Source organism: Parafannyhessea sp. (genome assembly GCF_051876455.1).
Classification (GTDB): domain Bacteria; phylum Actinomycetota; class Coriobacteriia; order Coriobacteriales; family Atopobiaceae; genus Parafannyhessea.
In genome coordinates, this window is the sequence record NZ_JBJEHW010000134.1 from 1 (window position 1) to 45,429 (window position 45,429).

49 protein-coding genes are annotated in these 45,429 nt (G+C 66.0%); 21 read left to right on the forward strand and 28 right to left on the reverse strand.

Annotated elements, in window-relative coordinates:
* Window positions 1-69: 69 nt before the first annotated feature.
* Together ACI38Z_RS05820 and ACI38Z_RS05825 are read left to right on the forward strand one after the other, a co-directional pair.
* Window positions 70-621 carry a cupin domain-containing protein gene (locus ACI38Z_RS05820; RefSeq protein ID WP_439789249.1) on the forward strand — a complete coding sequence of 184 codons (552 nt, stop codon included), beginning with the start codon at window positions 70-72 and terminating at the stop codon, window positions 619-621.
* 410 nt (window positions 622-1,031) lie between these two features.
* Window positions 1,032-1,697, forward strand: a complete 666-nt coding sequence (locus tag ACI38Z_RS05825) for a DHHA1 domain-containing protein (RefSeq protein ID WP_439789298.1) — start codon at window positions 1,032-1,034, stop codon at window positions 1,695-1,697.
* On the opposite strand, the gene ACI38Z_RS05830 is transcribed toward ACI38Z_RS05825, so the two are convergent.
* Window positions 1,694-2,680, reverse strand: coding sequence for a Gfo/Idh/MocA family protein (locus ACI38Z_RS05830; protein ID WP_439789250.1), 987 nt, complete (start codon window positions 2,678-2,680; stop codon window positions 1,694-1,696). The two genes, ACI38Z_RS05825 and ACI38Z_RS05830, sit on opposite strands and share 4 nt — an antisense overlap.
* A gap of 151 nt (window positions 2,681-2,831) precedes the next feature.
* Between ACI38Z_RS05830 and ACI38Z_RS05835 the strand changes: the two genes are divergently transcribed.
* Entirely contained in the window at window positions 2,832-3,356 is a 525-nt protein-coding gene (locus ACI38Z_RS05835; protein WP_439789251.1) for a nitroreductase family protein, read from the forward strand.
* A gap of 174 nt (window positions 3,357-3,530) precedes the next feature.
* Complete coding sequence (locus tag ACI38Z_RS05840) at window positions 3,531-3,830, forward strand: transcriptional regulator (RefSeq protein WP_439789252.1); 300 nt, start codon at window positions 3,531-3,533, stop codon at window positions 3,828-3,830.
* A 122-nt stretch (window positions 3,831-3,952) separates the two neighbouring features.
* Here the strand turns inward: ACI38Z_RS05840 and ACI38Z_RS05845 are convergent, their stop codons facing one another.
* Together ACI38Z_RS05845 and ACI38Z_RS05850 are read right to left on the reverse strand one after the other, a co-directional pair.
* Window positions 3,953-4,837: a methionyl aminopeptidase gene (locus ACI38Z_RS05845; RefSeq protein WP_439789253.1), complete on the reverse strand. Its 885-nt coding sequence runs from the start codon at window positions 4,835-4,837 to the stop codon at window positions 3,953-3,955.
* A gap of 58 nt (window positions 4,838-4,895) precedes the next feature.
* Window positions 4,896-5,480 (reverse strand): xanthine phosphoribosyltransferase, encoded by a 585-nt coding sequence (locus ACI38Z_RS05850; protein ID WP_439789254.1) that lies wholly within the window; start codon window positions 5,478-5,480, stop codon window positions 4,896-4,898.
* A gap of 193 nt (window positions 5,481-5,673) precedes the next feature.
* Here ACI38Z_RS05850 and ACI38Z_RS05855 point away from each other — a divergent pair, with 193 nt between their 5' ends.
* From ACI38Z_RS05855 to ACI38Z_RS05875, 5 genes are all read left to right on the forward strand, one after another.
* Entirely contained in the window at window positions 5,674-6,027 is a 354-nt protein-coding gene (locus ACI38Z_RS05855; RefSeq protein WP_439789255.1) for a DUF2200 domain-containing protein, read from the forward strand.
* Window positions 6,028-6,196: 169 nt separating this feature from the next.
* Window positions 6,197-7,111: a substrate-binding periplasmic protein gene (locus tag ACI38Z_RS05860; RefSeq protein ID WP_439789256.1), complete on the forward strand. Its 915-nt coding sequence runs from the start codon at window positions 6,197-6,199 to the stop codon at window positions 7,109-7,111.
* 33 nt (window positions 7,112-7,144) lie between these two features.
* Entirely contained in the window at window positions 7,145-7,813 is a 669-nt protein-coding gene (locus ACI38Z_RS05865) for an amino acid ABC transporter permease (RefSeq protein ID WP_439789257.1), read from the forward strand.
* A 74-nt stretch (window positions 7,814-7,887) separates the two neighbouring features.
* The gene (locus ACI38Z_RS05870; protein WP_439789258.1) at window positions 7,888-8,532 is read left to right on the forward strand and encodes a TMEM175 family protein; all 645 of its coding nucleotides are present in this window, start codon (window positions 7,888-7,890) and stop codon (window positions 8,530-8,532) included.
* A gap of 120 nt (window positions 8,533-8,652) precedes the next feature.
* The gene (locus ACI38Z_RS05875) at window positions 8,653-9,534 is read left to right on the forward strand and encodes an Rpn family recombination-promoting nuclease/putative transposase (RefSeq protein ID WP_439789259.1); all 882 of its coding nucleotides are present in this window, start codon (window positions 8,653-8,655) and stop codon (window positions 9,532-9,534) included.
* 25 nt (window positions 9,535-9,559) lie between these two features.
* Here ACI38Z_RS05875 and ACI38Z_RS05880 read toward each other — a convergent pair whose 3' ends face one another.
* From ACI38Z_RS05880 to ACI38Z_RS05890, 3 genes are read right to left on the reverse strand one after another with little or no spacing between them, the layout of a single operon-like run.
* On the reverse strand, window positions 9,560-9,937 hold the full coding sequence (locus ACI38Z_RS05880) for a peptide chain release factor-like protein (protein WP_439789260.1): 378 nt from the start codon (window positions 9,935-9,937) through the stop codon (window positions 9,560-9,562).
* Window positions 9,938-9,995: 58 nt separating this feature from the next.
* On the reverse strand, window positions 9,996-10,664 hold the full coding sequence (locus tag ACI38Z_RS05885; protein ID WP_439789261.1) for a DUF6179 domain-containing protein: 669 nt from the start codon (window positions 10,662-10,664) through the stop codon (window positions 9,996-9,998).
* Entirely contained in the window at window positions 10,661-11,143 is a 483-nt protein-coding gene (locus ACI38Z_RS05890; RefSeq protein ID WP_439789262.1) for a DUF6323 family protein, read from the reverse strand. The genes ACI38Z_RS05885 and ACI38Z_RS05890 overlap by 4 nt, the downstream gene beginning before the upstream one ends.
* A gap of 191 nt (window positions 11,144-11,334) precedes the next feature.
* Between ACI38Z_RS05890 and ACI38Z_RS05895 the strand changes: the two genes are divergently transcribed.
* Together ACI38Z_RS05895 and ACI38Z_RS05900 are read left to right on the forward strand one after the other, a co-directional pair.
* Window positions 11,335-11,880 (forward strand): DUF1653 domain-containing protein, encoded by a 546-nt coding sequence (locus tag ACI38Z_RS05895; RefSeq protein ID WP_439789263.1) that lies wholly within the window; start codon window positions 11,335-11,337, stop codon window positions 11,878-11,880.
* A gap of 29 nt (window positions 11,881-11,909) precedes the next feature.
* Window positions 11,910-12,542: a flavodoxin family protein gene (locus ACI38Z_RS05900; protein ID WP_439789264.1), complete on the forward strand. Its 633-nt coding sequence runs from the start codon at window positions 11,910-11,912 to the stop codon at window positions 12,540-12,542.
* Between the two features lie 119 nt (window positions 12,543-12,661).
* On the opposite strand, the gene ACI38Z_RS05905 is transcribed toward ACI38Z_RS05900, so the two are convergent.
* From ACI38Z_RS05905 to ACI38Z_RS05960, 12 genes are all read right to left on the reverse strand, one after another.
* Window positions 12,662-14,209: a YfcC family protein gene (locus tag ACI38Z_RS05905; RefSeq protein ID WP_439789265.1), complete on the reverse strand. Its 1,548-nt coding sequence runs from the start codon at window positions 14,207-14,209 to the stop codon at window positions 12,662-12,664.
* A 142-nt stretch (window positions 14,210-14,351) separates the two neighbouring features.
* Entirely contained in the window at window positions 14,352-15,575 is a 1,224-nt protein-coding gene (gene pepT, locus ACI38Z_RS05910) for a peptidase T (RefSeq protein WP_439789266.1), read from the reverse strand.
* A gap of 317 nt (window positions 15,576-15,892) precedes the next feature.
* Window positions 15,893-16,831: a transketolase family protein gene (locus ACI38Z_RS05915; protein WP_439789267.1), complete on the reverse strand. Its 939-nt coding sequence runs from the start codon at window positions 16,829-16,831 to the stop codon at window positions 15,893-15,895.
* A gap of 3 nt (window positions 16,832-16,834) precedes the next feature.
* Window positions 16,835-17,656 carry a transketolase gene (locus tag ACI38Z_RS05920; protein ID WP_439789268.1) on the reverse strand — a complete coding sequence of 274 codons (822 nt, stop codon included), beginning with the start codon at window positions 17,654-17,656 and terminating at the stop codon, window positions 16,835-16,837.
* 73 nt (window positions 17,657-17,729) lie between these two features.
* A complete protein-coding gene (locus tag ACI38Z_RS05925) occupies window positions 17,730-18,413 on the reverse strand; it encodes a transaldolase family protein (RefSeq protein ID WP_439789269.1) in 684 nt (227 codons plus the stop codon).
* Between the two features lie 114 nt (window positions 18,414-18,527).
* On the reverse strand, window positions 18,528-19,388 hold the full coding sequence (locus tag ACI38Z_RS05930) for an L-ribulose-5-phosphate 3-epimerase (RefSeq protein WP_439789270.1): 861 nt from the start codon (window positions 19,386-19,388) through the stop codon (window positions 18,528-18,530).
* A gap of 99 nt (window positions 19,389-19,487) precedes the next feature.
* Complete coding sequence (locus ACI38Z_RS05935; protein ID WP_439789271.1) at window positions 19,488-20,198, reverse strand: L-ribulose-5-phosphate 4-epimerase; 711 nt, start codon at window positions 20,196-20,198, stop codon at window positions 19,488-19,490.
* Window positions 20,199-20,210: 12 nt separating this feature from the next.
* Window positions 20,211-21,329, reverse strand: a complete 1,119-nt coding sequence (gene ulaG / locus ACI38Z_RS05940; protein ID WP_439789272.1) for an L-ascorbate 6-phosphate lactonase — start codon at window positions 21,327-21,329, stop codon at window positions 20,211-20,213.
* A gap of 48 nt (window positions 21,330-21,377) precedes the next feature.
* The gene (locus ACI38Z_RS05945) at window positions 21,378-22,436 is read right to left on the reverse strand and encodes a hypothetical protein (RefSeq protein ID WP_439789273.1); all 1,059 of its coding nucleotides are present in this window, start codon (window positions 22,434-22,436) and stop codon (window positions 21,378-21,380) included.
* Between the two features lie 45 nt (window positions 22,437-22,481).
* Window positions 22,482-22,793 carry a PTS sugar transporter subunit IIB gene (locus tag ACI38Z_RS05950; protein WP_439789274.1) on the reverse strand — a complete coding sequence of 104 codons (312 nt, stop codon included), beginning with the start codon at window positions 22,791-22,793 and terminating at the stop codon, window positions 22,482-22,484.
* Window positions 22,794-22,929: 136 nt separating this feature from the next.
* Window positions 22,930-24,546 (reverse strand): PTS ascorbate transporter subunit IIC, encoded by a 1,617-nt coding sequence (locus ACI38Z_RS05955; RefSeq protein WP_439789275.1) that lies wholly within the window; start codon window positions 24,544-24,546, stop codon window positions 22,930-22,932.
* A gap of 33 nt (window positions 24,547-24,579) precedes the next feature.
* Window positions 24,580-25,044, reverse strand: a complete 465-nt coding sequence (locus ACI38Z_RS05960) for a PTS sugar transporter subunit IIA (RefSeq protein ID WP_439789276.1) — start codon at window positions 25,042-25,044, stop codon at window positions 24,580-24,582.
* Between the two features lie 350 nt (window positions 25,045-25,394).
* Between ACI38Z_RS05960 and ACI38Z_RS05965 the strand changes: the two genes are divergently transcribed.
* Window positions 25,395-26,162: a DeoR/GlpR family DNA-binding transcription regulator gene (locus tag ACI38Z_RS05965; protein WP_439789277.1), complete on the forward strand. Its 768-nt coding sequence runs from the start codon at window positions 25,395-25,397 to the stop codon at window positions 26,160-26,162.
* 72 nt (window positions 26,163-26,234) lie between these two features.
* Complete coding sequence (locus ACI38Z_RS05970) at window positions 26,235-27,545, forward strand: chloride channel protein (RefSeq protein WP_439789278.1); 1,311 nt, start codon at window positions 26,235-26,237, stop codon at window positions 27,543-27,545.
* A 6-nt stretch (window positions 27,546-27,551) separates the two neighbouring features.
* Here ACI38Z_RS05970 and ACI38Z_RS05975 read toward each other — a convergent pair whose 3' ends face one another.
* A complete protein-coding gene (locus tag ACI38Z_RS05975) occupies window positions 27,552-27,926 on the reverse strand; it encodes a winged helix-turn-helix transcriptional regulator (protein ID WP_439789279.1) in 375 nt (124 codons plus the stop codon).
* Between the two features lie 145 nt (window positions 27,927-28,071).
* Between ACI38Z_RS05975 and ACI38Z_RS05980 the strand changes: the two genes are divergently transcribed.
* Complete coding sequence (locus ACI38Z_RS05980) at window positions 28,072-28,866, forward strand: dioxygenase family protein (RefSeq protein ID WP_439789280.1); 795 nt, start codon at window positions 28,072-28,074, stop codon at window positions 28,864-28,866.
* Window positions 28,867-28,965: 99 nt separating this feature from the next.
* Window positions 28,966-29,523, forward strand: a complete 558-nt coding sequence (locus tag ACI38Z_RS05985) for an NADPH-dependent FMN reductase (protein WP_439789281.1) — start codon at window positions 28,966-28,968, stop codon at window positions 29,521-29,523.
* Window positions 29,524-29,638: 115 nt separating this feature from the next.
* Here ACI38Z_RS05985 and ACI38Z_RS05990 read toward each other — a convergent pair whose 3' ends face one another.
* The 5 genes from ACI38Z_RS05990 to ACI38Z_RS06010 all read right to left on the reverse strand — a co-directional run bounded on the left by ACI38Z_RS05990 (window position 29,639) and on the right by ACI38Z_RS06010 (window position 34,990).
* Window positions 29,639-30,385: an energy-coupling factor transporter transmembrane component T family protein gene (locus ACI38Z_RS05990; RefSeq protein WP_439789282.1), complete on the reverse strand. Its 747-nt coding sequence runs from the start codon at window positions 30,383-30,385 to the stop codon at window positions 29,639-29,641.
* Window positions 30,378-32,189 carry an ABC transporter ATP-binding protein gene (locus tag ACI38Z_RS05995; RefSeq protein ID WP_439789283.1) on the reverse strand — a complete coding sequence of 604 codons (1,812 nt, stop codon included), beginning with the start codon at window positions 32,187-32,189 and terminating at the stop codon, window positions 30,378-30,380. The genes ACI38Z_RS05990 and ACI38Z_RS05995 overlap by 8 nt, the downstream gene beginning before the upstream one ends.
* Before the next feature lie 17 nt (window positions 32,190-32,206).
* Entirely contained in the window at window positions 32,207-32,782 is a 576-nt protein-coding gene (locus ACI38Z_RS06000) for a hypothetical protein (RefSeq protein ID WP_439789284.1), read from the reverse strand.
* Between the two features lie 460 nt (window positions 32,783-33,242).
* Window positions 33,243-33,890, reverse strand: coding sequence for a response regulator (locus ACI38Z_RS06005; RefSeq protein ID WP_439789285.1), 648 nt, complete (start codon window positions 33,888-33,890; stop codon window positions 33,243-33,245).
* A complete protein-coding gene (locus ACI38Z_RS06010; RefSeq protein ID WP_439789286.1) occupies window positions 33,890-34,990 on the reverse strand; it encodes a sensor histidine kinase in 1,101 nt (366 codons plus the stop codon). Before ACI38Z_RS06010 ends, ACI38Z_RS06005 begins: the two co-directional genes overlap by 1 nt.
* 212 nt (window positions 34,991-35,202) lie before the next feature.
* Here ACI38Z_RS06010 and ACI38Z_RS06015 point away from each other — a divergent pair, with 212 nt between their 5' ends.
* The 5 genes from ACI38Z_RS06015 to ACI38Z_RS06035 all read left to right on the forward strand — a co-directional run bounded on the left by ACI38Z_RS06015 (window position 35,203) and on the right by ACI38Z_RS06035 (window position 39,587).
* Complete coding sequence (locus ACI38Z_RS06015) at window positions 35,203-36,192, forward strand: ABC transporter ATP-binding protein (protein ID WP_439789287.1); 990 nt, start codon at window positions 35,203-35,205, stop codon at window positions 36,190-36,192.
* A gap of 11 nt (window positions 36,193-36,203) precedes the next feature.
* On the forward strand, window positions 36,204-37,367 hold the full coding sequence (locus tag ACI38Z_RS06020; RefSeq protein WP_439789288.1) for an ABC transporter permease: 1,164 nt from the start codon (window positions 36,204-36,206) through the stop codon (window positions 37,365-37,367).
* Window positions 37,354-38,541: an ABC transporter permease gene (locus ACI38Z_RS06025; protein ID WP_439789290.1), complete on the forward strand. Its 1,188-nt coding sequence runs from the start codon at window positions 37,354-37,356 to the stop codon at window positions 38,539-38,541. The genes ACI38Z_RS06020 and ACI38Z_RS06025 overlap by 14 nt, the downstream gene beginning before the upstream one ends.
* 141 nt (window positions 38,542-38,682) lie before the next feature.
* Window positions 38,683-38,979: a YhbY family RNA-binding protein gene (locus ACI38Z_RS06030; protein ID WP_439789291.1), complete on the forward strand. Its 297-nt coding sequence runs from the start codon at window positions 38,683-38,685 to the stop codon at window positions 38,977-38,979.
* A gap of 86 nt (window positions 38,980-39,065) precedes the next feature.
* Window positions 39,066-39,587, forward strand: a complete 522-nt coding sequence (locus tag ACI38Z_RS06035; RefSeq protein WP_439789292.1) for a cysteine hydrolase family protein — start codon at window positions 39,066-39,068, stop codon at window positions 39,585-39,587.
* 99 nt (window positions 39,588-39,686) lie between these two features.
* On the opposite strand, the gene ACI38Z_RS06040 is transcribed toward ACI38Z_RS06035, so the two are convergent.
* On the reverse strand, window positions 39,687-40,202 hold the full coding sequence (locus ACI38Z_RS06040; RefSeq protein WP_439789293.1) for an HD domain-containing protein: 516 nt from the start codon (window positions 40,200-40,202) through the stop codon (window positions 39,687-39,689).
* A 119-nt stretch (window positions 40,203-40,321) separates the two neighbouring features.
* Here ACI38Z_RS06040 and ACI38Z_RS06045 point away from each other — a divergent pair, with 119 nt between their 5' ends.
* Window positions 40,322-40,831 carry a pyridoxamine 5'-phosphate oxidase family protein gene (locus tag ACI38Z_RS06045; RefSeq protein WP_439789294.1) on the forward strand — a complete coding sequence of 170 codons (510 nt, stop codon included), beginning with the start codon at window positions 40,322-40,324 and terminating at the stop codon, window positions 40,829-40,831.
* Between the two features lie 140 nt (window positions 40,832-40,971).
* Here the strand turns inward: ACI38Z_RS06045 and ACI38Z_RS06050 are convergent, their stop codons facing one another.
* From ACI38Z_RS06050 to ACI38Z_RS06060, 3 genes are read right to left on the reverse strand one after another with little or no spacing between them, the layout of a single operon-like run.
* Window positions 40,972-42,846, reverse strand: coding sequence for an ABC transporter ATP-binding protein (locus tag ACI38Z_RS06050; protein ID WP_439789295.1), 1,875 nt, complete (start codon window positions 42,844-42,846; stop codon window positions 40,972-40,974).
* 1 nt (window position 42,847) lies between these two features.
* Window positions 42,848-44,656: an ABC transporter ATP-binding protein gene (locus tag ACI38Z_RS06055; protein ID WP_439789296.1), complete on the reverse strand. Its 1,809-nt coding sequence runs from the start codon at window positions 44,654-44,656 to the stop codon at window positions 42,848-42,850.
* Window positions 44,653-45,153: a MarR family winged helix-turn-helix transcriptional regulator gene (locus ACI38Z_RS06060; RefSeq protein ID WP_439789297.1), complete on the reverse strand. Its 501-nt coding sequence runs from the start codon at window positions 45,151-45,153 to the stop codon at window positions 44,653-44,655. Before ACI38Z_RS06060 ends, ACI38Z_RS06055 begins: the two co-directional genes overlap by 4 nt.
* Window positions 45,154-45,429 lie beyond the last annotated feature (276 nt).

Sequence of the window (45,429 nt, forward strand, 5' to 3'; positions counted from 1 at the left end):
TTGTCCGCAATACAGGACAAATGTCGCCGGGAGGCGACGCTAAAAGGATAAGAGGGCACCATCGTCAACATGGACGTGGCGCACAACTCCGGCATGAAGCTCGCGCTCATGAGCTTCGACGCGGGCACGGGCCTCGACGAGCACTCCGCGCCGGGCGAGGCGCTCGTCTTCGCACTGGACGGCGAGGGCGTCATCGGCTACGAGGGCGAGGAGCACGTGATCCACACGGGAGAGAACTTCAAGTTCGACAAGAACGGCCGCCACTTCGTGCGCGCGGACAAGCGCTTCAAGATGGCGCTGCTCCTGACGCTGGAGCAAGGCGAGAAGAGCGCGCCGCCCGGGTCCGCGGACCGCGCCTCCACGGCCATCGCCTATCATGGGTCGTTGGAAATCTGCAGCCGCCCGCGCCTGGCACGTTCCGGCGCGGGCGGCCTCACGAAGATGGAGGAGCGCACCACATGGAGACCTTTGACGAGCTCTACTACACCGACCCCTATGCGCGCGAGTTCGACGCGCACGTCACGTCGTGCACGCCCACGGACGACGGCTTTGCGATCGAGCTCGACCGCACCGCGTTCTATCCCACCGGCGGCGGCCAGCCCGGCGACCGCGGCACGATAGCCCTCGCGGACGCCGCGGAGGCCGAGCCTGGGTCCGACGCCGACCCCGCGGCCGGGCCCACCCTCGCCCACGTGCGCGAGGCCGTCCCCGGCGCGGAGCCCGGCCAGGTGGTCCACCTCGCGGACGCGCCGCTGCCCGTGGGTGCCGCCGTCCACGGCACGCTCGACTGGACGTGGCGCCGCGACAACATGGAGGCCCACACCGGCGAGCACATCGTGTCCGGCATCGTGCACAAGCTCTACGGCTACAACAACGTCGGCTTCCACATGGGCGAGAAGTGCATCGAGGTCGACTTCGACGGCGTCCTCACGCCCGAGCAGGCGCTCGACGTGGAGCGCCGCGCCAACGCCGCCGTGCGAGACAACGTGAAGGTGGAGGCGCTTCTCCCCTCGCCCGCGGAGCTCGAGGCGATGGACTACCGCAGCAAGAAGGACCACGAGGGCCAGATCCGCGTGGTCGTGATCGACGGCGTGGACTCCTGCGCCTGCTGCGGCACGCACGTCTCCACGTCCGGCCAGGTCGGCCTCATCAAGATCCTGCGCATCGGCACCAAAAAGAAGAAGACCCGCCTCGAGCTGCTGTGCGGCCGCCGCGCGCTCGAGCTCTGCGAGGAGCGCATGGACCAGCTGCGCGACGTGAGCAACTTCCTCTCCGTCGCGGACGAGGAGGTGCCCGAGGCGGTGCGTCGCCTCTCGGGCGAGAAGGACGAGCTCAAGCACCAGCTCAAGGCAGCCAACCGCAAGGCCATCGACCAGGAGGTCGCGTCGACCCCGCGCCAGGACGGCGCCCTCGTGAGCTACCGCGACGCGGCAGACATGGACGAGCTCCGCTACCTCTGCGAGCGGGTGGTCGAGAAGGGCGTGGCGCCCGTGGTCGCGGCGCTGTCCCCCATGGAGGGCTCGGACGGCCGCATCAACTTTGCAATTTCCAGCGCCGAGCTCGACCTGCGCCCCGTCTGCAAGGGGCTGAACAGGCGCCTCGACGGGCGCGGCGGCGGCAAGCCGAACATGGTCCAGGGCAGCTGGGCCACCACGCGCGGTCAGGCGGAGGCCGCGCTCAAGGAGCTGCTGGCCTAGCGCTCGTCCGCCGGGAAGGTCACGCCCGCAGACCTGCGCGCCTGCGTCTGCACCTTGCTCACCACGAGCCCCAGCTCGTCCATCTTCTGGCACTGCTCCAGGCCGTACTGGCCGCCCTCCGCAAAGCCGCGAAGCGCCTCGAACTCCGCACGGTACTGGTCCTGCTCCGGGGGCAGGTACTTCTCCACCGTGCCGTCGTTGAGGTGCAGCTCCACGGTGCACAGCGCGTTGGGCTTGCCGTCCATGCGGATGTAGCCCTCCGTTCCCTGCACGATGCCGTAGCTGGGGGCGCCGCAGTCCTTTGCCGCGATCGCGGTCGCCTTGAAGTCGCCGTAGTCCAGCAGCGTCACGCCCGAGGTGTCGATCCCACGCTCGACGTTGGCCAGGTAGGTCACGTCCTTGGGTTCGCCAAACAGGCGGCACAGCCAGGACAGGCAATAGTGGCCCAGGTCCATGAGCGCGCCGCCGGAGTGCGCCGGGTCAAACGCCGGCGCGATGTCGCCGCGCTTGAAGCGGTCGTAGCGGCTGGAGTACTGGCTGTAGTTGACCACGGCCATCTTGACCGTGCCCACGCGCGGCAGCCACTCCATCGCCTTGAGCATGTTGGGCTGGTAGAGCGTGGTCGTCGCGTCAAACAGGAGGAGGCCCCTCTCGCGCGCGAGCCCCACCAGGCGGCGCGCCTCGTCGTAGTTGGAGCACATGGGCTTCTCCAGGATCACGCTGCGCCCGGCCTCGAGCGCGCGCGTGGCGTAGTCGTAGTGCAGGTCGTTGGGAATCCCCAGGTAGACGGCGTCGACCTTGTCCGACGCCAGCACGGCGTCGTAGTCGCAGCTCGCGAGCGCGCCCACCTGCGAGGCCAGCGCCTCCGCCTTCGCGAGCGAGCGCGGCGTCGATACCACGTACGTCACGTCGTACCCCCACGCCGCGAGCTTCGGCGTCACGAGCTTGCCGATGAACCCCGTACCAACAGCAGCGACCCTCATGCGATCCTCCAAGCCTCGAAGTGTACGGGGCGATTCTATTACGCATCCGTCCCGGCCGCATACGCACTTTTCGGCAGAGGCGGCCGATCTTCTCCCCGGCAAACGGGCATATACACTGGCGAGAAGAACAACCGTCACACAAGGGGGAGCCATGGAGCTTTTGGACGCACTCAACCAGCGCAAATCCGTTCGCAGCTACACGGGGGAGCCGGCGAGCGCGCAACAGATGGACGCGATCCTCGCCGCCGCGAGCGAGGCGCCCGTCGGCATGGGCCGCTACGACAGCCTGCACCTCACCGTCGTGAGCGACCCCAAGCTGCTCGCCGCGATCGACGCCGCGGCGGCCAGGCTCTTTGGCGACCCCAGCTCGCACCCGCTCTACGGCGCGCCCACCCTTGTGGTTGTCTCCAGCAACGCGGAGGGCAACGTGGCCAGCGCGAACGTCGCCGCCGTCATCCAGAACATGTCGCTCGCAGCCGTGGACCAGGGCGTGGGCAGCTGCTACATCTACGGCGCCACGCGCGCCCTGGCGCAGGACCCCAAGCTCGTGGCCGCGCTCGACCTTCCGGATGGCTTTGTGCCGGTGGGCTCCATCGCGCTGGGCCTCACGGACCAGAAGTACGCGCCGCGCGTGCTCGATTCCAAGCACCACATCGCGAGCAACGTCGTGGCGTAGGCGACTGCAAAAAGTTGCAATCAGAGGCAACAATAGGTGCGAAAAAGTTGCACTTTGCTTTGCAAACCAGTGCCAAAAAGCTGCATTGTCGCCTACGGAGCACTTGTTAAACGTAACAAATATTTCTATAATATGGTTATACGATAATATTTGTTTTTGTTAAGGACATAGCTCATGGCCGGACGTACCCCCATACCCGTCTCGCACGCGATGCGTGCCATATCCTCCAACCTCGACCTCGCACGGCGCCAGCAGCGAATCACCGTCGAGCTGCTCGCAAACCGTGCAAACCTCAGCGTTCCCACGGTGAGGAAGATGCTCAACGAGGGGTCCGGCTCGTTCGAGAACTTCCTGCGCATAGCCCGACTGCTGGGCTTCCTCGACGGCGTCGTCGAGGCCACGGACCCGCTTCGGACCGGCATTGGCCGCATCCGCGCCGAGGAAGACGTGCCCAAACGCGTGAGGCTGAGCTGACGGAATACCTGGTCGCAACCCCTCCAGCGCAACGCAAATGCGGCGGTCGCCCTCCTCGGGCTGCCGCCGCACTCAAGTTTGCGTCTTAATCCGTACGGGACGCCCTCGCGAGCCGCTGTCGCCTACCAGCTCAGCAGCTCGTAGCCCGTGTCCGTCACGACCAGCTGGACCTCCCACTGGGCGGAGTCGCTGCCGTCGGCCGTGCGCACGATCCAGCCGTTCTCGCGGTCGATGGTGATGTCGTGCTTGCCGGCATTGACCATGGGCTCGATGGTGAAGCACATGCCCGGCATGAGGATGGGGCCGGTGCCTGCCTCGGTCGTGAAGCCCACGAACGGGTCCTCGTGGAACTCGACGCCGATGCCGTGGCCGCCGTACTCCTCCACGACGCTGTAGCCCGCGTCCTGGCACACCTTGTTCACGGCAGCGCCCACGTCGCCCAGGTGGCCCCAGGGCTTGACGGCGGCGAGTCCCGCCTTGACGGAGTCGTGGCACACGTCAACCAGGCGCTTGCGCTCGGGACTCACCTCGCCGATGCAGAACATGCGGCTGGAGTCCGAGAAGTACCCGCCCTTGATCGTGGACATGTCGACGTTGATGATGTCGCCGTCCTTGAGGACGTCCTCCTTGTTGGGGAAGCCGTGGCAGACCACGTCGTTGATGGAGGTGCATACGCTGTACGGATAGCCCTCGAAGTTGAGGTCGGCCGAGACCGCGTCGTGCGCGCCCAGGTACTCCTCCACCCACTCGTTGATGTCCATGGTGGTGGTGCCGGCGCAGATGCGCTCGCCCACCAGGTCGAGCACGCCCATGTTGACCGCGGCGGAGGCCTTTATGCCCTCGATGTCCTTGGCGGTCTTGATGAGCGAGCGGGGCAGGACCTCCTCGCCGTCGTGGTAGAGCTGGTCGAGCCTGTCGTCCTCGGCGGCGTGGCACTTCTTGTACTTCCTGCCGCTGCCACACCAGCAGGGATCGTTGCGTCCGGGAACCGGAAGCTTGTCATACATGAGGAGTCTCCTTATAAGGCCAATCGTCTTTCTCATCCACCTTAGCGCTTGGGCGCGGCTACTGCTCGCGGAACACGATCCTGCCCGTGGCGGGGTCCATCGAGTCCACAATTGCGAGGGACTCGAGGTGGTAGCCGCGCTTGCGCAGGCTCTTGCCGCCCGGCTGGAAGCCCTTCTCCACCGCGATGCCGATGCCCGTCACGCTGACGCCGGCGTCCTCGCAGATCTTGAGCAGGCCGTTGAGGGCGCAGCCATTGGCGAGAAAATCGTCGATTATGAGCACGTGCTCCCCCGGGGTCAGGAAGCGCTTCGCCACGATCACCTGGTAGTCGCGGCCGTAGGTGTACGAGTGAATCTGCGTGCGGTACTGCGAGCCGTCGAGGTTGACGGACTCGGTCTTGCGCGCAAAGACCACGGGCACGTTGCCAAAGTGGCGGGCGGCCACGCAGGCGATGCCGATGCCGGAGGCCTCGATCGTGAGGATCTTGTCCACGGGCTCGCCCGCAAAGAGGCGCGCCCACTCGGCACCCATGTGGTCGTACAGCTGCGTGTCGCAGCGATGGTTGAGGAAGCTGTCCACCTTGAGCACGTCACCCTCGCGGACGATGCCCTCGCTCAGTATGCGATCCTCGAGCTCCTTCATGCGCGCACCCCGTTCCCTCGTGGCAGCAGCCGTGCCACACGTCGCCTTTTGCGCCTAACAGGATAGCAGCTGCGACCGCGGGCGGACGCAGGTCCGGGCGCGCTCGCAAAGTCAGCTCAAGCGGGTGGGCTATCATCTGTCTTACGGCCGCGCCCGCGCGGCGCATCATCTTACGCGACGTTGGGAGGCGCACGTGGCAGGTTCGGACAGGGTGTTTGGCATGCGCTTTGGCAAGGTGTGGCAGTGCCTGGTCAACAAGGCCGTCCGCAAGGGCCGCAGCGCCGACGAGGTGTTTGCCGTGGCGGAGTGGATGACGGGCTACACGCGCGACGGGCTCGAGGCGCTTGCCGCGGGCGACGCGACCTACGGCGACTTCCTGCGCGACGCCCCGCACATGAACCCCGACCGCCTCAAGGTGACGGGCAGCGTCTGCGGCATCCGCGTGCAGGACATTGAGGACCCGATGACGCGAGACATGCGCATCCTGGACAAGCTGGTGGACGAGCTCGCCCACGGCAAGCCAATGGAGAAGATCCTGCGCTCCTAGCCGCGACAGGCCCATGGGGGCGGGCACGACCAGCCACGGCGGCGCGTTCTTCTCGCCCGCGGCACGTCCGAATGGGCGGTTTGTTACGAATATATTCCTATTGGATTGCTGGGATTTACAAGCGACTAGAATCGGCGTTGCCGTTTTTATTTTAAGTTTGGAGGAAACGATGGAGCGCAACCGCACCGGCATCCGCACTGCCAACCTCGACCGCAGGGGCTTCGTGGGCCTCATGGCGCTGGGGACCATGGGCATGATGGGCATGCTCGCGGGTTGTGGAAGCGGTTCTGGTAGCGACGCGAGCGGCAGCTCGTCCAGCTCCAAGAAGTCATCCAAGGCGCTGGCCGGGCAGAAGCTCACCTTTGTGGGCGACGACGCCTTTGCCCCCTACCGCTACGTCAAGACCGTGGGCGGCAAGAAGAAGGTCGTCGGCCTCGACATCGCGATTGCGGACGAGATGGCCAAGCGCCTGGGCTTCACCTACGAGTTCGAGGCGCAGGAGTTCTCCGCGACGCTGGCGTCGGTCCAGTCGAGCAAGACCTCGTTCACGATGGCGATGTCCTCGAACACGGAGCGCGAGAAGACCTTCGACTTCACGCGCGGCTACTACGAGCCGCTGGTGGGCGTGCTCACCAAGGGCGGCACAGCCATCACCAAGGTGTCCGAGCTCAAGGGCAAGAGCATCGCCTGTACCACCGGCACCGTCCAGAACAAGTTCATCGAGGCCGTGCTGCCGGACGGCGACATCCACACCTACGACGGCGGCAGCCAGTGCCTGCAGGAGGTCCTCGCCGGCCGCATCGACGCGTACCTGTGCGACGGCGCGGAGGGCCAGTCCATGGCGGACGCCAACAAGGGCCTGGTGCTGGGCCTGCTCGCCCGCAAGGAGACGCAGGACTACGTGGGCGTCTACCGCGTGATGGCCACCAAGGGCGCCAGCTTTGTCTCCGCCTTCGACAAGTGCATCGGCGAGATGCTGAAGGACGGCACGATCGACAAGTACATCGGCAAGTACGTGGGCAAGGACTTCGAGTGGGGCGACGACACGAGCGCCGCCGGCACGGCCACCAAGGGCGTAAACTAGGGCGACCGCACACCCCCGAGCGAGCACGGAGCCATGGACCTGAACTTCTCGATAATCCAACCGTATGCGTCACTGTTCTGGAGCGGCCTCGCCGTCACCCTCGAGGTGACGGGGGCCGCCCTGGTTCTTGCGTTTGCCTTGGGCTTCGTGATCGCCGTGCTCAAGGTGATCGACTGCAGGCCTCTCAGGCTCGTGCTCGACTTCTACACGTCGCTCTTCCGCGGCATCCCGCTCATCGTGCTGCTGTTTATTGCATACTTTGCGACGCCGCAGCTGACGGGCTACAAGATATCGATGTTCACGGCGAGCGTCCTGACGCTGGGGCTCAATGGGTCCGCCACCGTCTCCGAGACGGTGCGCGGCGGCATCCAGGGCGTGAGCCAGGGGCAGTACGACGCCGCCCGCTCGCTCGGCATGCGCTACGTGCCCATGATGGTGCACGTGATCATCCCGCAGGCGCTGCTGTCCGTGGCGCCGTCGCTCGTGAACGAGGTGATCACGGTGCTCAAGAGCTCGAGCCTGGTGGCCACGATCGGCCTCGCGGACATGATGCGCGCCGCCGAGAGCGTGCAGGCGCTCACGTACCGCGCCTTCGAGCCGTTTGTGCTGGTGGCGGCCATCTACTACGTGATCGTGATGGCCCTGGTGGTCGTGGGCAAGCGCGTGGAGCGCCACGTGCGCCGCATGCAGTCCGGCGCCTAGGCGCGACCAATGCTTGGACGACTGCCGGTCGCGCTATCCTTGGTGGGCAGTAAGGCACGACGGAGGGGAGCCGCATGGACAAGGGACGCATGGAGGCCTTCAGCGATGGCGTGATTGCCATCATCATCACGATCATGGTGCTGGGGATCGAGGCACCCGAGGGGGCGTCGCTGCGGGACCTGCTGGGGCTGCTGCCCGCCGTCGCGGCATACTTCGTGAGCTTTGTGGGCGTGGGCACCTACTGGAACAACCACCATCACCTGCTCAAGCTCGTGCGCCACGTCGACGGGCGCATGCTGTGGGCCAATCTTGCGTTTCTCTTTGTGCTGTCGTTCTTCCCGCTCGCGACCGACTGGATGCAGAAGACGCACTTTGCCGCCCTTCCCACCACGTGCTACGTCGTGCTCAACATGCTCGTGTCGCTCACGTACATGAACCTCGAGCGCGTCATCCGTCACGCCATGGGCCGAGACTGTGGCGCTACTCCCAAGGAGGAACTCGCGCGACGCGCGGTGGTGGAGAAGCGCTCGCTCCTGAAGGAGCGGCTCACCCTTGGGTTCGAGCTCCTCGCGCTCGTGCTGGCGCTGACGCTGCCCAAGTCGCACCTTGCCCTCGTGGCGCTGATCGTCGCGTTTGGCTTCTGGATCGTACCTGATCTGCGCATCGTGCGCCTGCTCGACTTCCTGGCGGAGGACGACTCCGAGCAGCCTGGGGAGTAGGTGCGGGCAAGCCTAAGACGGCACCCAAGCAAAGGCTCGCGTTAGACATAGGAAAGTTAACCGAAAGTGGCTCGGTGTATCATGCCCCTCACCCATTGGCCAGGTGGAGAGGGGTGCGGCATGGTACGCGACGCGATGGACTTTGACAGCATCACGATCACGGACGACCTGATGTTTGGGACGGTGTTCCAGGACCCGGAGCTTTGCCGGGGACTGATCGAGATGATCCTAGGAATCGAGGTGCGAGAGCTCGAGTTTGTGCAGCGTCAGGCTTGGCTTGACGCGGGCCCGCTCTCGCGCGCGGGCATAGTCGACCTGTTGGTACGGGACGCCGACGGCAACGAGTACGACATCGAGATGCAGAACGTCGCCACGCCGGACATCGTCTTCCGCGCACGGAGATACTTGTCGCTTGTCGACCTGAGCATGCTCGACCGCGGCCAGCGCTTTGAGGAGGCAGGTGGCGCGGTGGTTATCTTCATCTGCGCAAACGACCCGTTTGGTGACGGGTGGAAGCGCTACGAATACCCCAGACGATGCAGCGAGACTGGTCGCCCGCTCGGTGACCGGACCAACATCGTGTTCGTGAACGCGAAGGGGACCAAGGGCGAGCTCGGTGACGGATTCGACGCGTTTCTCCAATACCTTTCGAACGATACTGTCATCAGGAGTGATTACGTCAGGCGCGTGAACGACGCGGTCCAAACCTACCGCGACGATCCCCAGTGGAGGAGGTTCAGGATGATCTGGTCCGAGAAGTACCGCGACGAGATTGCCGACGCCATGCAAGCCGGACGAGAGGAAGGCGAGCGTCGGGGTCGTCAGGAGGGCCGTGAGGAGGGCCTCGAAGAGGGGCGCGATGAGGGTGTTAAAAGGCGTGACGCCCAGCTGGCTAGACTCGCCCATGAGCTGGATTCGAGAGGTAGGACTGCTGAGTTCATGTCTGCCCTGGGGGACGGAGAGAAGCTCGACCACCTACTAGACGAGTTTGGAATAAGGTGACCGCCTCCCAGCGATTGGGGGGCGTCTAATCATCCATGCCAGGACGGCGCCTTAGGCGCTTGACCTTGGCATGCCTGCTCTTCTCGTCCAGACGGCGGCGCACGGACGCACGCGTCGGCTTGGTGGCGTGCCGCTTCTTGGGCCTTCTTGCACGCCGGGACAGCTCGGCACGAATCTTCTTCAGGCACAGCTCGCGATTTTGCAGCTGGCTGCGGGACTCCCTGCTCACCACGGTGATGCCCGTGGGGACGTGGCACATGCGCACCGCGGAGTCCGCCGTGTTGACGCCCTGGCCTCCGGGACCGGACGCGTGGAAGGCCTCCGCGCGGCACTGCCGCACGAGCTCGCCATCCGGAAGGCGAGAAAAGCGAGCGTAGTCGGCATATGTCAGCTTCTTGTCCATGCGTCCACCTTACGCCTACGCGAGCGGCCAGTCGAGCGCGAGGCCCGATGGCTGCCGGCTACCTTGGCGGGAGCTCGTCCACATGCGGCTCGACGAGGTCACGAAGGCTCGCGCAATCATCCAGGTAGCCAGGTGCATGGGCCTCGAGCACCCCAATCAGACTCCGCAGGTCAAACTGGGAGAGCCAGCGCGCCTCGTCGAGCGTCGCCCTGAGCCACGCCTCGACCGCGTCAATCCCGGCAAGCCTGTGGGCTTCAAATCCATGCGGAACGTACGTCAGCTCGGCAGGCACCAGATGCGCGGAGAAGTGCGTGTCATACCGGCTCAGAACGTCATGCACGCTCGCCATGGTCTCCACGAGCGCTCGGTTGGGAATCCGTGGCATGGCAAGCGCGACCTCGCCCCAGAGCTCGCCCGTCGCCCTGGCACGCTCGTCCAGCGCACGGCGGCGCGACTCGTATGCGCCGACGGCGTCCGAGCGCGCAAGCACGCATACTGCCGCGGGGTCGTCCAACGAGTCCGCGCCCAGCACGTACAGCATGGATTCTGCCAGCCGCGCTAGCTCGGCGGCGGAGACGGAGCTTGCCTCGCCCGCGGTGTAGAGCCGCACCAGATGTCGCAGCACCATCGCGGCGCCGCGTCGTGCACGCCCCACGTCCGCGTGACCCGTGACACCGCCCGTCGGGCCCACGCCACTTGGAGTCTGGCCCTCCCCCAGCGCGCTCACAGCAGGTCCTCCGCGGGACGCGCGTCATGGAGGCTCGCCCAGGGGTCCTGCCCCCACGGGTCGTCCCCGTCGGTCGCGGGCAGCACGTCCTCCGCACGGACTCCCCAGAGCGCGTCGGCATCGCCCCCAGACTCGTCAAACGCCTCGCGCAGCGCCCACGCCAGCTCGGCATCCGGAATGGCAGCGTCCACGGCGTCGCGCAGCTCCAGGAACGCCTCCTGCACCGCAGACAGCTGCTCGGCCAGTCGGGGCCGCTCGAGGTAGGGCGAGTCGGCAAACGCCTCCGCGATCAGAGGCAGCGGCCCTGGCCCCAGCTCCACGCGGCCAAGCTCCGCCAGCCGCTCGCGCCCGATCGAATCCAGCTCGCACAGCTCCTCGTCCCGGAGGGCGAGCCCGCGGCGTCCCAGGCTCTCCCGCACGAGCCGCGTCTCTTCTCCCCCGTCCGTCCTCAGAAGCGAAAGCGCGTCAACCTTTGGCAATCCCAGTCCCCGTTCCCCGTTAGCCACCTGCAGCGATTCGCGTACTGGGAAGATTTTCGCGTATGGAATTTCTGATTTGTAGACTTTATTTTTCCGCCCGCTTGCCCCGCTCGCAGATGGGCCGCCAAAGCCGGGGTAATCGTTGGCAAGCGGGGCGTACCATAGGGCGAAATCGACGGTCGGGAGGACCCATGTCTGGCTCAAAGTACGTCTGCCCCTGCAAGCACGTGACGGAGGAAGACATCCGCAAGGCGATAGCCAATGGCGCAACCAGCCTCAAGCAGGTGCGCAAGGCGACGGGCGCCGGCACCAAGTGCGGCAAGTGCAAGCCAGCCGTAAAGAAGCTGGTCAAGCAGCTGCTCGCAGAGCAGGCGGCGGCTATGGAGCAGGAGGCTGCGACCGATCAGGCAGCCGCGGGCAAGCTGGCGCCCACGGTCTCGGGCGCCGCGTCCCTCTCGCCCAAGGCGACGCCCGCCGCCGACGGAGAAGGGCGCGAGGTCCTTCGCGGCCGCGTCTACCGGCACTTCAAGGGGGACTACTACCTGGTGGAGGACGTCGCGCGCCACTCGGAGACCGGCGAGGAGCTCGTCATCTACCGCAAGCTGTACGGCGACGGGTCGCTCTGGGCACGGCCGAGGGAGCTGTTCCTCTCGCCCGTAGACCGCAAGAAGTACCCCGACGCCACGCAGCGCTGGCGCTTCGAGCTGCAGGAGATCGAAAGCGTGGCCGGCCACTAGTGCCGGGACGCATACGGAAGGAAACGCACATGAAGGTAATCATGGTGAACGGAAGCCCCCACCGCAACGGCTGCACGGCGCGGGCGCTGCGCGAGGTCGCGGGACCGCTCGAGGCGGCCGGCATCGAGGTCGAGGACTTCTGGATCGGCAGCCGGGAGCTGGGCGGCTGCAAGGCATGCGGCTACTGCGAGACGGCAGGCAAGTGCGTGATGAACGACAAGGTGAACGAGTTCTGCGCGCTCGCGGACCACGCGGACGGCTTCGTGTTTGGCTCGCCCGTGTACTACGCCTCCATCGCGGGGCAGATGCGCTCGTTCCTGGACCGCGTGTTCTACTCGTCCGACGGGTCGGGCCGCTTCTACATGAAGCCCGCCGCCGGCATATCCAACTCGCGCCGCGCGGGCTGCGTGACCACGTACGACCAGTTCAACAAGTACTTTGGCATCAGCAACATGCTCATCGTGTCCGGAACCTACTGGAACGAGACCCACGGCTTCACGCCCGAGGACGTGGAGAAGGACGTGGAGGGCCTGCGCTGCATGCGCGCCATCGGCCAGAACATGGCGTATGTGCTGAGGGCGAGGGAGGCCGCGGCCGCGGCGGGCGTGCTTCCGCCCGAGCCGCTGCACGGCCCCCTCACCAACTTCATGGACGGAAAGTAGGCTGGCAAAGAAGTGCGGGCGCACGCGGCCGAGGGCCGCATGCAGACGCGGGGGCGCCCCAAGGGACGTCCCCGCGTTCTTCTCCCCAGGCGATGGCGCCGGGGCATGTGTCGTTGCGCCTACCCTATGAGCACCTGCGCCACGAGCAGCGCCGCGTTGAGCGCGATGGTGGCCACGAGCAGCGGGTTAACCCACTTGAGCCAGCGGCTGAACGGCACGTCGACCATGGCGAGCGACGCCAGGATGAGGCCCGTGGGCGTGATGTACGAGATGAGGCCCTGGCCGTAGTTGTACGCCGCGATGATGGCCGCGCGCGAGACGCCCACCGCATCGCCCAGCGGCGCCATGATGGGGATGGACAGGACGGCGAGGCCGGAGGACGAGTTGATGAAGAAGCCCAGGATGATGTAGACCACGAGCATCACCAGGATGAAGAGGATGGGGCTCATGCCGGTGACCGCGCCCGAGAAGAAGTGCAGGATCGTGTCGGAGATGAAGCCGTTCTCGAGCAGGATGTTGACCGCGCGAGCCACGCCGACGACGAGGGCGACGCTCATGAGGTCGCCGCAGCCGCCGATGTACTTGTCGAAGAAGACCTCCTCCTCGAGCCCGGAGGTAAACGCAAGCGCGATGGAGCAGGCGAGAAAGACGGCGGTCATGTAGTCGAACCACCACTGGTACGCGACGATGCCGTACACCAGCACCACGAAGGAGATGCCAAAGACCGCGAGCGAGACCTTCATGTGGCCGGTGAACTCGATCTGGTTGCCCTGCTGGCCCCAGCGCTCCTCGATCTTCTGCTTCATGTCATAGCAGACGGACTTGGAGGGGTCGAGGCGCACCCGGTGCGCGTAGACCATGATGTAGGCCACGGCCATGACCGTGCCGATGGCGAGCGAGATGAAGCGCCAGTTCATGCCCTCGGACATGGCGATGCCGGCGGCCTTGGTCGCGACGCCCGTCGCGAAGGGGTTGACGGTGGAGTACATGGTGCCGACGGATGCCCCCACAAAGATGACGGCGATGCAGGTCATGGCGTCGTAGCCGGCCGCGATGAACACGGGCATGAGGATGGGGTAGAGCGCGATCGTCTCTTCTCCCAGGCCAAAGGTGGTGCCGCCGACGACCATCAGGAGCGAAAGTATGATGATGAGCAGGTACTCGCGACCGCGCGTCACGCGCGAGAGCGCCGCCACGGCCGCGTTGAGCGCGCCCATGTAGTTGAGCACGCCGATGCAGCCGCCCAGCAGGAACACGAAGAGGATGATGTCGATCGTGTCGTACACGCCCTTGATGGGCGCGAGCAGGAACTCGACCACGCCCTGCGGCGCCTGCGCCACGCGCTTGTACGTGCCCGGGATCGCGATGGGCTTCGAGATGGAGCCGTTGGTGAAGTTCTTGAGCTTGCCCGAGACGCCCAGCTTGTCGAGGGTGGCCTGCGTGGGCGGCATGAGGCGCGTGCTGTCGTCCGGGTTGGTGATGACGAACTTGTCCTGCGTGGCGTCGTAGGTGAGCTTTGCGTACTTGCCCGCGGGGATGACGTACGTGAGCGCCGCGGCAAACAGCATCACGATGAAGAGCACGGTTATGGCCGTTGGGAAGTGCAGCTTGTGGCGCTTCTTGGGCGTTGGTGCGTCCGCCGTCTCGGCGGCAAGGTCCTCAGACACGATCGGTTTCCTTTCTGATGGTTGGTGACGCGCCGGGCGAGAAGTTCTTCTCCCCTTTTGCGCACGGCTCTGCCAGGCCGGGCACGTGCCCGGCCAAAACTTGCGCTTTGCTTGCGATTGGGTTAGGGGTTGCGGCTGGCCGCTACGCCGTGGCGTAGACGCCCACGAGCTCGACCACGACCCGCGTGGCGGCGTCGATTCCCTCGACGGTCGCGTGCTCGTAGGGGCCGTGGTAGCCCTCGCCGCCGGTGCCGAGGTTGGGGCACGGCAGCCCTCGGAACGACAGCTGGCAGCCGTCGGTGCCGCCGCGGATCGGCGTGACGCTGGGTGTGACGCCGGCGCGCTCGCAGGCGGTCTTGGCGTTGTCTATCGTGTACATGCAGCCCTCGATTACGCTAACCATGTTCTGGTACTCGTCCTTGATCGTGAGGGTGACGGTCCCCTCGCCCCAGCGCTCGTTGAGGACCTTGGCGATGTGGCGCAGCGTCTGCTTGCGGCACTCGAACGAGGCCGCGTCGAAGTCGCGCACGATGTAGGACATGCCGCCCGCGCACTCGTCCCCGTGGATCTCGAGCAGGTGGTAGAAGCCCTCGTAGCCCTCCGTGTAGCGCGGCGCCTCCAGGCCGGGGAGCATGTTGTTGATGTCGCAGCACAGCTGCATGGCGTTGACCATGATGCCCTTGGCGGAGCCCGGGTGCACGCTCACGCCCCTGACCTCGAAGTCCGCCTCGCACGCGTTGAAGTTCTGGTACTGGATCTCGCCCTCGGCGTCGCCGTCCAGCGTGTAGGCCACGTCCGCGTCGAAGCGCTCCACGTCGAAGTTGTCGACGCCGGTGCCGATCTCCTCGTCCGGCGTGAAGGCGACGCGCAGCGGACCGTGCGGCGCGCCGCTCGCGATGATGCGCTCGAGCGCGGTCATGATCTCCGCGATGCCGGCCTTGTCATCCACGCCCAGGATCGTCGTGCCGTCGGACGTGAGGAGCGTGCGTCCCTTGAGCTCCGCGAGCCGCGGGAAGTCGTGCACGGTGAGCGTGCGGCCGCTCGTGCCCAGGGCAAGGTCGCAACCGTCGTAGTTTTTATGAAGCACGGGCGTGATCGTGCCGTCGCAGAACTGCGAGACGGTGTCCATGTGCGCGATGAGCCCCAGCTTCCTGGCACCCTCGAGCCCCTCCGTCGCCGGCAGTTTTGCGTAGACAAAGCACTTCTCGTCCACGGCGACGTCCTTTACGCCCATGCCGCGGAGCTCGTCCGCAAGCAGGTTCGCGAGCTCGAACTCGTCCCTCGAGCTCGGGCATTCCGTGTCGTTTCCCTCGTCGCTGGGCGTCTTGACCTCGATGTAGTGCAGCAGCCTGTCGATGGCCTCCATCGGGAAGCTCCCCTCTCACAAACCGGCGAGGGACGCATCCAAGCGGACGTGACCCTCGCCCCATTGCTCGTAACATTTTGGAAATATAAGACTTTGCACCGTAAGAACGCAAGCAAATCCGCAAGAGGTAGCAATGCCCGCGTGTTTGGTCGCGCGTGGGGAGAAGTTCGCGCCCACGGTGCCGTACCCCGGACATGGGCTGCGGCATAGAAAGGCGCCCCGCAGCCTGGCACGGCACCTGAGGTACCGGCTGGCCGCGGGGCGCCCCTGCGTCCCTGGCGTATGTCACGCGGGCGGTACTTCTCGCCCGGCGGTCCCTACTTGAGGAAGTCCTCGATGGACCTGGCGACGCCCTCGCCGTCGAGGCCGTACTTCTTCAGCAGGCCGAGGGCGGGTCCGGACTCGCCGAAGACGTCCTGCACGCCCACCTTCTTCACGGGCACGGGGTGGTTGGCGCAGAGCGCGTCGCACACGGCGCTGCCCAGGCCGCCGATCACGGAGTGCTCCTCCACGGTCACCACGCGGCCAGTCTTGGCGGCGGAGCTCACCACGAGCTCCTCGTCGAGCGGCTTCACGGTGTGGACGTTCAGCACCTCGCAGCTCACGCCCTTGGCGGCGAGGAGGTCGGCCGCCTCGAGCGCGGCGGAGACCATGAGCCCTGTCGCCACGACGGTGACGTCCGTGCCCTCGCGCTCCACGACGCCCTTCCCGACCTCGAAGTGGTATCCGTCGCCGTGGATGACGGGGGCGGCGAGCCTGCCGAGGCGCAGGTAGACGGGGCCGTCGGCCTCGTAGGCCGCGCGCACGGCGGCGCGGGCCTCCACGTCGTCGGACGGCACGATCACGGTCATGCCCGGGATCGTGCGCATGAGCGCGATGTCCTCGTTGCACTGGTGCGTCGCGCCGTCCTCGCCCACGGAGATGCCCGCGTGCGTGGCGCCGATGACCACGTGCAGGTGCGGGTAGCCGATGGAGTTGCGCACCTGCTCGAACGCGCGGCCCGCGGCGAACATCGCGAACGTGCTCGCGAACACCCTGTGGCCCGTGGTCGCGATGCCGGCGGCCACGCCCATCAGGTTCTGCTCGGCGATGCCGCAGTCGAGGAAGCGGTCCGGGTAGGCCGCCTTGAACTTGCCGGTCTTCGTCGCGGCCGCGAGGTCCGCGTCCAGCACCATGAAGTCGTCGTGCTCCGCGCCCAGCGCCACGAGCTCCTCGCCGTAGCTGTCGCGCGTCGCGACCCTCTTGACGTCTGCCATCTCCTACGCCTCCCTGTCGAGCTCGGCCATCGCCTGGGCGAACTGCTCGTCGTTGGGGGCCTTGCCGTGCCAGCCCACCTGGTTCTCCATGAACGAGACGCCCTTGCCCTTGACGGTGTGCATCACGATGCACGTGGGGGCGCCCTTCGTGGCGCGCGCCTCCGCGAGCGCCGCGCGCAGCTGGTCGAAGTCGTTGCCGTCGGCCACGTCCACGACGTGGAACTTGAACGCCTCGAACTTCTTCCCTATGGGCTGGGCGGAGTTGACCTCCTCGATCGTGCCGTCGATCTGGAGGTTGTTGTTGTCCACGATCACGCAGAGGTTGTCGAGGGCGTGGTTGCCGGCCAGCATGGCGGCCTCCCAGACCTCGCCCTCCTCGATCTCGCCGTCGCCGCAGAGCGCGTAGACGCGGTAGTCGTCGCCCCAGTGCTTGCCCGCGATGGCCATGCCCACGGCGGCGGAGATGCCCTGGCCGAGCGAGCCGGTGGACATGTCGACGCCCGGGGTGTCGTTCATGTTGGGGTGGCCCTGCAGCCTCGAGCCGATGTGCCTCAGCGTGTCGAGCTCGTCAACCGGGAAGAAGCCCCTCTGCGCGAGCACGGCGTAGAGCGCCGGCGCGCAGTGGCCCTTGGACAGCACGAACCTGTCGCGCTTGGGGTCGCGCGGGTTCTTGGGGTCGACGTTCATCTCCTCGAAGTAGAGCAGGGTCAGGGCCTCGGTCGCGGAGAGCGATCCGCCGGGGTGGCCGGACTTCGCCGCGTGGGTCCCCACGAGGATGCCCTTGCGGACCTCGCGGGCGACCTTCTTCAACTCTTCGTCGGTCATGTCGTTCTACCTCCCTGTCACAGTCAAAAAGGCGGCCGGGCGCGCGTGTTGCACCCTGCCGCCTGCGTCAATCCTAGTCCTGCGCGGTGACCTTTGCCCAGTCCGCCGCAAAAAGCTCCAAACCGCGGTCGGTAAGCGGGTGGTGCACGCACTTCTTGAGCGCGCCAAACGGCACGGTCGCGATGTCGGCGCCCATGAGCGCGGCCTGCGTCACATGGTGCGGCGTGCGGACGGAGGCGGTGATGATCTCGGGGCCGCCCTCCTCGTCCCAGTAGCCGTACTTGAAGTTGTGCACGGCGGTCACCACGTCGGCAAGGTGGTCGAGGCCCTCGTCACCGATGTCGTCGAAGCGGCCCACGAACGGACTGATGTAGCGCGCGCCGGCGCGGGCGCCCAGCAGCGCCTGCGTCACGCTGAAGACCAGCGTCATGTTGACGCGGATGCCCTCCTGCGCGAGATGGTGGATCGCAGGCAGCGACTGCTCGGTCACGGGCAGCTTCACCACGATGTTCGGCGCGAGCGAGGCCAGGTGCTCGGCCTCCTTGATCATGCCCTCTGTGGTCTCGGCCGTGGACTCCGCGGAGACGGGCAGCCCCTCGCAGATGTGGCAGATCTTGACCATGTGGTCCTCGAAGTCGGCGAGCTTGCCGCCGGTCTTCGCATAGAGGCTCGGGTTGGTCGTGACGCCGGAGAGGATGCCCCAGCTCGCGGCCTCGCGGATGTCGTCTAGGTCCGCGGTGTCGATAAAGAACTTCATGCTTTTCTCCCATGTGTGCCTCGCGTCCGCCACGTGCGGCCGCGAATCGACTTTCAAAACGCCAGCGGGCGAGAAGAGCCGCCACGCAGGCTTGGGCCCCGCCGTGGGCCGGACCTAGGACAGGCTCGCCATCGCGGCGTCGATCTTCTCCCTCACGAACTCGGAGGCGTGAGCGACGTCGTGCTTCCAGTCCGGGGAACCGAGGTACCACATCTCGCACACGTAGCGGCGTACGCCCTGTGGCACGAGCTGGCTCAGCGCGCCCTCGTAGTCGGTCGTGCCCTCGCCAAAGAGCATGTCGCGGTACTGGCCGGCCTTGGTCGCCTTCATGTGGGCCGCGAAGATGTGGCCGCGACCGAGCGCGATGTCGTCCGCGACGCTCTTGCCGTAGAGGAGCGAGGCGTTGGTGAGGTTGCCCACGTCCGGGTAGACGCCCAGGTAGGGGCTGTTGACGGCGTCCACGTACTCCATGGCCTTGCCGACGGTGTCCATGAACGGCGTCTCCATGGTCTCGAAGCCCATGACCACGCCCGCGCTCGCGGCCATCTCGGTCGCCTTGGCGAGGTTCTCCTCGAAGCACTGGCGGGAGCCGTCCCACTTGTCCCCGTCGTAGTAGGCGTCGTAGCCGGCGAGCTGGATGATGTGGAGCCCCAGGTCGCATGCGAGGTCGAGCGCCTTGTCCATCATCTCGAGGCTATACGCGCGCTTCTTGGGATCCTTCGCGCCAAACGGCCACTTGCGGTGGCCCGAGAGGCACATGGACCCCAGGGGGATGCCGGTCTGGCGCATCGCGTCGACCACGGACGCGCGCTCCGCGGGCGTCCAGTCGAGGCGCGCCTGGCGGGCGTCGGACTCGTCGACGGAGATCTCCATGTAGTCGAACCCGCACTCCGCCGCGACCTGCAGGCGCTCCTCCCAGGAGAGGTCCTGCGGCGTCGCCTTCTCGTACAGGCCGAGCTTGTATTGCCTGCTCATTGTTTGGTCCCCTTTCACAAGGGCGCCCCCATGGCCCCGCCATGAGGGCGCCCCCCTCTTACCAATTCGCCGCCGCGTCAAGCGACCGTGTGTCCAAAGCTACTTCTGGCCGTAGTAGGCGTTGGGGCCGTGCTTGCGCGAGTAGTGCTTGTCGAGCAGGTACTGGGGCGCCTTCGCGTCGTCGAGCCTGATGCCGGCGGCGCCACAGAGCAGCTCGGTGTCGCGGGACATCTTCGCGACCTCCTCGACGACCACGGCGTGGTAGACCGCCGCGGCGGCGTCCTTGCCCCAGGTGAAGGGCCCGTGGTTGCGCACGAGGCAGCCAGGCTGGGCCATGGGGTCCATGCCGCCGAAGCCCTCGACGATGACCTTGCCCGTGTTGAGCTCGTAGGCCTCCTCGATCTCCTCCTTGGTGAGGCCCCTCATGCAGGGGACCTCCCCGTAGAAGTAGTCGGCCTGGGTCGTGCCGTAGCACGGGATGGAGCGTCCGGCCTGGGCCCACGCGGTCGCGGCCGCGGAGTGGGTGTGGACGATGCCGCCGACCTGCTCCCAGGTGCGGTAGAGGTAGGCGTGGGTGGCGGTGTCGGACGACGGGTTGAGGTCGCCCTCGACCACGTTGCCGTCGAGGTCGCACACGACCATGGACTCGGGCGTGAGCTTGTCGTAGTCGACGCCGGAGGGCTTGATCACGAACAGGCCCTTGTCACGGTCGACCTCGGAGGCGTTGCCCCACGTGAAAACGACGAGTCCGTGCTTGGGAAGGTCCATGTTGGCCTCGTAGACCTTCTCGCGCAGTTCCTTGAGCATCATGTTCGCTACCCCTTAGAGGACGGAACGGAAGGGTACGTTGGGCTCGTGCTCGAAGCAGTCGTGGAAGCCACGGTCGTACATGTACTCCTTCTTGTCCTTGTCGAGCGGGTAGGTGTAGTCACCGCCGGGCTGCCAGTAGTACGGGTGGAACTTGTACTGCAGACGGTCCTTGCGCATCTGGTACAGAACCTCGATCTCGCGCTGGTCCGCCATGAAGTTGGTCCAGACGTCCCAGTGGATGGGGATGACGACCTTGGCCTGGAGCGCCTCGGCCATGCGCAGGATGTCCGTGGCCTCCATCTTGTCCTGGATGCCGACGGGGTTGCAGCCGTAGGAGCCAAAGCACACGTCCACGCCGCCGTACTCCTTCATGATGTCCTTGCCGTGCTTGGCGAAGTAGATGGAGTAGTGGGAGTCGCCGCTGTGGTAGATGTTGCCGCCGGGGGTCACGAGCAGGTAGTTGACGGCCTTCTCGTCCATGTCGGTCGGGCACTTGCCGGCGAGGTCCTCGCGGTCGGGGCCGGTGGAGTCGGTCGTGGTGATGCAGGTGCGGTCGAAGGAGTCCATGGCCACGATGGTCATGTCCTTGATCTTGATCTTGTCACCAGGCTTGACGACGCGGATGCGGTCCTCGGGGACGCCCCACTTGCGCCAGAAGTCTGCGGACTTCTCCGGACCGATGAACGGCACGGGAATCTCGTTGCCGTCCTCGTCGGTGGTGGTCATGCCGGACTTCACGACGTGTGCGGCCCACTCCTTGGACATGTGGTCCTGGTGGTAGTGGGTGGCCAGGACGGCGTCGACGTGCTTGAACGCGAAGGGATCGAACACGTAGGGGATGTTGCGCAGGTTGGGCTGCATGGCGCGGACGCCGGCCATGTTGGCCATCTGGTGGCCGACCTTCATGAGGCCGTTGCCGTGGGTGCGCTTGCCGTTGCCGGTCCAGAGGTCGATCGTGATGTTGGCGTCGCCGGGGGTCTTGATCCACATGCCGGTGCAGCCGAGCCACCACATCTTGACGTTGCCCTCGGGAACCTTGGCGTTCTCGATGTCCTCGTTCAGCCACGTGCCCCACTCGGGGAACGTGTTCATGATCCAGCCCTCACGGGTTACTTCGTCAATTGCGGACATGGGTTTCTCCTCTTGTATTGGGATTTCTGTCTGCCTTGCGGAGCGCGCCTACTCGGCGTGCACCTTGTAGAGCGCGACCTCGTCGGTCTCGCGGTTCGCGGAGATGATGCGGCTCTCCCCCGCGTCCTCGAAGACCCACACGTTCGCGGGGCCGCGGTCGTGGTCGATGATCTCGACGGCGTAGGCGCCGTCCTGGTAGTGGAGCCTCAGGAGGTCGCGGCCGCCCTTGCGGTTGCCCAGCAGCGCGGAGGGCTCGCCGGCCAGCTCGCCCGCCCAGATCGCATGCAGGAAGGGGCGCTTCTCCGGGTCCTCCCAGACCTTCTCGTACGTGTCCTCCTCGGCGCCGGCGTGCCACACGGACAGGGTGTCGCCGTGGAACGTGGAGATGGTCACGATCTCGTCCTTGCCGTCGCCGTCGAGGTCGACCATCGTCATGTCGCTCGTGGGCTGCACGACGAGGCAGTCGACCCGCCAGTCGTCGCCGTCCTTCGCGGGCGGCACGTAGCGGAACACGCCTGCGGCGGTGCCCACCAGGGCGAAGCTGCGGTCGGGAGCGGTGTAGAAGCCGTGGTTCTGCAGCTGGCAGTTGGTGAGCTGCGTCAGCTCGAGCTGGTGGTCGGCGTCGAACTGCTCCAGGTCCTTGGGGAGCTTGGCCACGTACACGGCACCCGGCGTCTTCCAGTCGTTCTTGAACTCGCGGCAGGCGGACTTGATGGTGCAGGCGATGAGCCACATCTGGCCGTCCGCGCCCTCGACCACGCCGAAGCGGTGCACGTAGGGAAGGTCGCACAGGACCTTGCGCTCCCAGGAGCCGTCCTCCTTGCGCGTGTACGTCACGATCTTCGCGTCGTCCGCGCCAAAGTTGGGCGAGAAGAACTTGTACGTGCTCATGAGCTGGTCCGTGCGCCAGGGGGTCTGCATGACCGTCATGACGCCGCCAGGGCCGTCGCACACGTTCTCGCGCTGCGTGCCGTCGAGGGTGAAGCGGCGGATGGGACCCGCCTTCTCGGTCGCGACGACAAAGCTCTTCTCGCCCGCCGCCTCGACCATGCCGATCGCGTAGCACTTGGGCATGTCAGTGGCGAGCACCTTCTTCTCGTACCTCATGAGTGGCCTCCTCAAGCCTCGATGCGAACGCGATGGTCTGGTTGCCTACTTTGCGAACTTCTTGTCCAGGCCTGCCTCGACGAACTTCTCCTCGATCTCCTTGTCGGAGAGGACGTTCTTGAGGGGGATGCAGACGACCTTGCCGGAGTCTTCCGCAGACTTGAACATGTTCTCGAAGTTGCGGGGGAAGCAGGCGACGTCGTAGCTGGTCGCGGTGGACGTGCCCTCGGCGAGCGCGCAGTGGTGGATCTTCGCGACGTCCATGTTGAGCTTCTTGCAGACGCGCTCGACGGTGAGCTGCATCATCAGGGAGGTGCCGGAACCGTTAGCGCACGCGCACAGAATCTTTGCTGCCATTTTTCGACCTTTCCCGGCGCGGCTGGATGCCGCGATCCTTTGTTAGAACACGCTTTTTAGAAGACGCGGCCGGCAACACAGGGGGAAATGCTGCCGGCCGCCTGGAACCGGATGGAGCCCTTGGAGCGAGGCCTCGCTACTTTGCCTCGGCCGCTTCGACCGCCTTCTTCTCGGCTGCGTCGCGGTACTCCGCGTACTTGTCGTAGTCCTCGACCTCGAGGAAGTAGGTGCTGTTGCCGTTCTCGTCCTTGGGGGCAGCCTTGTACTGCATCTGCGGGATGGCAAGCAGGAAGACGATGATGATCGCGACGCCGACCCAGCCGAGGTACTTCATGATGACCGTGAAGATCGGCCAGACGGTGACCCAGTCGAACATGCCGAGGTAGCCGCCGAAGGCGTACATCTTGACCCAGGAGGCAATCAGCGCGGAGCCGAAGACCTGGCAGAGGCCGCAGATGAAGGGAAGGATCAGGCAGGCCTTGAGGCCACCCTTGTTGTTGGCGTACACGCCGATGACGGCGTTGTCGAAGAACAGGGGGATGAAGCCGGCGACCACGAGGACGGGGCTGTGCATGAGGATGAGGGCGCCGATGGCGAGGAACTGTCCGACAGCGCCGGCCATGAAGCCGATGGTGACGGCGTTGGTGGAGCCGAAGCCGAAGGTGACGGCGCAGTCAACGCCGGGGACGGAGCCCTTGAGGAGCTTGGAGGAGATGCCGGTGAAGGAGACGGTGAGCTCTGCGACGAAGGTGCGGACGCCGAGCTGGAGGATCGTCAGGTAGACGGCGAACTGGAAGCAGTTGTAGAGGATGTAGAAGACGAAGCTCTGACCCTCGACGAGGGCGGCGGTACCGGTGAGGGTGCCCTCCTTGGTGAGCTTGATGAGGTACTCGGGGCCGATGACGATGTAGATGATGCCGAAGAAGAGCGTCATGAGCAGCGCGGTGGAGACCATGTTCTCGTTGAACATCGAGAGCCAGCCGGGGAGCTCGATGTCCTCGAGCTTCTTGTCGAAGACGGAGGTCTTCTCGGGGTGCTTGTCGTGACGGACCTTGTCGCGCTTGGCCATCCAGCCGGCAATCTTGGAGGAGAGGAAGATGCCGAACATCTGCTGGTGACCAATGGCGAAGCCGGCACCCTCGGTCAGCTCCTGGGTCGGCCCGATGGTGAGGTTGGAGCCGACGGCCCAGTACAGGCCGAGGAGGATCGTCATGAGGATGAGGGCGGGAACGCTCACGAGGTTGGGGAAGCAGAACATGATGAGCCAGAGGGCCGTTGCGGACTGCTGAACCTGGACGTTGCCGGTGGTGAAGATGGAGCGGAGCTTCGTGTGCTTCTTGGCGGCCACGAGGACGATGTTGAGGATGTAGGCGAACAGGAGGAGGAGCATGTACTGCGAGATGTTTGCTCCCTTGAGGAACGAGACGTTCGCCAGCGAGAAGTCTCCCGCCTGTGCCGCCTTGACGCCCGCGTCGACCGCGTTGTTGCCGAAGTAGGGGTCGATGACCATTGCGGTCAGGTTGAAGCGGCCCTTGAGACCGACGATGATGGGACGGAACACGCTCACGAGGCCGCCGGAGCCGACGGACAGGATCATGTAACCGACGGAAGCCTTGATGAAGCCCGCCAGGACCTCATACCACTTCTTTCCGAGCAGCGCGTAGCCGATCACGACGATGATGCCGATGATCCATGCAGGCTGCGACAGGATGGTCTTGGAGAACCAAGTGACCACTGACAGCAAGATGTCCAATTTCCTCTCCTTTACTTCTTGTTCCTCTGCCGGTTACTCGCCACCGACCATGGCGTCAATCTCGATCAGGTCCTCGGGGGTCTTGGCGTCCTTCAGGCGCTCGACGACCTCCGGGTTCGACAGGACGGCCGCAAGCTGCTGCATGTTCTGCAGGTGCGAGTCCGCGTCGACGTCGCTGAGCGTGAAGAAGATCGTCGCGGTGGTGTCGGGATCGTCCTCGGCACCAAAGTGGACCGGCTCGTTCACGTGCATGAAGCTGATGGCCTCACGATTGGTTCCGACGGCACCCTCGACCGCATGCGGCATTGCGACGCCGGGGAGAAGGACGATGTAGGGTCCGTGCTTCTCGACGTTCTGGATCAGGCAGTCCGCGTACTCGGGCTCGACGCTGCCGTCTGCGAGCAGCGGCTCGATTCCCTTGCGCAGGGCCTCCTTCCACTCCATGGGACCGTCCACGAAGTTGTAGTGCTTGAGCTCAACCAGTTGACGAAGTAGCATGTGTGTTCACCTCCCTGTGGCGTGTTTGCCTTAAGGCGGTTTCCCGCCTGGTTCACGACCCGGCTCCCCTTCCGAGCCTCTGGTCGCGAGGGCTCTTCCGCCCTCTTTTTCAAGACGGATAATACGCTGAAACATTTTGTTTTGAGCGCGTTCAGCTTTCGAATCTAACGTTTATAACGTTCGTATTGGAGCTTTTCTAAGTTCTTTTGAACGTTAAATTGAATCATTGTTACGAAATGCCGCGGAGCATAAAATGGGTTCGTGTTCGTTTGAACATGATTCAAATGTTTTCCGTTCGCCGGCGAACGGTCGTTTTTCTCGTCTGAGCGGTATTTCTCAAGGAGTCTGGCATGGGCACGTCCAGGAGCATCGTCGAAAGTCGCCGCGCACAGATCGTGGAGGCGCTAAGCGAGCAGGGCCGCAGCAAGGTCACCGAACTCGCAAGGGACTTTGGCGTTTCCACGCTCACCATCAGAAGGGACCTCGACTACCTGGCGGAGAAGGGCGTGGTCCGCAGGCTGCACGGCTCCGTGGAGCTGATCGACCCCCTGGGCGGCCCCATCAGCTCCTCGGCCGTCCTCGCGAAGCGCAGCATCGCCGAGGAGGCGGCCACCCTCGTGGAGGATGGCGACACGGTCTTCATCAACACGAGCTCGACGGCGCTCTCCGTGATAGAGCACATCACGGCCGAGAACGTGACCATCGTGACGAACAACGGCAAGGCGCTGCAGATCACGCCGCCGCCCGGCGTCACCGTCATTCTGACTGGCGGCGAGATCCGCCTCCCCAAGTGGTCCATGTCGGGCGAGTTCGCCCTCTCCACCGTGCGCCACATCAACGCCGCGAAGGCCATCCTGGGATGCTCGGGCTTCTCCGCGGACCGCGGGCTCACGACGCTCGTCTCGCACGAGACCAGCGTGAACTCGCTCATGCTCGACCATTCGGACATGCACATAATAGTTGCGGACTGCACGAAGATAGGGACCAACTCGAGCTTTCGCTATGGTCGCGCCGAGCAGGTAGACATCCTCGTGACGGACGAGAACTCGGACGAGCAGCAGATAGCCCTCCTCAAGAAGGCGGGCGTGCGGATGGTCATGTACCCGGGCGGCGAGTAGCGGCAAAGCCAACCGGTAACCCTTCGGCGCTCCCGCGCTACCATGGTGAGAACCAGACGACGGGAGGGACCAGTGCGCACACGCGACGACGGCAACGGCGAGAAGAACGACAACCGGGTGATCGACGCCACCACGGAGCCGCCCACCGGCGCCACGCTCGCACGCGTGTCCGTGGCGTTGCTGCTGCTGGCGCTCGCGATCGGCTTCCTGGTCGGGTTCTTCTGCATCGGCGCGCTGTGGTGCGTGGACCAGCTGCAGGAGCAGATCTGGGACCACGCCGTCGCGGCGGCGGGCCGCTGGGTGGCGCTGCCCCTGTGCGTGGCGGGCGGCCTCGCCGTGGGCGCCGCCACGACGCGCCTCGGCTTCAGCCTCGACACGTTGGCGATCGTGGTCGCGCGCTGCCGCAAGGAGGGCGGCTACCGCCTGCCGGGAACGATCGCCCAGACGCTGCTGCTGTTCGCGCTGCCCATCGCGTTTGGCGGGGCCGTCGGTCCCGAGGCCGGCATATCGGGGCTCGTGGCCGCCCTCGCCACGAGCGGCATCCGCATCCTGCGCCGCTCCGGCGTCGCGGCGGTGTGCGACCCTGGCCGGCCGCTCGCGGCGGCGCTCTCCGTCGTGGCGCCGGGCAACCGCACGCCCGACCGTCGCTACACGCGAATCCCCAAGGTCGTCCTGTGGGGCGCGGCGGGTCTCGGCTTTGCCGTGGGCGCGGCGCTCTTCGCACATGTATTTGGCCCGGCGGGGAGCCTCCCGCGCTTTGACGCCATCCCCTACGCGGCGCTGGACGCCCCCGCGATCGTCACGGCGGCGCTGGGCCTTGCGCTTGGCTGCGCGCTCGCGCTGCTCTCCAAGGGGACCAAGGCGCTCCTCGACCGCATCGAGCCCAAGCAGGGCCAGAAGGACGCGCGCACGACGATGCGTCGCGCCCTCGCCTGCGGCGCGATCCTGGGCGTCATGGCCTGCGTGCTCCCGGACGTGCTCTTCTCGGGCCAGTCCGCCACCTACGAGCTCTCCACGTCGTGGCAGACGGCCACGGCCGCCACGCTCCTGGCAACGGCCGTGGCCAAGGTCGTGCTCTCCAACGTCTGCGTGCGCTCCGGCTGGGTGGGCGGCGAGTTCTTCCCGCTCATCTTCTGCGGCGTGAGCGCCGGCTTTGCCCTGGCTGCCATCACGGGCGCGGACCCCAGGCTCGCCGTGGCCGTCGCCTGCGCGGCAACGGTCTCCGGCGCCACGGGCAAGTGGCTGCTCTCGACCCTCGTGCTCGCGCTCTGCTTCCCGCCGGCAAGCCTGCCCGTCGTGGCCGGCGCGGCGTACGTGTCGGCCCGGCTCATGGCCGCCTACGACCGGCGCGGCCACAGCATGGCAACGGGCGCCAGACGGTAGACGGCCTCAGGCGGTAGCCGCGTCCTTCTCGCCCGCGTCGCGTTTGTGCAGGTAATCTATGTAGTGCTGGCCCCACGCCTCGATGTCTTGAAGCACCGGCACAAACGAGCGCCCCAGCTCCGTGAGCGAGTACTCCACGCGCGGCGGCACCTCCGCAAACGCCTCGCGGCGCACGAGCCCCTCCTCCTCCAGCTGTTTGAGCTGCGACGACAGCGTCGAGTGCGTGAGCTCCGGCATCATGCGCTGCAGCTCGCCAAAGCGCTTGGTGCCGTCGCTCAGGCAGTGCAGCAGCACGATCGTCCACTTGCCTTGCAGCAGCCACTGCGCCGTGACGTACGGGCACACCCCAAAGCGCTCCGGCGCGGCCTTCCTCCTTGCCATGACCCTCCTGCCTTGCGCGCGCCATGGTACGAAACGCCATACTTACGCGCGACAAACATCCTACTTGCGGGTGGCTTTTGCCACTCTTATAGTATCAGTTAACGACATGGTATCAGTTTGATACCTTTACTGGAAGGAGGCGCATATGGGCGAGAAGAACGAGGCCACTCGGCAGCCGGCCCTATTCGTGGGCCACGGCGACCCCATGATGGCGCTGCGCGAGGACGAGGTGGCGCGCGGCCTGCGCTCCGTGGGCGAGCGCCTGCTGGCGGGCGAGCCCAAGGCGATCCTCGCGGTGTCCGCGCACTGGTACACGCGCGGGACGCTGGTGCAGAGCGACCCCACGCCCCGGCAGGTAAACGACATGTACGGCTTCCCCAAGGAGCTCTATGCCATCAGGTACCGCCCCGCGGGCAACGCGGAGCTGACGCGGCGCGTGCTCGACCTGCTGGGTGACGATGTGCAGGTAGATGACACCTGGGGCATCGACCACGGCGTGTGGACGCCGCTTCACCACATGCTGCCCCAGGCCAACGTGCCCGTGGTCGAGCTGAGCGTGAACGGCCTGGCGGACGCGCGCTACGCCTACGACCTGGGAGCGCGCCTGGCGCCGCTGCGCGACGAGGGCTTTGTGGTGCTGGGCAGCGGCAACGTGGTCCACAACCTGCGCGAGGCGGACTGGGACAACCCCGACGGCACGCCCCAGAACGTGGCCTTTGACGAGGCGGTGCTTGCGGCCGTGCGCTCGCGCGACGACGAGGCCGTGATCAACTACCAGGCACTCCCGCACGCGGACTACGCCGTGCCCACACCCGACCACTACCTGCCGCTGCTCACCGTGCTGGGCGCAGCCAAGGGAGAGGAGGCGGAGGTCTTCAACAAGGTCCGCAACCTCGGGTCGATATCCATGACGAGCTACGCCTTTGGCCTCGACCGCTAGCGCATGTGCCCGCCGCTGGCAGGCAACGTAAAGAATGGCCCTCCCGGAAGCGGGGTCATATAAGACAGCAAGGCAAGACATAAAAAGAAGGAGAAGATCATGGCAGACAAGAAGAACGTCCTCTTTGTGGTTGGCACCCTGCGCAGGGACGGGTTCAACCTGCAGCTCGCAAGGCGCGCGGAGCAGCTGCTGGCCGGCCGCGCCAACGTGAGCTGGCTCGACTACTCCCAGCTCCCGCTCATGAACCAGGACCTGGAGGACCCGGAGCAGGAGGCCGTGGCCAAGGTGCGCCAGGCAGTGCGCGACGCGGACGGCGTCTGGTTCTTCTCGCCCCAGTACAACGGGTCCTTCCCCGGCCACGTCAAGAACCTGGTCGACTGGCTGAGCCGCCCGCTGCCCGGCCAGGGTCGCGACTCCGTGGTCATCAGCGGCGTCAAGGCAACCGTCAGCGGCGCCGGCGGACGCACCGCGACCGCGCAGATGCGCGAGGCGCTCGACACGCTGCTCGAGTTCGTGGGCGCGAGCGTCATGCGCGAAGGCGAGACCGGCGTCGCGCTGTCCGGCGCGTCGTGGGGCTCGGGCAAGCTCGAGCTCTCCGAGGATGACGAGGCCGCGCTCTCCAAGCAGGCGGACGCGTTCCTGGAGTTCATCGCATAGCGGGTAGACAGCCGCAAGCAGGCGAGAAGAGCACGCCCTCCCCCACGGCAAGCCCGTGCGGAAGGGCGCGTTGTCTTGCATTTGGCTGCCTGGGGACGCGGCTGGCGTAGCAAGCCTACAGCAGGATCCCCAGCACCACGAGCGCGACGCACGCCACAAGCACGGCGGCGTCGCGTCCGTGCATGGGGTAGCGCTTGAAGCTGCTGGCGCGCGTGCGCAGGTAGAAGCCGCGCTGCTCGGCCGCGAGCGCCGTCGCGTCCGTCTTGCCCACGCTGCTCACCAGGAGCGGCACGCAAAGCGGCAGCATCAGGCGCAGCTTGCGGATGGGGTTCCTGGTGTCATACTCCACGCCGCGGGCGCACTGCGCCTCCATGATCGCGTTCATCTGCTGGCCAAACACGGGCACGAAGCGCAGCGCCGTGGTGAAGGTGAACGCGTAGCGGTACGGAACGTGCAGCACCTCCACGCAGGCGTTGGCCAGGTCGTTCAGCTTGGTCACGCTCAGCATGAGCACGAGCGGCAGCGCCACGCCCAAGAGGCGCAGGCAGGCCTTGCCGGATGAGCTCAGCCCCTCCGTCGTCATCCACAGCAGCACGAGCCTGCCACCGCGCACGAAGGCGCACTGCAGCAGGAGCATGATGATGGCGATGGGCACCAGGAGCTTGAGCAGCGTCACGAGCTTGGACGTGGTGCGCGAGTAGGCCGCCAGCGCGAAGGTGAGCGCAAGCAGCGCCACGAGCATGGCGTACGTCTGCGCGCAGAACGTCGCCACGATTATGGCCGCGGCCACCGCGAGCTTGGTCACGGGGTTCAGCCGGTGCAGGAGGGTTTCTCCCGGAACGTACTCGATCACGCTAACCACGACTGACCAGCTCCCCCGTGAGGTCGACTATGCCGGATACCTGGCTGATGCCCGCATACTCCGGGCAGAGGTCGCGCGCGAGCGCCTGCGACAGCCGCGTGACCTGCGGCGCCTCCACGTACGCGCGCCGCATGAGGTCGCCGTCCGCAAACGCCTGCGCCGTGGGGCCGCGCCCCAGGATGCGCCCGTCCGCCATCACGACCACGCGCTCCGCAAAGTCGCTCACGACCTCCATGTCGTGGCACACCATGATCACGGCGCAGCCGGCGTCCGCCATCTCGCTCACCGTGCGCATGACCGTCATGCACTCGCGGTAGTCGAGCCCGCTCGTGGGCTCATCCAGCAGCACCACGTCCGGCTCCACCACCACGACGGAGGCGAGCGCGACCATCTGGCGCTGCCCGCGGGAGAGCGAGAAGGGCGACTCCCCCTCCGGCAGCCCAAACCTCTCTATCACCTTGCGGGCGCGGCGCCGCGCCTCGTCCGCGTCGACGCCCTGGAGCTCCAGCCCGAAGGCAACCTCGTCGAGCACCGTGTTCTTGCAGAGCTGGCAGTCGGGGTTCTGGAAGAGCGTCGCGCAGTGCGCGGCGATGCGGCTGGTGGGGACGCGCCGCGTGTCGAGCCCCGACACGAGCACCTGCCCCACGGCAGGCTTGAGCAGGCCGTTCAGGAGCTTGGTGAGCGTGGTCTTGCCCGCACCGTTCTGTCCCACGATTCCCACGACCTCGCCCGGATAGACGGCCATGTTCAGGTCCTCGACCGCGGCGCCGCTCCCCGGGTAGGCAAAGCCCACGCCCTCCACGCGCACGACGGGCTCCGCGTCCACCGCATGCGGTCGCGGCACCGCCGCGTGGGGCGAGCTCGCCCTGAAGGCTGCGTCGCGCCGCGCGTCCGCCGCGAGGTCGGCCCCGGGCTCCGCGCCGGCGGCAAGGTGCGGCCGGACGATGCCCTCGACCAGCGCCTCCACCTCGCCCACGGTGAGGCACGGCTCGCCAGGCGCCACGAGGCCCTTCTCCACCAGGCTGTTGTGCACGCGCGCCATGCGCGGGCTGTCCACGCCAAGATCGCGAAGCTCCCGCGCGTGGCCAAAGACCTGCCGCGGCGTGCCGGAAAGCGCGACGCGCCCGCGGTCCATCACGACGATGCGGTCGCAGTAGCGCGAGAGGAGCGCGACCTTCTGCTCGATAACGATGACCGTGATCCCCTGTTCGCGCACGGTGCGCAGCGTGTCGAACACCAGGCGCGACGACGCCGGGTCGAGCGCGGCCGTGGGCTCGTCCAGCACGAGCACGCGCGGGCGCATCGCGAGGATCGCCGCGATGGCGACCTTCTGCTTCTGTCCGCCGGAAAGCGTGGCGATCTCGCGGTCGCGCAGGTCCGCGATGCCCACGGTGCCGAGCGCCTGGCCCAGGCGCGCCTCGATCTGGTCGTGAGGCACGCCAAAGTTCTCGAGGCCAAACAGCAGCTCGTCCTCCACCACGGAGGCGACCATCTGGGCGTCGATGTCCTGCAGGACGCTGCCCACCACCTGGCTGATGTCCGTGAGGGTCACGTCGCAGGTGTCCTTGCCGTCAACGTACACCGCACCGTAGAGCTCGCCGCGGTAGTGGTGCGGAATCGCGCCGGAAAGCGCCGCGGCGAGCGTGGACTTGCCGGCGCCCGAGGGGCCGATCACTCCCACGAACTCGCCCTCGCCGACGCTCAGGGAAACGTGGTCGAGGGCGCGTGGCGCGTCCTTCTCGCCTGCCTGCGCATACGAGAAGGACACGTCATCCAGCCTGACTATGGGATTCTGGTCAGTCATTCGCACGCGGCCCCAGCCTACGCCTCGACCTTGAGGGCCTTGCAGATGGGCACGTAGAGCGCCTGGACCAGGATCGCGTTGAACACGCCGGTCGCGAACACGACGGGGAGCATGGCGGCGGCGAGCTGAGCCACGACGCCGAGCATCGCCATCTTGATGACCATGAAGATGCAGCCGCTCACGACGGTAGTGATAAAGGTGCCGATGGCGGGAACGAACCTCTTGGCGTTGCCGCGCATCGCGGTGCGGACAATGACCGCCATGAGCATTGCCGCGACGCCCTCGGCCGCGAAGTCGATGAACGGCGAGGTAGTGGTGATCTGGATGACGGCCGCGGAGATGAGGCCGATTACGAGCGCCTGCGGCACGCTGGGCCTGACGACCAGGATCGTGAGGCAGAAAGCCGAGATGATGAACTCGGGGCTGATGATGCCGGCCGTGAGGCTGGAGATCGCCTTGCCCACCGTGAAGTTGAGGATGAAGCCCGCCGCAAGGAGTACGGCGAGAAGGACGAGCGAACGGACGTCAAGCTTGCCGTGGTCTGCGACGTTGACGGTGCGGGCCTGCTGGGTGGAAGCGGTGGTGGTTGCCATGAGTTTCTCCTTTTATGAATTCAATCCAGTGTGTTGGTTATCGTTCTTATGTTTACGCGAGCTTTGGTGCCAATGGTCAGCCACGCCATCGACGCTGTGCCGGGTTCTTTGTTCCCATGGTTTCCTCCAATGCGTGAGCTCGGGATGGACCCGAGCCAAAAGAAAAGGACCCCGGCCAAACCGGAGTCCTTCAGATTTGCGCAGGCATATGGCGCGAGAGACTCACGATCGACCGTTCGAAAGAGAGTTGCGCCACCACCAGTTGTTGTTGGACGTGCAGACGTCAGCAAAGCACATCGTGGTGACCTCCCCTCGAGAATCCGGCCGCATCTTGCGGTCCCCCGTTCGTTGTTCCGCACTATAGGCCATGTCCGCACATCCGTGCAACCCGCAGCTTGTAAACGTTTTGTTTCCGTCCGCGTTCAGGCACCGGGCCGACGAGGCACACGGCCCGCGACAGCTACACGCAGTTGCGCAGGTAGAACACGGCAATCTGGGTCCTGTTGCTGAGGTCGAGCTTAGTGAGGATCGACGAGATGCGGTTGCGTACGGTGCCCGCGCTCATGCACAGGCTGTCCGCGACCTCGGCATTCGTCATCCCGTCGGCAATCGCGCGCACGACCTCGCGCTCGCGCTCCGAGAGGCACGCCAAGGCGCTCTCGTCCGGAGTCGCCGCATCCGCGCCAGGACCGCCCACGTCCACCGAGAGCCGTGCCGCCCTTGCCAGCACCTCGCCCTCGAGCACGCACTGCCCGCGCATGACCGACCTGAGGGCGGGCGCGATGGTCGCAACGTCCTGCTTGATGAGGTAGCCGCGTGCGCCAAGCCTCAGCGCGCGGACGATGTACTCGTCATCCGAGAACGTGGTCAGAAAGACGATTCGCGCGTCAGGACGAAGCGAGAGCATCTCCTCTGCCGCCGAAAGGCCATCACCGCCTGGCATCTGTATGTCCATGAGGACCACGTCCGGATCAAGCAGGGGGAAGAGCTCGACTGCCTCGTGCCCGTCGAGCCCCTGGCCGACTACCTCGATGTCAGGCTCCGCTCCCAGGATGGTCGCCAGCGAGCGGACCACAATGCGGTCATCATCAACGACCACGACCCTCATCAGGCCACCTCCCCCAGCGTGACGTGGCGCGGCATCGTCGCAAAGACCACGAACCAGCGCGTCCCATCAAGCTCCTCGACCCTCACGCTGAGGGTGCCGCCGAGCGCGCCCACCCTCTCACGCATGGACCTCAGCCCCATGCCCCGCTCCTCGAGTCCGGTCGCGTCCACCGGCACCATTCCGTTGCTCGCGACCCTGACCTGCCACAGCCCCGGCAACGAGCCCACGCGAACGCGAACCTGGTCGGCATGCCCATGGCGGGCCGCATTGGTGAGCGCCTCGCGGGATACCGCCAGGATGCAGCGGCCGACCTCGGCAGGCGGTTCGGCATCAAGGCCGCAGTCAACGGCCACGTCCCGTATGCCACTCGAGGCGGCGAGGCCGTGCAGCCCGACGGAGACGTCGACGCCAGAGTCCTCAAGCGCGTGGACGCTCCTGCGCATCGAGGAGGTCGCCTCGTTCAGACCGTCGAGTATCACTCCGAGGTCCTCGAGCGCCGAAGGGTCATCCCGTCGCACCACCTTGAGCGCCTCCACCTGCAAGACGAGACGCGTGAGGAGGTGTCCCACCGAGTCGTGAATCTCCCGTGCGATCCTCGTGCGCTCCGCAAGCGTGGCCGCCCGCGACTCGAACTCCCGCGCATCCTCGAGCTCGGCGTTCTTCTCCCTCAGCAGCGCGATCCTATCCTCAAGGTCGTCCTTCAGACAGTGCAGCTCCCTCCGCTCCTCCAGCTGCGCCATGCACCTGAGCGAGAGGAGCGAAGCGAGCGCTGAGACCGCGACGAGTCCCACCCCCGGCGCAAGGGCGAGTCCCGAGGACAACGTGGCACACAGCGCCGCAACGGGCGCCAGCGCACGCGTCGCGCGCCACGGCAGGCGCGGGAGGTCGTAGCAGACGAGCGGCAACGTCACGTACGCCCCAGGGACGAACGCCGCCAGGGCGACGGCAGCCACCTCGGCAACGGAAGCCGGAAGAGACGCCTTCTCCACCGCCAGCTCGAACGCGGCGCTCACGCACACGGAGAGGAGCAGCGCGACAACCGTGACGGCCGTCGCGTCCCTCGAGCCGGCAACGAACGCGATCGAAGCCAGCAGCAGCAAGCCCTTGTCCCCCAGTCTCTCCATGCGGACAGTATAGGGTCGCAAACGGTCCCGCGCACCACTCACGAACTGGCCTTTTCCAAGTGATGACAAATGTCATCCCCGTGGCCACATGGCGCGGGAAAGTAGTGACAAACGTCACTCCCGCCGGGTCGCGCAGGATGGAAAAATGAAAGCCACCAGAAAGGCAACCTCCAGATTGAGGATCCATCATGAAGGAAGCAACGGGCGAGAAGGACAAGGGTCAGACTCGCGGCAACGCGCCTGCGGTCCACGTCGAGAACCTCGTGAAGCGCTACGGAGAGCTCGTCGCAGTCGACCATCTGTCGTTCGACATTGCGGCCGGGGAGGCCTTCGGCCTGCTCGGCCCAAACGGGTCGGGCAAGACGACCACCATAAACTGCATCCTGCAGCTACTCAGCTATGACCACGGTGACATCAGCGTCTTCGGCAAGCCGATGCGGCCGACGAGCTACGACCTCAAGCGCCGGATCGGAATCGTCCCGCAGGAGGTCGCGGTGTTCGACGAGCTCACCGTTCGCGAGAACATCGACAGCTTCTGCGCCCTCTACGTGAGCGACCGCACGCAGAGGCGCGAGCTGGTCGACAGGGCCATCGAGTTCGTGGGGCTTCAGAAGTTCGAGAAGTTCAGGCCCAAGAAGCTCTCCGGCGGATTGCTGCGCAGACTCAACATCGCATGCGGCATCGCACACGACCCCTCCCTCATCATCCTCGACGAGCCCACGGTCGCCGTCGACCCGCAGAGCCGCGAGGCCATCCTCAGTGGGATCGAGAAGCTCAACAGGGAGGGCGCGACCATCATCTACACCTCCCACTACATGGAGGAGGTCGAGCGGCTCTGCAAGCGGATCCTCATCATGGACCACGGCCGCACGGTCGCAAGCGGCACTCCCGACGAGCTCAAGGCCATGATCGGAACTGGTGAGAAGATCTCCATCGAGACCAGCGAGCCCACGGACCAGGTGCTCGAGGACCTCAGGAGAATACCCTGCGTGAGGCAGGCGACGTTCGAGGGTGGGATGCTCCGCATGCAATGCCTGAATGGCGAGCACAACCTTTCCGACGTTCTCGAGGCCCTGACGAAGGATGGCGTCCCCTATGGTCGCGTGCTCTCGGAGCCGCCCACGCTGAACGACGTCTTCCTTGAGATCACCGGGCGCGCCCTTCGCGACGAGGCCTGAAAGGAGGAGTGATGCTCGCAAGCTTCAAGACAACCGTCCTCTCGCTTCTGAGGGACAAGTCCATGCTGCTCTGGGCCCTTCTCTTCCCCATCGTCCTCACGTGCATCTTCATGGGAATGTTCTCCGGGCTCAAGACCGCCTACTCGGCAGTCGGGTCGGACCTCGGTGTCGTGCGGAGCGACGCGTTCGACTCTGAGCAAGGTCTGCGACAGACGCTCCGCTCGATCTCCTTGGCCTCCAACAAGAACGGGATCGTAAAGCTAAGCTACTTTGACAGCGAGGCGTCTGCGCGCAAGGCAATCGCGGACGAGAAGATCGACTCATACCTCACGGTGGACGAATCGGGACGAATCTCCCTCCACGTCGGCCAGAGGAGCCTGGGCGCGAACGGCTCGCTTCCCACCACGATTCTCGCCTCCGCGCTCAACTCCTATCTGCACGCAAGGAACGCCACGATCGCCGTCATGTCGACGGCCGCCTACGCAGGCAGCGCGCCGGTCGACTTCTCCTCAAGCGACGGCGTCTCGATCAAGCGGCTCGCCCTCACCAAGAACGCACCCGACCCGGACGTGAGGTACTACTTCTCGCTCCTCGCAATGACCGCCGGCATCGGTGCGTCTGCCGCCATGTTGAGCGTCCAAAGGCTGCAGCCAACGGCAAGCGCCGTCGGAGCCCGTCAGTCCGTCTCGCCCACCCCGCGCTGGCGCATGCTCGTCGGAACACTGCTCGGCTCGTGGCTCTGCCAGTTCGCGTGCATGCTCGCCGCACTTCTCTTCATGGCGCTCGTGGCACACGTCGACTTTGGCACCGGTGCCGCCCCGCTTCTTCTGGCAACCGCAGCGTCCTCGCTCACCGGTTGTGCCGCCGGTGCGATGCTTGGCACCATTCCCCACATGGAAGGCGGAATGATATCGGGAATAACCTGCCTCCTCTCGCTCTTCACCGGCCTGTACGGCACTGCGTCACAGCTAATCGCCGACTCCGTCGAAGCCGCGGTACCCGGCCTCGCACACGCAAACCCCCTCTGGCAGATGACGAACTGCTTCTACTCCCTCCTGTACTACGACTCGTACGGACCGTTTCTCTCCAGCATCGCCGCACTTCTCGTCATGACCGTCATCTTCCTGGCAATTGCGGCCCTTCGCATGAGGAGGATCTCCCATGGGCGGCTATAAGACATGCATGAGGATCGTCCTCTCCCATCGCATCTACATCGTCATCTACCTTGTGCTCATGTCCGCCATCGGGCTCACCATCGGCATGCTCACCCATTCGGGGTCGACCGCGACGTTCAAGCCGACCGCCGCGAACGTCGCCGTGGTGGACCATGACGGATCGGAGCTCTCGAAGGCGCTCTCCTCCCGCGTCTACGCGGGGAACGACAAGGTGCAGATTGGCAACGGCAAGCGCGCGGCACAAGATGCCATAGCCAGGGACTACGTCTCGTACCTCCTCGTGATTCCCAAGGGATGGGGAGAAGAGCTCATGGCTGCCGCAAAGGCCGGCAAGAAAGCCCCCGCACTCAGCTCGTCCGTCTCGTTCAGCTCGGGCAAGGGGCGCCTTGTGGAACTCACGGCATCCAGCTACTCGAACATGCTCTACAACATGGCAGCAACCTTGGGCGGAAGCCAGGAAGACGTCGTGTCCGCAGCCAACGGCGCTTGGCAGGGAAACGTGAGCGTGGGCGTCGTCAAGAGCAAGGCCACTCCGCTCCCGTCTTCGCTTCGCGTGGCGGCCGAGTTCTCGTCGTACTCGATCTTCGCAAGCGTCACCGTCGTCATCGCGGTCCTCATGCAGTCGCTCAACAAGCCCGAGGTGGCCCGTCGGCGTGCGGCCTCATCGCAGCCCGCACGGACCAGGAGCGCCTCGCTGCTCGCAGCATGCCTGACCATCGCGCTCGTGGCATGGGCCTGGAACTTTGGTCTGCAGGTCCTCTTCCTTGGACAGGACGCCACCGTCCACGAGCCCACGCAGCTCGCACCGGTTGGCGCCGCGGAGCTCTCGTACAGCCTGTTCTCCGCAGCCGTGGGCTTCCTCATCGGCCAGATCGGCTTCTCGGAAAACGCCTCGAACGCAGTAGCCAACATCTTCGGAATGGCCTTCTCCTTCCTCGGTGGAGCCTGGACGGGCCTGTCCCTCCTACCCGACAGCCTGATTGCCATAGCGCACTTCACGCCCGCCTACTGGACGACGCTCGCCATCGAGGGCGCCTCCAACATGGAGACGGTCACGTCTGCCGCCGTGGGGTCCCTCCTGGCTGACGTGGGAATATGCGCTCTCTTTGGCATCGCGGTCCTTCTCGTGGGACTCGTGGTTGGTAGGGACCGCTCCACAGCAAGGGCCTCTTAGGCCCCTGGGCGTCACGTCGTGGCGCAATTGCGGAATTCATGGCTATCAACGCAGGTAAAGGACCCAATGCGGTATGGTTCTCTGGTTATCAGCACACCCCTGGCGCCGCGCGCCAGACAACCACGTGAAAGCGAGACCCGAATGAAGCTCACCGGAAGCCAGATCCGCCAGCTGCGAAGCATGTGCAACCAGCTCAAGCCCACCATCTCCATCGGCAAGGCAGGCGTCGAGGCCGTCATCGGCACCGCCGAGCAGGAGCTCGAGGCGCACGAGCTCGTCAAGTGCACCGTGCAGGGAACCTCCGGGCTTGACACCCGCGAGGCGGCAGACGAGCTCGCCCGCCTCACCAACGCCACGGTCGTCCAGGTGATCGGCCATAAGTTCTCGATCTACCGCGAGACCAGCCGCAAGGACGTCGAGAAGATCAAGCTGTCGTAGCCCAAGCAGTTCTCTAGACTGTCAGCAAGCACAGGAGGCACCTCACGGCCCGGACACCCGGGCCGCTTGCTACGGAGGCGAAAGGCATGAGGAAGATTCTCGTCGTAGTCGACATGCAGAACGACTTCATCGATGGCGCGCTGGGCACGCCGGAGGCGCAGGCAATTGTGCCGAACGTCGTCGCGAAGATGAAGGGCTATCCAAAGGCGGACGTCTTCGCAACGCGCGACACGCACCCCCAGAGCTACCTCGACACGCAGGAGGGCAAGTACCTGCCCGTCCCCCACTGCATCAAGGGCACCGAGGGCTGGCAGCTTCGCGACGAGGTCGCGGAGCTCGTTGCGCCAGAGAACGTGATAGACAAGCCCACGTTTGGGTCCGTTAGGTTGGCGCACCTGATGGCCGAGCTGGCGCAGAGGGACGAGCTTGAGATCGAGCTCGTCGGGCTCTGCACGGACATCTGCGTGGTGTCGAACGCCCTTCTCCTCAAGGCAGCGCTTCCTGAGGTGAGGATCAGCGTCGACCCCACATGCTGCGCCGGAGTGACGCCCCAAAAGCACGAGGCCGCACTCGAGACCATGCGCTCCTGTCAGATTCAGGGCCTCTAGCAAGAAGTCCGGGTCGCCTACCCGGCAACATCGCCAGAAAGCAAGAAGCGGCGGCCGCCACAAGACGGTCGCCGCTTTTGCTTGGGTTGGAGCAAAGACCTAGATGAACTGCGCCTCGAGCAGCTTGAGCCCCGTCTTGGTACGAAACACTCGCTCGCGCAGCGACTCCGCCATGCGGCGGCGCGCGTCGACGTCGTCCTCGGAGTCCTCGTACACGTTAACCAGCATGTCGGCCTCGATGAGCACCTGCAGGTCATCGTCGTGCGCGCCGGCGTAGTGATGATGGTGGGCCACCAGCCAGCACACGCGGTCGACCACCTCGGGCGCGTAACCCAGGCGCTCCATCATGGGACGGGCCTCCTTTGGCCCAAGCTCCTCCTGGTGGGTGCCAATCGAATCGCCGTAGACGCGCTCGCTCTCGTGGATGCCGATGTCATGCACCAGGGCGGCAGCCTCCACAACGTAGCGTTGGTCAGGGTCCATGCCCTCCGCGAGCGCGATCGTGCGCGTCAGCGCGTGCACCTTCACGAAGTGCTGGATCCTCTTTGGGTCCAGACGGTCGTATTCGAACATCGCGAGCTCCAACGCGACATGGTCCTTGGGCGTTTCTGCCATGCGTCCTCCTCGTTTGGTTTTGGCCATTGTACACGCGCCGGATACCCAATCATTCGAATCGAGTCGGCCCGGAAAACTAGAATCAAGCCAATGGGCACCGTCTGGATGGAAGTGACGCCATGACACCGCAAGAGTTCGACGAGGCCGAGACGTACTGGACCAGCCGCGAGGCGGATTCCAAAAGGATGCCGCAAGACGAGCTGCGGAAGGCGGTCGACGGCTTCCTCTCCTCGCACAACACCTGTGCGCTCGCCTGCGGGGCGGGCGACTTCGTGCGTTGCACGCCGCTCGAGTACGCCTACCGCGATGGCGCGTTCTGGATCTTCTCGGAGGGCGGGCTCAAGTTCCGCGCGCTCAGGCGCAACACAAACGTGAGCCTCGCCGTCTTCGAGCCCTACTCCGGCTTCGGCAAGCTCGAGAGCGCCCAGGTAACCGGCACGGTGACGATCGTGGACCCAGGCAGCCCCGAGTTCGCCAAGGCGGCGGCCGAGAAGGGCATCCCTGCCAACATGCTCGACAAGCTGCGCTCGCGTCTCCACCTCATCAAGGTCGAGCCCACACGCATCGACTACCTGTGCAGCGCCCTCAAGGAGCACGGCTACGACCCGAGGCAGTGGCTCGAGCCATAACGACGGTATGATCTGCGTAGCGAACGCACAGGGGCGCCTCCCGCATGCTGCGCGGGAGGCGCCCCAATCGTTGTCGAACTTCAAGTTTTGATTGCCTTCGGGCATTTTGCGCCCGCAGGTGCGCAGGCGGTTCTTCTCGCCTACGCGACCTCCTCGAACTGCGACTGGTACAGCTGGGCGTAGAACCCGCCACGGGCCAGCAGCTCCTCGTGCGTGCCCTTCTCCACGATGTCGCCGTCGCGCAGCACCAGGATCGAGTCCGCGTTCTTGATGGTCGAGAGCCTGTGCGCGATCACGAAGCTCGTGCGGCCGACCATCAGCTTGTCCATGGCGCGCTGGATGCGCCACTCCGTGCGCGTGTCGACGTTGGAGGTCGCCTCGTCCAGGATGAGGATCGGGCGGTCGGCCAGGACGGCGCGCGCGATGGTCAGCAGCTGGCGCTGTCCCTGGCTCACGTTCGTGGCGCCCTCGTCCAGCTCGAAGTCGTAGCCGCCGGGCAGCGACTTGATGAAGTGCTCGCAGTGGGCGTAGCGCGCCGCGGCCTCCACCTCCTCGTCCGTGGCGTCGAGCCGGCCGAAGCGGATGTTCTCGCGGATGGTTCCCTTGAAGAGCCAGGCGTCCTGAAGGACCATGGAGAAGTTCTGCCTCAGGTCCTCGCGGGCCACGTCGCGCACGTCGTGCCCGTCGACCCGGAGCGCCCCGCCGTCCACGTCGTAGAAGCGGAGCAGCAGCTTCATGAGCGTCGTCTTGCCGGCGCCCGTGGGCCCCACGATGGCCACGGTGCGGCCGGGTTCCACGTCCGCGCTGAAGTCGTGGATGATCGTCTGCCCGGGCAGGTAGCCAAACGACACGTCGTCGAACGTGACCTCGCCCTTGGAGCCGCCGATCTTCTCCACCGGATTGCCCGTGGCGGGGTCGAGCGCGGCGGTCTCCGGCTCCTCGGGGGCCTCCAGGAACTCGAACACGCGCTCCGCGCACGCGGCCATCTGCTGCAGCACGTTGGACACGGTCGCGAGCTGGGTGATGGGCTGCGTGAAGTTCTTGACGTACTGGATGAACGACTGGATGTCGCCTGGCTGGATGGCGCCCGAGACGGCCAGGCCCGCGCCCACGACCACGACGGCCACGTAGCCCATGTTGCCCACGAGGTTCATGAGCGGCTGCATGAGGCCGGAGAGAAACTGGCTCTTCCACGCGCTCTCGTACAGGAGGTCGTTCTCGCGGTCGAAGTTCCGCACGGCGCGCTCGCCCTGGTTGAAGGCCTGGATCACGACCTGGCCGGAGAAGTCCTCCTCCACGCGGCCGTTCACGGCGCCGAGCTGCTCCTGCTGCTGGCGGAAGTAGCGCTGCGACCACTTGATGAGCACGCCCAGGATCGCGGCCGAGACCGGCAGCGTCACGAAGGTGACGCCCGCCAGCGGCACGGAGATCGAGAGCATCATCACCGCGACGCCCACGACCTGCGTGACGGAGGTCACGAGCTGGACGAGTCCCTGGTTGAGCGACTGGCTCAGCGTGTCCACGTCGTTGGTCATGCGCGAGAGCACGTCGCCCTTGGATATGGCGCCGCCGTCGAAGTACGAGAGCGACACCTTCGAGATCTTGTCCGCGATCTCGCCGCGCATGCGGTACACGACCTTCTGCGTGACGCCGGTCATGATCCAGCTCTGCGCGCCGGAGGCGGCGGCGCTCGCCAGGTAGATGCCAAGCAGCCACATGAGCGCACGGGCAATCAGGCCGAAGTCGATCCCGCCCTTGCCGGCCGCGGCCGCCTGCGCCCCGCGGATGACCTCCGTGGTGGCGCCGCCCAGGACCTTTGGCCCCACGACCGAGAAGAGCACGGACGCGATCGCGAGCGCGACCGCGGCCACGAGCCCCACGCGGTAGACGCCCATGTAGTGCAGGAGCTTGCGCATGGTGCCGCCAAAGTCCTTGGCCTTCTCGCCCGGCGCCATGCGGCTCCCCGGGCCGTGGGGCCGCATCGGCTTCCTGGGCTGCTGCGTTCTTTCTGCCACGCTACTCATCCCCCTCGAGGCCGAGCTCCTTGGCGCTCAGCTGGCTCTTGGCAATCTCCAGGTACTCCGGGCAGTCGCGCAGGAGCTCCTCGTGCGTGCCCCGCCCCACGACGCGCCCCTCGTCCAGCACGACGATCTGGTCCGCGCCCATGACGGTGGCGATGCGCTGTGCCACGACCACGACGGCCGTGTCCGCGCAGTCGCGGGCGAGCGCCTGGCGCAGGCGCGCGTCCGTTGCGTAGTCCAGCGCGGAGAACGAGTCGTCCAGCACCAGGACCTCGGGATGCGTCGCGAGCGCGCGGGCTATGGCCAGGCGCTGGCGCTGTCCGCCGGACACGTTGGTGCCGCCCTGCGTGATGGGCGAGTCCAGGCCGCCCTCCTTCTGGGACACGAGCTCGGACGCCTGGGCCACCTCGACAGCGCGGAGGAGCACCTGCTCGCGGGAGGCGTCCTTCTCGCCCGTCGCGCCCTTCTCGCCCGCCGGGGCCTCGGGGGCCGCGTCAGGCAGGCCGAAGGCGACGTTGGAGCCGATGGTCCCGGAGAACAGAAAGCCCTGCTGGGACACGTAGCCCACACGGGAGCGGAGGTCGGCCAGCGACATCTTGCGCAGATCGACGCCGTCGAGCGTGATGGAGCCGGCCGTGGGGTCGTACAGGCGCGGGATCAGCTGCACCAGTGTGGACTTGCCGGAGCCCGTGGAGCCCACGATGGCCGTGACCCTGCCTGGCGCCGCGGTGAGGCTCACGTCGCTCACGACGTCGCCCTCGGCGTCGGGGTAGTGAAAGCTCACGTGGTCGAGGCGCAGCTGTCCGCGCGGGGCGTCCGCCGCCGGCGCGACGGGGCGCTCCGGCTCGCGCACGGCGGGCTCGACGGAGAGGACCTCGCGCACGCGGCCGACGGAGACCTCGGCGCGCGGCAGGATGACGGCGACCATCGACACGATGAGGAAGCTCATCACGATCATCATGGCGTAGCTGATGAAGGCCATCACGTCGCCCGCGCGCATGGCGCCCGTCGCGACGCCGTGCGAGCCAAACCACACGATGGCGACGGTGGAGACGTTCATCACGAGCATCATGAGCGGCATCATGAGCGTCATGGCGCGGTTGACGAAGAGCTGCGCGTCGCGCAGGTCGCCCGAGGCCGCGTCAAAGCGCTCGAGCTCGTGGCCCTGGCGACCGAACGCGCGGATGGTCATGATGCCGTCGAGCATCTCGCGCGCAAGGAGGTTCACGCGGTCGACCAGCGACTGCATGACCTTGAAGCGCGGCATCGTGAGCGAGAAGAGCACCGCCACGACCCCCAGCACGGCCAGGAGCGCGGCACCCACGATCCAGACCAGGCCGCCGCCCATGGTGAGCACCTGCACCACGGCGACGACGCCCATGATCGGCGCGAACACGACCATGCGCAGCATGATGACGATCATGTTCTGGATCTGCTGCACGTCGTTGGTGCAGCGCGTGATGAGCGACGACTGCGAGAAGCGCGTGACCTCCGCGGGCGAGAAGGACATGACCTTCTTGAAGACGTCGTGCCTGAGGTCGCGCGACACCGCGGCCGCGACGCGCGACGCGACGAGGCCCGAGAGCGCGCCCGCCACGAGCGAGCCCACGCAGAAGCCGAACATCACAAGGGCCATGTGGCCCAGGTAGGACATGTTTCCGGCCTTGGAGCCCACGACGCCCACGTTCACGATGGCGGACATGTAGCGCGGCAGCGACAGCTCGCACAGCGACTGCACCAGGAGCAGCGCAAGCACCGCCGCCACCTCGCGGCCATGCCCGCGCAGAAGCCTTACCAGACTCACTCGGCATCATCCCCCTCGCCCGTGACGTCGCGCACGGCGTCCGCCAGGCGACCGAACAGGCGCACGAACTCGCGGGAGTCCTTCTCGCCCAGCCGGCCCAGCACGATGGCCGTGAAGCGCGTCACATCGGCGAAATACTCCCGGAGCTTCGCCTCCCCCGACTCGGTCAGGCGCACGATCGTCTGACGCCGGTCGCTCGCGCTCCGCGTCCTCGTGACGTACCCGGCCTCCTCCAGCTGGTTGAGCGTCTGCGCCATGCGCGCCGTCGAGACGCGGCACCTGCGCGCGAGCTCGCCCGCAGTGAGCTCGCCGCCCGCGTGGTGCAGCACGTGCATCGCGTCCTTCCGACCGCGACCGTCCCAGCGACGCGCCGCGGCACCCATGTAGAGCCGCAGCCTGCGCCCCTCCGTCATGAGTTCGTGCGCGAGCTCCTCGTACGCGCCGTCACGGTCGGCATCCGCGTCCGTCCCGGGGCACTCGAACTTCTCGTCCTCCACGTCCCTCTCCTTTTTGCTAAGTCCCTTAGCTAACGGAGAAGAGCATACCCCTGCGCACGGGCATTTTGCTAAGGGGGTTAGAATTATTTGGAATTCACACGCGCGACACAACGGGTCGGATGGGGTACGCTTCCCCTGCGCCGCCCTGGACCGGCCGGGGCGACGGATTGCGGGAGGCGCCATGGCAGACGAGTACATTCCCCTTGCGTACGGACGGACGCGCTGCTACCTACTGCTGGGCAGCCGCCGCAACGTGATGGTCGACACCGACCTCGC

Coding starts and splice junctions, on each gene's coding strand:
- ACI38Z_RS05925 (WP_439789269.1), bottom strand. CDS start 18,413: ATGAAGTTCTTTATCGACACCGCGGACCTAGACGACATCCGCGAGGCC.
- ACI38Z_RS06045 (WP_439789294.1), top strand. CDS start 40,322: ATGACACCGCAAGAGTTCGACGAGGCCGAGACGTACTGGACCAGCCGC.
- ACI38Z_RS05985 (WP_439789281.1), top strand. CDS start 28,966: ATGGCAGACAAGAAGAACGTCCTCTTTGTGGTTGGCACCCTGCGCAGG.
- ACI38Z_RS06000 (WP_439789284.1), bottom strand. CDS start 32,782: ATGGCAACCACCACCGCTTCCACCCAGCAGGCCCGCACCGTCAACGTC.
- ACI38Z_RS05870 (WP_439789258.1), top strand. CDS start 7,888: ATGGACAAGGGACGCATGGAGGCCTTCAGCGATGGCGTGATTGCCATC.
- ACI38Z_RS05935 (WP_439789271.1), bottom strand. CDS start 20,198: ATGATGCTCAAGGAACTGCGCGAGAAGGTCTACGAGGCCAACATGGAC.
- ACI38Z_RS05830 (WP_439789250.1), bottom strand. CDS start 2,680: ATGAGGGTCGCTGCTGTTGGTACGGGGTTCATCGGCAAGCTCGTGACG.
- ACI38Z_RS05930 (WP_439789270.1), bottom strand. CDS start 19,388: ATGAGCAGGCAATACAAGCTCGGCCTGTACGAGAAGGCGACGCCGCAG.
- ACI38Z_RS05875 (WP_439789259.1), top strand. CDS start 8,653: ATGGTACGCGACGCGATGGACTTTGACAGCATCACGATCACGGACGAC.
- ACI38Z_RS05820 (WP_439789249.1), top strand. CDS start 70: ATGGACGTGGCGCACAACTCCGGCATGAAGCTCGCGCTCATGAGCTTC.
- ACI38Z_RS06005 (WP_439789285.1), bottom strand. CDS start 33,890: ATGAGGGTCGTGGTCGTTGATGATGACCGCATTGTGGTCCGCTCGCTG.
- ACI38Z_RS05895 (WP_439789263.1), top strand. CDS start 11,335: ATGTCTGGCTCAAAGTACGTCTGCCCCTGCAAGCACGTGACGGAGGAA.
- ACI38Z_RS05920 (WP_439789268.1), bottom strand. CDS start 17,656: ATGACCGACGAAGAGTTGAAGAAGGTCGCCCGCGAGGTCCGCAAGGGC.
- ACI38Z_RS05865 (WP_439789257.1), top strand. CDS start 7,145: ATGGACCTGAACTTCTCGATAATCCAACCGTATGCGTCACTGTTCTGG.
- ACI38Z_RS05995 (WP_439789283.1), bottom strand. CDS start 32,189: ATGACTGACCAGAATCCCATAGTCAGGCTGGATGACGTGTCCTTCTCG.
- ACI38Z_RS06025 (WP_439789290.1), top strand. CDS start 37,354: ATGGGCGGCTATAAGACATGCATGAGGATCGTCCTCTCCCATCGCATC.
- ulaG (WP_439789272.1), bottom strand. CDS start 21,329: ATGTCCGCAATTGACGAAGTAACCCGTGAGGGCTGGATCATGAACACG.
- ACI38Z_RS06030 (WP_439789291.1), top strand. CDS start 38,683: ATGAAGCTCACCGGAAGCCAGATCCGCCAGCTGCGAAGCATGTGCAAC.
- ACI38Z_RS05980 (WP_439789280.1), top strand. CDS start 28,072: ATGGGCGAGAAGAACGAGGCCACTCGGCAGCCGGCCCTATTCGTGGGC.
- ACI38Z_RS06015 (WP_439789287.1), top strand. CDS start 35,203: ATGAAGGAAGCAACGGGCGAGAAGGACAAGGGTCAGACTCGCGGCAAC.
- ACI38Z_RS06035 (WP_439789292.1), top strand. CDS start 39,066: ATGAGGAAGATTCTCGTCGTAGTCGACATGCAGAACGACTTCATCGAT.
- ACI38Z_RS05880 (WP_439789260.1), bottom strand. CDS start 9,937: ATGGACAAGAAGCTGACATATGCCGACTACGCTCGCTTTTCTCGCCTT.
- ACI38Z_RS05915 (WP_439789267.1), bottom strand. CDS start 16,831: ATGGCAGACGTCAAGAGGGTCGCGACGCGCGACAGCTACGGCGAGGAG.
- ACI38Z_RS05965 (WP_439789277.1), top strand. CDS start 25,395: ATGGGCACGTCCAGGAGCATCGTCGAAAGTCGCCGCGCACAGATCGTG.
- ACI38Z_RS05960 (WP_439789276.1), bottom strand. CDS start 25,044: ATGCTACTTCGTCAACTGGTTGAGCTCAAGCACTACAACTTCGTGGAC.
- ACI38Z_RS05825 (WP_439789298.1), top strand. CDS start 1,032: ATGGACTACCGCAGCAAGAAGGACCACGAGGGCCAGATCCGCGTGGTC.
- ACI38Z_RS05835 (WP_439789251.1), top strand. CDS start 2,832: ATGGAGCTTTTGGACGCACTCAACCAGCGCAAATCCGTTCGCAGCTAC.
- ACI38Z_RS06020 (WP_439789288.1), top strand. CDS start 36,204: ATGCTCGCAAGCTTCAAGACAACCGTCCTCTCGCTTCTGAGGGACAAG.
- ACI38Z_RS05950 (WP_439789274.1), bottom strand. CDS start 22,793: ATGGCAGCAAAGATTCTGTGCGCGTGCGCTAACGGTTCCGGCACCTCC.
- ACI38Z_RS05840 (WP_439789252.1), top strand. CDS start 3,531: ATGGCCGGACGTACCCCCATACCCGTCTCGCACGCGATGCGTGCCATA.
- ACI38Z_RS05945 (WP_439789273.1), bottom strand. CDS start 22,436: ATGAGGTACGAGAAGAAGGTGCTCGCCACTGACATGCCCAAGTGCTAC.
- ACI38Z_RS05900 (WP_439789264.1), top strand. CDS start 11,910: ATGAAGGTAATCATGGTGAACGGAAGCCCCCACCGCAACGGCTGCACG.
- ACI38Z_RS06040 (WP_439789293.1), bottom strand. CDS start 40,202: ATGGCAGAAACGCCCAAGGACCATGTCGCGTTGGAGCTCGCGATGTTC.
- ACI38Z_RS05975 (WP_439789279.1), bottom strand. CDS start 27,926: ATGGCAAGGAGGAAGGCCGCGCCGGAGCGCTTTGGGGTGTGCCCGTAC.
- ACI38Z_RS05860 (WP_439789256.1), top strand. CDS start 6,197: ATGGAGCGCAACCGCACCGGCATCCGCACTGCCAACCTCGACCGCAGG.
- ACI38Z_RS05845 (WP_439789253.1), bottom strand. CDS start 4,837: ATGTATGACAAGCTTCCGGTTCCCGGACGCAACGATCCCTGCTGGTGT.
- pepT (WP_439789266.1), bottom strand. CDS start 15,575: ATGGAGGCCATCGACAGGCTGCTGCACTACATCGAGGTCAAGACGCCC.
- ACI38Z_RS05850 (WP_439789254.1), bottom strand. CDS start 5,480: ATGAAGGAGCTCGAGGATCGCATACTGAGCGAGGGCATCGTCCGCGAG.